The following is a 49,945-nucleotide window of genomic DNA, read 5'->3' on the forward strand; positions in this document are numbered from 1 at the left end:
CTGAAAACAATATTAATTTTATTATTTACTTTTCATTATAATGAAAACTTTATATTATAGTTATGATAAATTAATAATTATAAAAAGAAGTGTGATTTTAATGATTATTCAAAGAAAAGATTATATTGATAAAATCAATCCCTTTATAAATAAACATATCATTAAAGTTTTAATAGGAACAAGACGTTCTGGAAAGTCAACCATATTAAAACAAATTATTGATTCATTAATAAAACAAGGAATACCTGAAGATAATATTGTTTGGATCAACTTTGAATTAAGTGATTATTTTGAAATAGATAATATTAAAAAGCTTGAAAAGTTCATATCTCATAAAACTGAAAATATTGACGGCAAAATTTATCTATTTTTTGATGAGATACAGGTTGTTCCCCAATGGGAAAAATTAATCAACTCTTACTTTGCAAAAGAAAATTATGACATATACCTTACTGGATCAAACTCAAAATTATTGTCTGGAGAATTTGCCACATATTTATCCGGCCGTTATGTCGAATTAAACATATATTCATTTTCTTTTAGGGAATATCTTGATTACTATGAAATTACTTCTGATTTTAAATCTCATTTTTACAGATATTTGGAAGATGGGGGTATGCCTTCAACATTTGACTATAGTGGCGATGATAAAAGATTAATTCTAATGGATTTATACAATTCTATTGTCCTTAAAGATATAATTCAAAGAAATAATGTTAAAAATGTCGACTTGTTGGAAAGGATTATGAGATTTGTAATGTATAACATTAGCCAGCCCTTTTCTGCAAATAAGATTCATAAAAGACTAAAGCAGGATATGGTAAACTTATCTGTAAATACAATTTACAATTATCTGAAATTCTTTGAAAATGCATGCCTGATTTATCAGGTAAAGCGCGAAGATTTACAGGGTAAAAGAATATTAAAATATGATGAAAAATATTATCTGTGTGATTTGGGTTTTAGACAGGCAATAATAGGAAACAATCAACGGGATATCACTCGTGTAATCGAAAATATTGTTTATTTGGAACTTTTAAGAAGAGGATATGAAATCACCATCGGTAAAGTTGATAGCCTGGAAGTGGATTTTGTATGCAAAAAACAAAACAAACTCATTTACATTCAAGTTTCTTATTTATTGGCAAGTGAAGAAACTGTTGAAAGAGAATTTAAACCATTAAAGAGTATTCAAGATAATTATCCAAAATACGTAATATCCATGGATGATGTGGATATGTCTCATGACGGAATAATTCATTTGAATTTAATTGATTTTTTAAGGGATAATGAAGTGATTTAACATCTTGGAAACCATACTCTTTTTAGGAAGTATGTCCTTTTTTAGGGAGTTTATCAACTCTGAGTTGATAAACTCATTTTGGTTTTTAAATAATTATTTTGAAGATAGATAATACTTGTTTTTATTAAAAGTAGTAGATAATTCACCTACTTTTCGAGCATTATTTGTTCGCATTCTATCAAACAAAAATCGAAAAAGTAGTAGATAATTTGAAGTGTATTATGCCAACACCAACATGAAGTTGGTCAGAAAGAATCAGAAACTGCACAATCCTGATTCACCACTTTTAATTGGTGATGTTGGAGAAAATGATGATGCAGGAAATCCCTGAAGCAGCAGCGGTTGCAAAAAAAGCCCCCTTTGCAGACATTCCTCCCTTGTGAAAGCATTGCAGGGTTTACACCTAAAATATAAGCCATCGCTAAAAATGTATTTAAACCTGCTAGAAACTCAGTTTTTAAGTTTGTATTGTTTTCTTCCAATTTGAAAAATTTGTTTAACATAAACACCAAATTCGTAATATTATTTGAATTTCAATCATTGGAAGTAATTAAAATAGGACATTATTTGTTATTGATAATCAATGATTCCAACTCGTCCAAACGTTCATTCAACTCTTTTTCACGTTTCTTATTATGCTTCAATAGAATCGCAGCGGTTAATGTTGCAGTACCTACGCCGGATATGGTGTATCCGCTCCAAACTAAAAGCAGACTTGTCAGTTTACCAACGCCGGTGTTGCCCAGTATCGCATAACCGTTACTTGTAAACGCATTTGAAACCATGACGATGGAATTCAATGGTTCGACGCCCTCGGCAAATAATGTGACAATAAAGCTTAGAAATACTACAGAAAATAGTAATATAATTGTTATTCCAAGGCCATTTGTCTCGGTATATTGCCTGAATTTATCAAAATATACCTTAATGAAATATGCATAAAGCAGAATATGAATTATATAAATAGGCCATATTAAGAGAATGTCATTAGTAATAAGCAGCATTACGGATTCATAAGGCACCAGGAGGAAAAACAGCATTTTATTTTTCCAGGAATCATAATCCAATGTTAAAGCAATATATAAGGATATGAGGATTTGTAAAAGAGCAATAGGAAGTATTTCATTTGTCTGAACTATTGTGATGTATAATATGAAAAAGAAGAAAATTAACATCATTATCAGATAAAAAACCTGTTTCAATGTTTCAAGTTCCTCTTCGGGAAAATATTCCGCCGGATTTAAAATTCTACTTTCACTATTAACTAACTTTTTATAAATAATGTTTCCGATAACAAATAAAGCTCCAAATACTAAAATCGGAATAAGTAATTCGCACATAATCCTAAAAATTTCCATAATACTACTTTTATCAACATGTATTTTATATTTTTTGAATTCAAATGCAGGATTGAGTAAGTTTGCTTGTCTATGGAAATATAGATATATTTGTTAATGACGAGAAAAAAATAAGAAAAAGAAATTATGAAGAGAAGCTCTCCATAATAATATCGCTTTACAAAAATTTCTTTATGCCAATAATACTCAACACTATAGCTATTATATAACCAATTAAGGATATGACCGGCATATCAAAGACCATTGGTCCAAATGAAACAACTGAAGAGCCGATAATAAGTGCGGATACTAATGCAATTATTGAAACCTTATCAGTAATGTCGACTTCAAACCTGAATTGCAATTCTTCATTATCGATTTTGTGTATGGTTCTTGTAAGAAGTTTTGGCAAAGACTGAAGCATATGTTCATATAAAATCAGATTGCTTTTCTTACCTTTCAGATACTGTTTAGGGTTGATTCTTTGTTTTGCAATCTGCTTTGCAATCGGTGTGATTGAGGCGAAGATATCAATTTCCGGATCGAGATTGTGAGCAATAGCTTCAATCATTGATAAACCTCTTGCCATTGTAACGAATTCATTTGGAAGGATGACCCCATATTCCTGCATGAGATTAAGAAGGTCTTCCAGGACTCCATTAAAACGATTAAGTTCAACGCCGAAATATCTTCCGAACAGGTCGTTCAGATCTCTTTTTAAAGGTCGGGTATTGATTGAATAGTCCAGGATGTCCATATACATCAATTGGTTTATCAATCCGTCGACGTCCTGGTCGACAAATATTATCATCAATTCGGAAAGATTCTTCTTGAATTCCTCATCAAAGAATCCCATCATACCCAAATCCAGATAGCATAAAACGTTGTTTTCAAGTATCATGATGTTTCCAGGGTGAGGGTCCCCATGGAAGAAGCCGTCAATGAATAGTTGCTGGAGATAGGAATCAAGAACGTTTCTAGCTAAAAGCTTTTTGTCGAATTCGTCCCCGCTGCTTTGATAGACATCATTTAATTTTGTCCCGTCAATAAATTCCATGGTTAAAACTTTTGATGTGCAATACTTGGAATATGTGGCGGGGATATGGATTTCAGGATTGTCTTCAAAGTTCAGTTCAATGCGTTGCATATTCATAAATTCATTATTATAGTCTATTTCCTTGTGAATTGAACGGTCGAATTCTTCCATGATTCCAGGCAGGTTTATCTTCTGAAGGTTGGAGTTCAATTTATCGGCACGGTTGGCAATGTATTTCATTATCCTTAAATCAAGGTCAATTTTATCTGTAATGCCTTCTTTTTGTATTTTCACGGCCACTCTTTCACCGGTTTTTAGCCTGGCTTCGTGAACCTGACCTATGGAGGCAGTAGCCAAATGCTCATGTGAAAAGTCTTCGAACAGTTCGTCAATGTTTCCATTAAGTTCTCTTTCGACTATCTTTTTAACTTGTTCATAGCTTATGGCCGGGTTATCGTCTTGCAGGTTAGCCAGCTCATCTGCAATTCTTTCCCCAACAATATCCGGCCTTGTACTCAGTAGTTGGCCTAACTTTATGAATGTGGTTCCTAAATCCTGAAGCATTAATCTTAATTTTAAGGGAAGTTCTTCATCCAATAATATTTCAGAGGTTTCTTCATCATTTTTGCGTATTTTGCTTTTTGCTGTTTGGCCCAATATTTCATCGAAGCCATATTTTTTAAGGGCCGCTCGGATTTCACCCAAGCGTTCTTTTGTTTGTTTTTCCATTTTTATCACTCATTTCAAATATGTTTGCGAGATATTTCATTTATGAAAGTGAAATTTTGTAAAATTATTTTATATGATGTAAAATTATATCTAACTAATATTTTCTATTAATTTGGTATTATAAAATGTTTTTCATATTAGGGTGGAAATTGAAAAATATTCAAAACCATAATATGATTGATGGCAAAAAAGAGGGTTCAAGATATAAAGTAAAATAAAAAAAGAGTAAGCAGAATTATTCTGCTGTAATTTCAATATCGAAGGTCATGTGGTCGATAGCTGCGGTTTCACCAGATTTGATAGTGTAAATTGGAGAACCGAGTAAGATTAAATTATTGTTGACTTCTCTGATTTTGTTATCAGCCACTTCTTGCATGTGGGTTCCTTCATATAAGAAACCGTTGTCTGCATCGCCTTCTAATTTGTATGAAATAACTTCACCGTTTATTTTGTTAGTTGCTTTTACATCTAAAATCATTTTTTAAATCTCCATGAATTTGATATTAATAATTATGTTTGTTTATGTTTTTAAATAATGCGGTTTAATCAATTTCTTGAACATTATTTCTATGTTAAATTAACCGAACAGCAGTTTGTCAATGACATCCATATCAAGGTGTTCTTCAACGATTTCGGCAAGCCTATTTAGGGAGTAGTCTTTTTGAGTTTCGTATGGATCTTCGCCGTATTTTGCTTCAAGGCCTTTTTTAACTCTGATATAATTTAAGAATTCTCTTCTGAAGTTATAATTGTGGAATATTCCATGGAAATATGTTGCAAACACATTCTCGCATGAAGCTCCGTCAACTTCTCCTGCGTCGTTATTTCCCTGACCTTTTTCGACGTTTAATAATCTTGAGGAGCCTAAAAGTTCGGTTGTTCCTTCATGGATTTCATAGCCGGTAACTTCTTCCCCGATGATATTTTTGAATATTTCCCCTGCAATGCCTTCCAGATTCTCAGGTATTGTTGCAACGGATTGGGTAACGATTTTGCCTGATCTTGAAAAGCTGGATTCGATGTCCAGCAGGCCCAAACCGTCAATTGTGCCATGTTTTGATTCACGTCTTTCCTCATCATGGATAACATTGCCCAGGATTTGCAGGCCTCCGCATATTCCCACTACTGGTATTTCGGATGATTTTTCGATTATCTTTTCTGCCAGGCCGCTTTCGCGCAGTGCGAACATGTCCTCTGTTGAGTTACGGGTTCCTGGGATTATTATTGCATCGACATCTCCAATTTCCTCGTTGATTCCAATCATTTTAAGGGCAACATCCTCCTCATATTCGAAGGGGTCAATATCTGTGAAGTTTGCAATTTTCGGCAAACGGATAACTGCGATACTTATGTCTTTATCTTCAGCAAAAACGTGAGTGGTTAGGGATGCGGAATCCTCTTCAGGTAACTTCAGGGTTTCATCGTATGGCAAAACACCCAGTACGGGCTCTCCAGTTATCTCTTCAATTCTGTCCAGTCCGGGTTTCAGAATGTCAAGGTTTCCCCGGAATTTGTTTATCACAGTGGCTTTGAGGCGTGACCTGTCATAATCATCTAAAAGGACGTAGGTTCCTGCAATTGCTGCAAACACTCCTCCCATTTCGATATCTGCAATCAGAATCACATTGGCATCCGCCATGTGTGCAATTTCCATATTTGCAATGTCCTGCTTTCTCATGTTGATTTCTGCAGGGGAACCTGCTCCCTCAATGATGATGACGTCGTATTGGTCGGATAATATTTCAAAGCTTTCATGAATCGCTTTTAGTGCGGTATCATGGTATTTGTGCTGATAATCATAAAAGTTCATATCTCCAATGGATTTCCCTTGGATGATGACATTCGAGGTAAAATCACCTTTCGGTTTAAGTAAAATTGGATTCATGTGTATGCTTGGTTCAACCATTGCCGCTTCAGCCTGTAGCATTTGGGCTATTCCAATTTCGCCGTTTTCTTTTGTGGTGTATGAGTTTAGGGACATGTTTTGTGATTTAAAGGGAGCTACTTTATATCCCCTATTCTTATAAATTCTGCATAATGCTGCCACGAGCATACTTTTTCCGGCGTTGGAGGATGTTCCTTGAACCATGATACATTTTGTCATGATAAGATATATTGAAGTAATGTTATTTATAATTTAAAAAGGAGATTTAGTTAATCTAATTTGAGGTATGATTCTACATCTGGGGATTTAAGACTGATATCAATCATACCAACAAACTCGATTAACAAAAATAAATTATTGAATATTTATTTTGTATTATATTATATTGGCTTCATAATATATATTATTATCTATAAATATGATTTTTATTTGATTTTTAAAAATAGTTTGTATTTATGTTGATTATTTTAAAATTTACTGTTTTTTTAGATTTTTTCTAATCATTGATATGAATCAAGTTATCATTGATTAAATTTTTCTGATAGCTAAATTTATTTTAGTAACTTTTATTTAGTAAAATAGAAAACTTTTTATATATTGTAAATTTAATAATATTTATATAGTATATGTAACTTAATTCTTTAATGATGAATTTTAACGAAGTGAGGTTTGTTTATGAAATTTGAAGAAAAAGAATCAATTGAAGATTCTGCTGATGTAGTCGTTGAACCAGAAATTGCTGATTCCGGCGATGGTGAAGAAACCAAACCTATGTTAGATTATAACAATATTAAAAGTTCAGAAGATATTGAAGTCCCACCTTTGTTAATTGATCAAGTTATAGGACATGAAGAATCCATCGAAACAATCAAAAAAGCGGCAAAACAGAGAAGAAACGTTTTGCTGATTGGTGATCCGGGCGTTGGAAAATCAATGCTTGCAAAAGGTATGGCGCAGATATTACCACATGAAACACTACAAGATATTTTAGTATATCCTAATATGGAAGACAACAACCACCCATTAGTAAGATCAGTCCCTGCGGGGGAAGGTAAAAAAATAGTAAGAGCAACAAAAGGCTCAGCAAAAGGCCAGGAAGAAAGAAAAACTATCATTACAATGTTTGCAATTGGAGGAATACTGGTAATAGGATTCATGTATGGCAGATTACTGGAATCAATCATTGCAGCAGCATTAATCTTACTTATATCAATACAAATTAAACCTAAATCCAATAATATGTCTCCAAAATTATTGGTGAATAATGAAGAGTCCCGTTTTGCACCGTTCATGGATGCAACAGGAGCTCATGCCGGAGCATTATTGGGAGATGTACGTCACGACCCGTACCAATCCGGAGGATTAGGTACTCCTGCGCATGAACGTGTAGAGGCAGGAATGATTCATAAAGCCAACAGGGGTGTTTTATACATTGACGAAATCGGTACAATGAGTATGAAAACCCAACAGGAATTATTATCTGCAATGCAGGAGAAAAAATATTCAATCACAGGTCAAAGCGAAAACTCAAGTGGTGCAATGGTAAGATCTCAGGCCGTACCGTGTGATTTTGTTCTTGTGGCTTCAGGAAACCTTCAGGTTCTTGAAGGAATGCACATTGCAATGAGATCAAGAATCAGAGGATACGGTTATGAAGTATTCATGAAGGATTACATGGACGATACAACTGAAAACAGGGAAAAACTGGTTCAGTTCGTAGCCCAGGAAGTCAAAAATGATGGAAGAATCCCTCATTTCGCTCCCGATGCATTGGATGAAATCATCATGGAAGCGAAAAGAAGATCAGGTAAGCAAAATGCATTAACCTTAAGATTAAGAGACTTGGGCGGACTTGTACGTTCTGCAGGTGATGTGGCTATTGAAAAAGGAGCAGACATCGTAACTGCAGCCCATGTTGTCGAAGCTAAGAAATTCGCAAGAACCCTTGAACAGCAAATAGCAGACAGGTCAATCATCCAAAGAAAAGACTACAGTATGGTATCTTCTGAAGGAGGGAAGGTAGGTCTTGTCAATGGTCTTGCAGTAATTGGTGATAGAAGCGGTATTGTATCACCTATCGCAGCAGAAGCGGCACCGACTCAGTCCAAAAACGGCGGGCAAATCATTGCTACAGGTAAATTGGGTGAGATAGCTCAGGAATCTGTTCAAAACGTTAGTGCGTTAATTAAGAAATACACCAACAAGGACATTTCCAATTATGACATTCACGTCCAGTTCATCCAGACTTATGACGGGGTTGAAGGTGACTCAGCCAGTGTTAGCATTGCAACAGCAGTAATATCAGCGATTGAAGAAATTCCAATCGATCAGACTGTTGCATTGACAGGTTCACTAAATGTACGTGGAGATGTAATGCCTATAGGTGGAGCAACCGCCAAAATCGAAGCGGCAGCCGAAGCCGGAATGAAAAAAGTATTGATTCCGAAATCTAACTTAAAAGATGTTATGATTGAGAAGAAATACGAAGACATGATTGAAATCATTCCGACTGAAACTTTAAGTGATGTTTTGGAAAATATTCTAATTAGCGGATCCAGCAAAGACAAGCTAATTGAAAAGATGAAAAACATCGGTTCTAAAGTTGTAGATAAGGTTCCGCAAACTACTTTAAATAATCCAACTACCAATTAAGTTGGATTACTCTATTATTTTTTCTTTTACTATTTTTTTCTATTGTGTTGTAGAATTCACAATCTGTTTTTTCAAATTCCTCAAAAGATGCGTCAACGCGCAGTTGCAGACATCTGTTTGCCCAGTTTTATCATAAATGATGCAAGAATACCCCGACCTCTTTTAGGTCGGGGATGAATTGCAAGTTGGGGAGTGGGTGTTTTTATTATGTGTTAGTAATTGGTATGCGTTTGTAATAGATGATTTTAAATACTTTTTTTGTTTATATTATTATCATTAGTAGTGATTTGGATTAGGAATCAACATTCGGTATACAAGTTAACTTTTCATTTTGGTTTTGGTTGTTAAATACCATAATAGTGATTGATTAGGAATATTTTTTTGATTCTTTGATGATTTATATTTTTTCAGATATTTGGTGGTAAAGTAATGGTGTTTAGAGTTGAGGGGTATAAATAAGTGGAAGCTGATCAATTATTCATTATACTATTTTGGATGCTATGCATAGTACCAATCCTTGTTAGGTTTATTTAATGCATATAAAAACTTCTAAGCAGTAAAGGATTATCTAAAAGAGATTGTCCTGGTTATTAAAATGTTTTTTTTTGGAAGAGTGCTTTTTGGAAAACAGGTTATTTTATCACTACGTCTAGTGGAGCAAAATATAGAAACTATGAAAATTATATTTGAAAGGCAAAGAGAAAAAAATAACTAAAATAATTATTATTTTTTTTATTGATGCGATTTGTTTTCAAATGCTCTTGGTAAAATTATATTTTTTATATAGCTATATAATACTTATTATAAAATGGTGTTACTTCATTTGTGGAAAAAATATGTTTTAAAGGGTTTTTATGGTTATGAATGTTGTTAAAGAGAATATTGAGGTTAGGATTTATCCTGCAAAAGCACAAAGGAATGACAAAGGTGAAAAGATAGTTAATATTAGTGCTGTTGAGTCTAATATTGGAATATCACGTTTCATCTACAATAAAGAATTAGAGTTTATTAACGACTTTAAACGTTTATTGGTATATTATGGCTATGATGTTGATAAGATAATTGTCAATGACAAATCCTGTAATGTTATTTTAAATATGTTAAAACAGGAATATTCATTTATCGAAAACGCAGAATCCAGCAGCATACAGCAGTCACAAAGGGATTTTATACGTGCTATGATAAATTTTTATAATGTAAATCTAAAAGCACAATTTCCCGTATATAAAAGCAAGAAAACAAATAAAGAAACATTCCGCATAATAAACAACAATAACAATGTAAGAATACAAAAAGACAAATACGGATACGATAAAATAAAACTTGCCAAATTGGGATTGGTGAAATTCAAAACCAGTAAAAAATACCTAAAATTACTTCACCAAGCAAGCGACAAATATGATTCCACAGTAAAAATCAAACATGTAACTGTCAAAAAAGTCAATGATAAATATTATGCTGTTTTCAATATTAAACGCATACACACACCCGAAAAAATAATCGGACCTTTACAACAAGTAGGAATAGATATTGGATGCGGTAAACTAGCTGTTCTTTCAAACACCCAAGAGATAGCCAATCTGGACCTGAGATATGAAGCAGAAAAAATCATCCAATACCAAAAAGAAATGAGCCACAGAAAACCAGGATCCACAAGATACCTAAAAGCAAAAAAACAACTAAACAAATGGTACACAAAATTAATAAACAAAAGGAACGATTATTACGACAAGATAACTAATTATATTGTTAAAAATTCTTCTTTCATTGCGGTTCAAAATGAAAATATAATTGCATGGAAACAAAACAGTCACTTCAGCAAAAAAGTACAATTAAATGCTCCACGTATTTTCCTAGATAAATTAGAATACAAATGCCAACGTGAGGGTGTTGAATTCATAAAAGTTCCTAAACATTTTCCATCCACACAAATCTGCTGCGAATGCGGCAATAAAAATAAAAGCGTGGCAGGAATAGGAAAGATAGGAATACGAGAATGGGACTGTCCACATTGCAACGCTCATCATGATCGTGATGTTAATGCTTCAAAAAATATCCTTAAAAAAGGATTAAAAATGACCGTAGGGACTACGGTGCAGTAAAATACCCTAAAACATTTGTATGTGTTTAGGTTTGCGAATCCCCGACCTCTAAAAGGTCGGGGAGGTTCAAATTTGAGGGAGTCTTTTTTGATTAATATGCCGAACAATTTCTCTTCCTCATCGGCATAGGTGTTAAATTCCTCTTGCGTTAATTTGATGTTATAATCTTCTGTAGAAAACAAGTCACATTCATTGATTATCGGCATGAAAGTCATCATGCCCATCGCCAGGAACATGTTTTCGCTTTTGTGGATTTTCAAAAGCCTCTCTTCATAGGAGTCGTCATCTTCAATTCCATATCCTTCGATTTCCAGAATGTTGTTGGTTCCCATGTAGTTGTCATCGTCAATTAAAAAAGCAAGCAGATTAGGGTCTACATAATTCTCGCATGTAGCCCTAATATTTTTGATAGTTTCACTAAGATTCATCACAAAACGCCTCGTATTTTTCACATAATGAAAGCACTTCATCAATCCTATTGATTTGTTCTATCCAATCTATAGGAATTGAATCAAAACCATAATAAATTCCGGCCAGCCCTCCACATATTGCTGCGGTTGTGTCGGTATCATGACCCATATTAACAGCTTTTAAAACTGCATCTTTGTAATTGTCAGTATTTCTAAGACAATGGAGTACGCTTTCTAAAGTATAAATTGCATGGGCTCTTCCGTAATGCTCTTCAGGACAATAATTGTCAAAGATATTTTTAAAGGATTCTAAAGATTTTGAATCTTTATAGTATTCTTTAATTTTTTCATTTGCATTGGAAATGTGTTCATCAATACTCAGATTCTTATTTGCAAGCATTGATTTGGCTATTTCAATATATAAGATACAGGCAATTTTCACTCGTTTATGCGCATGTGTTAAACCGGAAATGTTTCCGATTGTCTCATAATCAATATCTGGAATAAATGCTAATGGAAGAATTCTCATGAGTGATCCGTTACCGTAATCCCATTCGCCTAATCCTCCACATTCTAGGGCAGGAGTTCCAGAATTAAATTTATTAAGGGCCTTGGATGTGGCATTCCCGATATCAAAACAGCCATCGTCACTGTTTGTGTGTTTGTCATGATGTGACCATTGACAGAATTCATTCATTATATTGTCATAATCAATTCCTTTCTTATTAATAATGCTTGTCATTGTAGCTATTGTCATAGATGAATCATCAGACCATGTTCCTGCAGGCTGTGAATAAGTTCCATAGCTTTTCATTTCAGTTACGGGATTTTTTTCAAGCTCATCTCTTGATTTAAATTCGACAGGAACGCCCAATGCATCACCAACAATCAAACCAATAATTCCATCCTTAACTTTCATACTTAATTTTATGTAATTAATAGTTAATAAATTGTGTTAAAATTTTAAATTATCTCAAAACATATTATTATCAATGATTTTGAAAACACCTAATCTGACATTAAGGCCCTGGAAGGAATCCGATGCAAAATGCTTGTATCACTTCGCTAAAAATCCCAACATTGGCCCGATTGCGGGCTGGCCGCCTCATCAAAGTGTTGAAGACAGTTTGTATATTATCAAAACTGTGTTTTCAAAAAGGGAAACCTATGCTGTTGTTCATGAGGGAATTCCAATAGGCTGTGTGGGATTGTTATTCCATCCGGATACAAATCACTGGTGGGGTGAAGGCTCAGCTGAATTGGGTTATTGGATTGCTGAAGAGTATTGGGGAAATAACTATGCTTTTGAAGCATCAAAGGTCTTGATTGATAGGGCATTCAATGAATTGGATGTAGATCAGATTTATGCAAGCTATAAATGTGAAAATATTCAGTCAAAAAGGGTGTTGGAAAAATTGGGCTTTAAATATTATTCGCAATTAACAAATGAAAATTATCGGGGTGAATTTTTCCAGGAAATAGCTATGAAATTGGAAAAATAATTTATATTAAAAGATATTAACTTTAAATAATGACTAGATTATGTGGAAACTGCGGATTTGTTAATCAGGATGATTATGATTTTTGCGCTAAATGCGGCACTCCTTTAGTTGAAGGCGTTCAGCCAAGAAATTTCATAGTCCTCAAGCCTGAAGATGTCAAAATCAATAATAAAGCGATTATCATATCCTATATTATAACTATTTTTTTATCCTGGAGCGGTTTTGTAATAGGGATGCTGTTAAAAAATACTCAAGCAGGAGCATTTGCATTCTTCGGATTTTTCATGCCGTTTTATCTGGTCCAATCAAGGCACCCGACAATCAGAAAACACGGAATTATCCAATTGGCAATATCCCTTGTCGGCGTTGCGCTCTCATTTTATGTGATGATGCATTGAAAAAAAAGATAATTAGACTAGGATGAATTTGATATTTCCCAGCAATATTTGTATCGGAATCATCGGAACATTAATCCCATTTTGAAGCATTGCAACACTCATGGCGTCCCCTCTTGTCATTGATCCTTGAACGTTGCTGTTTCCGGCATAACCGAAATACCCGTCATTTGCACGGATATTGTCAATAATGTTAAAACCGAATATTGACTGGGCGGCGGCATTATTCACACTAATGATCAGAAATGGACTTTCGTTATAAGTATATTCCATAATGTGTTTTACAGCGCCATAAGGGTCTTCCGGATGGTCGGAGTGGACATTGTGCAATGTTTGGCCGTATTCATTAAAGGAACTTCCAGGATACACCCAACTAAATCCCCTTATGCTGAATTCCGCAGCCATATCAAGACCTCCGTATTCTTCGTCATCTTCCGCAACAACCAATACCGGACTGTTTATAGTTGCAAGCAAAAACATAAAAATTACTGCAATGACAGCTATCATAATTATGTGAATTTTTTCCATGATTATTTTATAGCACCTTTTAAATATTAATACTTAACCTTTTTAATGAATTAAAACATATATTACTTCATAAGTATTTTGGTGATAATGTGATTATAGGCGGTTCATCTTCACAAGATTTAGCAGCTAGTGTTGCAAGAGAACTTTCAGAGAAATTGTGCTATGTTGAAACTCGTAAGTTTCCGGACGGAGAAAGGTATATAAGGATTGATGGGGAAATTGAAGACGAAGTGACAGTTATTCAATCAACCGGATATCCTCAGGATGAAAACCTGATGGAATTATTGTTCCTGATATCCAATCTTAAGGATTTGGGAGCTAAAAAAGTTAAGGTTGTAGTCCCGTATATGGGTTACGCCAGACAGGAAAAACGCTTCAATCCGGGTGAAACAATTTCAGCCAAAATAGTTTGCGATTTAATCCAAGCGGCCGGCGCTGATGAATTTATCACTTTCAATATTCATGAGGAATGCGTATTGAACTTCTTTGACATTCCGGCAAGAAACCTTTCGGCAATGCCTTCAATTGCGGAGTATTTGGATAAGAAATACTTTAAAAAAGGCGATGAAAAACCGATAATTATCGCACCTGATAAAGGAGCATACGGTTTTGCGCAGGAAATGTCTGAAATCATTGGCTGTGACTGCACATATTTAACTAAAGTCCGTTTGGGACCGGATAAGGTTGAAACAAGGATTGTTGATGTGAGATGTGACAGTGAAAGTGAAAACACGGTCAATGTTGACAGTGTCAAGGGAATGCATGCAATAATCATTGATGATATCATAGCCACCGGCGGAACCATTGTAAATGCCATAAACATTTTAAAGCAGTATGGCGCTTCATCAATTGACGTATGTTGCGTACATGCAATCTTAACCAATAATGGTGCTAGCAGGATTTATGAAGCCGGAGCCAATAAGATTATTGGAACCAACAGTTTATCTTCAGACACTTCACGTGTATCTCTTGCAAAAGCTATTGCAGATGCATTGAGGTAGGAATATGGATAAAGATCAAATTAAAAAAGAGTTAGTTGACAAATCAAATGACATTTTGACAAAATACTCCGAGCCTGACGTTGTTGAAGACGTATCTGTAATGAATATGTCTTCAAAAACCGTGTTTTTGGGCTCTCTTAAAGTGTTTAATACTGAAGTTGTTCCGAATGTCATAAAAGATTTGAATAAGCAATTAAAGGGTTATGGAAATTTAATTGTCAGAGACCAAAGGGTCACTCCCTGCTGTTCTCCAAGTTATATACATATTAGTTTCAATATTACAATAACCAACTGATATTATGAAAGAATTCAAACTCAAATCGCCTTACAAACCATTAGGCGACCAACCGAAAGCCATTAATTCTTTAGTTCAGGGCATCAATGACGGCATTAAGGAACAGACCCTTCTTGGGGTAACCGGTTCCGGCAAGACCTTCACAATGGCCAATGTCATTGAAAAGGTCCAGAAACCGACGCTTGTCATTTCACATAATAAAACCCTGGCGGCACAGTTATATGAGGAATTCAAGGAATTCTTCCCGGATAATGCTGTCGAATACTTCGTCAGCTATTATGATTACTATCAGCCTGAGGCATATGTGCCAAGAACAGACACTTTCATCGATAAGGAGGCCTCAATCAATGATGACATCGATATAATGAGGCATTCCGCAACCCAGTCGTTACTGTCAAGGGATGATGTCATTGTAGTGAGCAGTGTAAGCTGCATTTACGGTATCGGTTCTCCGGAAGATTACGGCGAGTTTGCTTTCGGAATTGCTGTCGGAGATGTCTATGACAGGTCTGAAATACTTTCCAGACTGGTTTTCATGCAGTATGAGCGCAATGACATTGAATTTGACAGGGGTCAGTTCAGAGTTCGTGGAGACGTTATAGAAATCAACCCCGTTCATGGAACACCGCCAATAAGAATTGAGCTTTTTGGTGATGAGATTGATGCAATCAGCCTGATTGACAATGTCACCGGCAGGAAAACGGAATCTCTTCAGAGATATATGATTTTCCCAGCAAAGCACTTTGTCGTCGGCCAGGACAAAATGGATATTGCACTTTCAAAAATCAAACAGGAATTGGATGACAGGCTGGCGGAGTTAAATTCAATGGGAAAACTCCTTGAAGCTCAAAGACTGGAGCAAAGAACCCGTTTTGACATTGAAATGCTACAGGAAATGGGATACTGTCCTGGTGTAGAGAACTACTCTATGCATTTGTCCGGACGTGAATGGGGAGAAAAGCCTTATTCTCTTTTGAAATATTTCCCGGATGATTTTTTGACAATAATTGACGAATCCCACGTTACCGTTCCTCAAATCAGGGGGATGTATAATGGGGACCGCGCACGTAAAGAGACCTTGGTGGAACACGGTTTCAGACTACCGTCCGCTAAAGAAAACAGGCCTTTAAGGTTTGATGAGTTTGAATCATCCATTAATCAGGTCATTTATGTATCGGCAACACCAAGCCAATATGAATTGTCAAAGTCAAGAAACGTCGTCGAACAGATTATCCGCCCGACAGGACTGGTCGATCCGGAAGTTCTAATCAGGCCGGTTACAGGTCAGGTTGAGGACTTGCTTAAGGAAGTCAGGTTAACCGCCGAAAAGGACGAAAGGGTATTGGTGACCACTTTAACCAAAAGAATGGCCGAGGATTTGACTGATTATTATGCAAGAATCGGTGTTAAGGTAAGGTATATGCACTCCGAAATCGATACATTGGAACGTATTGACATTGTCGATGATTTGAGAAGGGGCAAATTCGATGTACTGGTCGGAGTAAACCTTTTAAGGGAAGGTCTGGACTTGCCTGAAGTTTCTTTAGTGGCTATCCTGGATGCAGATAAGGAAGGATTCTTAAGAAACGAAACCTCATTGATACAGACCATAGGGCGTGCGGCAAGAAACGTAAACGGCCGTGTAATAATGTATGTGGATGACATGACCGATTCGGTTAGAAAGGCATATGACACTACACTCAAAAGGCGCAAACTGCAAATGAAATACAATGAAGTCCATGGAATTGTTCCAAAGTCCACCCAGAGGACTTTAAAAGAGAAACTAGCTGAGGAAGACGAGAAGTACAAGGGTATCGGCAGGGATGTTGATAAGATACCTAAGGATGAGCTTCGCTTATTGATTAAGGATTTGGAAAAGGACATGAAAGATGCGGCTGCAAGACTGGACTTTGAACGCGCTGCAGATTTAAGAAACAAGCTTTATGCCTTAAAGGGTTTTGAAAAGTAATTTTTCATAATTTTTTTTACTTATCAAATGCTCTCTCTAAAATGTTTTATATACTGGGTTATCTAATATTATTAAGGAGATTACTTATGACTGATGAAGATAAAAAACAAATTGTCATCAAAGGTGCACGTGAGCACAATTTACAGGATATTGATGTCAGTGTCCCTCGTGATGAATTCATTGTAATTACAGGTCTCAGTGGGTCTGGAAAGTCTTCACTGGCTTTTGATACCATTTATGCTGAAGGACAGCGTAGATATGTGGAATCATTATCAGCTTATGCAAGGCAATTTCTAGGGCAGATGAAAAAGCCTGAAATGGAATCCATTGAAGGATTGTCACCTGCTATTTCAATCGACCAGAAAACCACCAGGGAAAACCCAAGGTCCACTGTAGGTACAATTACAGAAATTTATGATTATCTGAGATTATTGTTTGCAAGGATTGGAATTCCCCACTGTCCGAATTGTGGAAAGGAAATCTCACATCAAACAATCGGCCAAATCGGTGATTCAATCATCGAAGAGGGCGAAGGGGTCAAAATTCAAATACTTTCCCCAATAGTCCGCGATAAGAAAGGCCAATTTAAGGATGTCCTTGAAGACCTTAGAAACAAAGGGTTTGTAAGAGTTCGTGTAGATGGTGAAATCCGTGATTTGGATGAGGACATCGAACTTGCAAAAACCTTCAGGCACAATATAGATGTTGTGGTCGACAGATTGAAAATCAGAAAGGACGTTGACTTTAAAAGAAGATTAGTCGATTCACTTGAAACAGCAGCGGAATTTACCGACGGTTTAATCACAGTTTTATTTGACAATGGCAAGGAATACGAGAAGAAATACTCAGAACACTTTGCATGTGTCGATTGTGGAATAAACTTTGAGGAATTGACTCCAAGGATGTTTTCATTCAATGCACCTCAGGGGGCATGTCCTGAATGTAACGGAATAGGTTCAAAAATGGAAATTGACCCAGATTTGGTCGTTCCGGATAAGACTCTGACATTAAATGAAGGCGCAATTGTGCCATGGGCAAGTTCAGCCAAAAGGGAAAATTACTATTTCCAGATGCTTGATGCTGTATCAAGACATTTTAATTTCAGCATGGACACCCCATTCGGAGAACTTAGTAAAGAGCATCAGGACATACTTCTTTTCGGTTGTAATGAGAAGATTCCATTCAATTTCAAAAGGAGAAACAAATCCTACATGGTAAACCGTAAATTTGAAGGTGTTGTTCCAAGAATGCAAAGGCTATACTTTGAAACCAAATCAAGCTATTCAAGAAAATACCTATCAAGATTCATGTCCGACAGGAAATGTTATGTTTGTGATGGAAAACGTTTGAAACCGGAAGTTTTAGCTGTTACTGTCGGAGGCAAATCAATCATTGACATTTGTGATTTGGCCATTAAAGATTCATATCAGTTCTTCCAGGATTTGGAATTGACCGAAAGGGAAAATTTCATCGCAAAGGAAGTTCTAAAAGAAATTAAAGAGCGTTTAAGCTTTTTGGTGGAAGTTGGTCTGGACTACTTATCCATGTCAAGATCATCAGGTACATTATCAGGTGGTGAAGCGCAGAGAATCAGATTGGCCACTCAAATAGGTTCAGGTCTGGTTGGTGTGTTATACATCTTGGATGAACCAAGTATAGGACTCCACCAAAGGGACAATATCAAACTCATAGAAGCCCTTAAGAGACTCAAGGACTTGGGAAACACTCTTGTCGTTGTTGAGCATGATGAGGAAACCATATTGTCAGCAGACCATGTTGTGGATATTGGTCCCGGTGCAGGAGAGCATGGTGGTAAAGTCGTTGCTCAGGGAACACCTTTGGACATTATGAACAATCCAGATTCGGTAACAGGCCAATACATTTCAAGAGTTAAAAAGATTGATATTCCTAAAAAGAGAAGGCCTGGAAATGGACAGTTCATAACAATCAGAGGCGCAGCCCAAAATAACTTAAAGGAAATCGATGTTGAAATTCCACTGGGCAAATTTACCTGTGTAACCGGAGTAAGCGGTTCTGGTAAAAGTAGCCTAATCAATGAAATCCTATACAAAGGTGCAAAAGGCAAATTATCCAGAAAATTCACTTTCGCCGGTAAATATGATGAGATTGAAGGGTTGGAAAACATTGACAAGGTTATTGCAATCGACCAAAAACCTATTGGAAGAACTCCAAGGTCAAATCCTGCAACTTATACTGGAGTATTCACTGACATTCGTGATTTATTTGCTAATACTCCTGAATCAAAGGCAAGAGGATATAAGCCTGGAAGATTCTCATTCAACGTTAAGGGCGGAAGATGTGAAGCATGTTCAGGAGACGGTATCGTTCAGATTGAAATGCACTTTTTGGCTGACGTTTATGTGCCGTGTGAAGTCTGTGGCGGTAAAAGATACAATGAAGAGACATTAGATATAAGATACAAGGGTAAAAACATCTATGAAGTCCTGGAAATGACTGTTGAGGAAGCTTTGGAATTCTTTGAAAACATTCCGAAAATCACCAAAAAACTTCAAACCCTGTATGATGTTGGATTGGGTTATATGAAGATAGGACAGCCTGCAACAACATTGTCCGGTGGTGAAGCTCAAAGAATCAAGCTTGCTAAAGAGTTGTCAAGAACCAGTACAGGCAAAACATTATATATTCTTGATGAACCGACTACAGGTCTTCATTTTGCAGATATTAAAAGACTTTTAGAGGTTTTAGCCAGATTGACTGATGCAGGCAATTCTGTTGTTGTTATTGAACATAACCTTGATGTCATTAAGACAGCCGACCACATTATCGACCTTGGTCCTGAAGGTGGAGACGGTGGTGGAGAGGTAATTGCAACAGGAACTCCGGAAGAAATTGCAGAAGCCGGAACATATACAGGTCAATTTTTAGAGCGTATGCTTGATGAGAATATCACTCCATATGCAAAGGAATTAGTAGAAGATATTGGCAAATGATTTCTTTTATTATTTCACTTTTTTTTTAAATTTTTTTTTAGTTAATATTTAATAGACATTTAATTTTAATTATTTATTCAACCCTTTTTGAATTATCTAAACAAATACTAACAAAAATCTTTCTTTTAAAAATTATTTAAACATATTTAAATAATATGGTGAATAATTTATTATTATCTAAGAGTAGTTTTAGTATGAATTTCATGCTCAGCGCTCTTATTACCTAGGTGATAAAAATGAGAGAGTTATACGAAAAAATGATAGACGAGTCAATGGCAGCTCAAAAGGCCGACGTTGCAGTCATATCAGAAAATAGGTACAATGACTTTAAAATTACTGACGCTAAGCCTTATGCTGATGCGGTGGCAGGCATGAAAGCTATTGACGGCCAAGCGGAATCAGTAATTAACTTACACAAGGAATCTGTTAAAAACCATTATGAGATTTTATCTTCCATTACCGACACCCTGAAATGTGAAGACGATCCATTCATTGAACACTTCCAAACTCCTCCAATATTGGAGATTTTATGTGAGGAAGACGGGGACTTTGCAGACAGTGTAGACAAGTTCATCCAAAAAATAGCAGATTCAGAAGCGTTAATCGCTAAAGAATCAATTAGAAGATATGGTGGATTTTATGGACCAACCTGTGTTGTTGACTTTGCATTAATGCCTGGAAGTACCAGTAATGTTGTAAATCAATTATTGCTCGATATGGATCTCCCGGTACATCACAAACAGGCAATCCTATCTGCAAAATCATGGGGTATGAACACTTCATATGGTATTGGTGATGCATTCGCTAACGCTATTGAAGACGGAATGACTGCAGCACAAGCAACCGAAAAAGAGATTGCAACCTTGCAAATGATTTATAAAACCCCTATTGAAGGACAAGGCACATTAATGGATGATGCAGACCACTCATCATTCGACGTAAGGGACTACATGAACAAGTATAAAAAAGCAATGACTCCTGTTGTCAAAGCAGCAATGGATGATGGAGTGCATTACGGTAACATCGTAACCGTTCCTGCATACTGTGTTGGAGATATCGGACACCACATCGGCCAGTCCACTTACAACATGTGTAAGGATGATGTGACCATGGCAATTATCCAGGCCACTGCCGGAGTAATTGAAAACTCCTTAAGGAACAATTTAGATAAGTATCAAACTCCATTCGATGTATTGAAACTCTCAACAGGTTCATCTGCATGTGCAACTGAATTCCTGTTAGAATTAGATGGTTTTACCGCTCCTATGGTTGTTGACATGTTGAATAAAAGATTCCACAACTATGTGCAGCAATATCCAAAAAGGGGTGCGGCCGCCGAGTTGCACAACTGTGACTTCATGGACATGATTTACAGAGGATTCAATGCAATGAGCAATGCAAGAAAGATGAGATCATCTGCAGGATTTGAAATCATTCCAAGAATCAAAGGAATGGAAGTTGATTTCACATCTATTCTTGAAAATGATGTTTTAATGAACCCACAAAGATACACTTATCCGGCATGTGCCATTACTGTAAGATTCTCTTCACTTATGAGATTGGCAGACTACCCATGTCTTTTAACTTCAGAACCAATTACAGCAACCATGATGACAAACATCATTGCACTTGACAAAGAAGTACCTGGATCTCCTGTAAGAGGTTGTAAACAATGTGCTTCAGCATGTCTTGCAGACAACAAACACGAATACTGTCAATGGAGAGAAGCTGTATAGGTGAGTTAATATGACTTGCAATATAAGAAAAAAATTCTTTGCAGAGCTTCTTGGAACCTTCTTCCTTGTATTTTTCGGTACAGGCTCAGCTGTCGTTACATTATTGATTTCAGACGCTGCAGGAGTTGCCGGAATCGGACCTTTAGGAGGGCTTGGTGACTGGATTGCCATAGCTTTGGCATTTGGTCTAACTGTAATGATATGTATTTATGTGTTCGGTAAGATATCAGGCGCACACTTAAATCCTGCTGTAACCATTGGGCTGCTTGTGACCAAAAACATCGATTTAATCGACAGTGTTTACTATATAGTTGCACAGGTAATCGGTGCATGTTTAGGAAGTCTTTGCCTGTTCTTATGCCTTGGCGCTCCAGCGGTTACCATCGGAGGACTGGGTGCAACAGCACCTGGACTTGGCGTAAGCTATATGCAGGCAATGTTTGCGGAATTCCTCGGAACATTCTTCCTGATGATGGTCATTATGGGTGTGGCAGTCGATAAAAAAGCGGAACCTGGCTTTGCAGGAATATCAATCGGTATGACTGTGGCTGCAGTAATCGTGGTATTGGGAGCATTCACAGGAGCTTCAATCAACCCTGCACGTACATTCGGACCATACTTGATGGATATGATTCTCGGAGGACAAAACCTTTGGGGATTCTTCCCGATATACCTGATCGGACCTATTGTAGGTGCAATCTGTGCGGCATTTGCATATGCATACCTTGCAAAAGACAGTGGAGTTTGCGAACTCCCGCAACCATTTAAAGATGAATAATTCTTTTGAATTATTCCACTTTTTTTCTTTTTTTTCCAATATTTAATTTGATTTAAATATCAAAATGACCAAAAATAATTAACAGTAATACATTAATTTTTTAGAAGAGATATCAATGATTCTTAAGGTAAAAAATATTTCGGAAATTGGAGGGGTTGTAAAGGCACCTCCCTCTAAAAGCTATTCCCACAGAGCAGTTATCCTTGCTTCACTTGCTAAAGGAACATCTAAGCTTTACGACATGCTCTATTCACAGGATACTTTGGCATCAATTAGAGTCTGCAAAGCATTGGGAGCCAAGATAAATGAACATGATGACTATTTGGAAGTCGTCGGCACTGGGGGCAAACTGCATAATTCTTCCAAAGGCCCTATTGATTTGGGCAATTCTGGAACAACCTTAAGATTAATGACTTCGGTTGCCGCATTGAGCGATAATGAAGTCACGTTAACAGGCGATGATTCCCTGAAAACCCGTCCAATGGGTTTGCTGATGGATGCATTATTGCCATTGGGGGTTGAATCAGTCTCATTGAATGAAAACGATAAGGCACCAATTTTGATCAAACCTGGTTATGCCGGTGGGGAAACCAATATTATGGGCAATGTCAGTTCACAGTTTATTTCATCAATCATACTGTCATCCCCATTGTCCGATAATGGTGTTGCACTGTATGTTTTGCCTGAATTCAAGTCAAAGCCTTATGTGAATATGACTCTGGATATCATGAGGAAATTTGGCGTCAAGGTATTGAAAGGTTACTATTTAAAACATGAATCCTGCGATAAGGAGTATCAGGGCTGCAGAATCGATGAGTTCAAGGTCAAAAAGCAGTATTATGTTGCTTGCGATTATACGGTTGAGGGCGATTATTCGTCCGCATCTTATCTTCTTGCATTAATAGCCATTAACGGAGGAAAGGCAAAAATCAGGAATCTGTTTAGGGACTCTAAACAGGGAGACAGATATATTTTGGATATCCTGCAGGAGATGGGTGCCACAATAATTCGCGGTGAGGATTATGTTGAAATCGCATCCAATGGCGATTTAAAGGCCATTGATGTTAACTTGGCAAATGCTCCGGATTTATTGATAACAGTGGCTGTTCTTGCCGCTATGGCTGAAGGCACCACTAACATCAGTGGCGTTGCTCATGCAAGAGTTAAGGAAACTGACAGAATCGATACCACTTGCCGTGAATTGGAAAAGTTGGGATGTAAATTAACTGAACGGGAAGATGGCATGAGCATAACAGGAGGAGTCACATCAGGTAAAGTGGATTCTCATGGAGACCACAGATTGGCAATGGCCTTTAGTTTAATTGGCCTGAAGCATGATATTGAAATTACAAACGGGGAAGTTTTCAATGTGTCATTCCCTAATTTCATCGAGGCAATGGCTGAATTAGGTTTTGAATTGGAGTTAAAAGATGAATAAGGAAGAACGTGTTGTTAGATTGGTTGAAGAGTTGGAAAGTGTTTTTACAATCAGAACATTTTTAGACCATGATCCGTATAAGGTTCTGATTAGAACTATTTTGTCTCAAAGGACTCGTGATGAGAATACTGATCAGGCTACCAATAATTTATTTAGTAAATATCCTGATATTTATGCGGTGGTTGATGCTCCTATTGAGGATGTTAAGGAGTTGATTAAGCCTGCCGGTTTTTATAATGTTAAGGCGGCTCGCATTCAGGAGGTTTCACAGATTTTAATTGACCAGTATGGTGCTGAAGTTCCTGACACTGTTGAGGAAATGATCAAGCTTCCTGGTGTTGGCAGAAAAACTGCTAATTGCGTTATGGTTTTTGCTTTTGAGCTTCCTGCTATCCCGGTGGACACTCATGTTCATAGGATTTCAAACCGTTTGGGTTTGGTTGATACGAAAGATCCTGAAGATACTGAGGTCGAATTGTGTAAGATTGCTCCTGAGGAGTTATGGATTAAACTGAATGATTTGATGGTTCAGTTTGGTCAGAATATTTGCAAACCGATTTCTCCTCAATGTGAGATGTGTCCATGCACTGACATCTGCGAGTATTATGGTGAAAATTTTTAGTTATACCAAAACATTTATAAACTAAAATATCATTATATAACAATAGTTATTATAACAGATGTTATATTGACTTTTTGAATAATTTTTTATTCATATCAAATTATAAATTAATTAAATAGGAGAATAAAATTATGGTAAACGTTCCAGAAATCAAAAGAGGATTGCTTGATAGCATCACAGATGCTATAGGAAATACTCCAATCGTAAGATTAAATAATTTAACAAAAGATTTAGATGCGGAAGTGTATGTGAAAATCGAATCATTTAACCCTACAAGCAGTGTAAAGGACCGTGTTGGTGTTGCAATGATTGAAGACGCTGAAAATAAGGGTCTGTTAAAACCGGGCGCAACAATCATCGAACCGACAAGCGGTAATACAGGCATAGGATTAGGTTTCACTTCAGCTGCAAAAGGTTACAAATTGATTTTAACAATGCCTGACACAATGTCCATCGAAAGAAGGAAATTATTGGCTATTTTCGGTGCTGAAATCGTATTAACACCAGGTTCCGAAGGTATGGGTGGAGCAATTGCAAAGGCAAAAGAATTAAATGAGGAAATTGAAGATTCAATCATATTAGGACAGTTTGACAATCCTGCAAATGTCGATATCCACTACAAAACAACCGCTCAGGAGATTTTAAGAGATACCGAGGGCAATGTTGACATTGTGGTTTCTGCAGTAGGAACAGGCGGAACCGCTACAGGAATTGCAAAAGGTCTAAAAGAAAAGATTCCTGATGTAAAGGTAGTTGCTGTTGAGCCAAAAGAGTCTCAAACTTTAGGAAAAGGTGAAAAAGGACCTCACAAAATCCAAGGTATCGGTGCAGGTTTTGTTCCTTCAATTTATGATGCTGATTTGATTGATGAAATCATGCCGGTTGCCAGTGAAGATGCAGGAAAGACTTTCCTTGAACTTGCTAAAAAGGAAGGTATATTTTCCGGCATATCATCTGGTGCAGCAACTTGGGCAGCATTGGAATTAGCTAAAAGGGAAGAGAATAAAGGTAAAAGAATAATAGCAATCTTACCCGATACTGGAGACAGATATCTCTCTGTTGACTGGTTATTTGAATAAGAATAAGTATTTATATCATATGTTATATAATTAATTCTATATAACATTGGAGTTTCATAATGCTTGACCAGTTAAGGAGAGAAATAAATGCTATAAAGGAAAAAGACCCTGCTTTGCGTTCAACAGTGGAAGTGTTTTTTTGTTATCCTGGATTTTATGCAATATTATTCCATAGATTCAATCATTATTGCTGGACTCATTCGTTAAAGTTCATTGCAAGATTCACCTCCACTATCAGTCGTTTTCTTACTGGTATTGAAATTCACCCTGGAGCTCAATTGGGACAAGGCGTATTCATTGACCATGGTATGGGAATTGTAATAGGAGAAACAACTATTGTTGGTGACGATGTTCTGATTTATCAGGGAGTAATTCTTGGAGGTACCACAACCAATAAAGGTAAAAGACACCCGACAATAGGAAAAGGAGTTATCATAGGTGCCGGTGCTAAAGTGATGGGAAATATTACCATTGGCGATTATGCAAAAATAGGTACCGGTGCGGTGGTGCTTAAAGATGTTCCTTCCGAATCAACCTGTGTTGGAGTTCCTGGAAGAATAGTCAAATGCAAAAATCAAAGTCATGTCGTTGATTTGGAACACAATAAACTCCCGGACCCTGTTGCTGCGGCAATCAGGCGTTTGGAAAGACAAATTCATGAAAACGAGAAACTGATTGAAATCTTGCTGGACAAGAATGGAATATGTTTAACTGATTCGGAAGAAGATGAATTATACAACTTTGAGGAATTATTTGGGAGTGATGGTGATTAGATGAAACCACCTTGTGAAATCGTAGTATGGTATGTAATACCTGCAATTAGATCTGAATTAGCTAAGGAATTATTGAACTTGGGAATGAAGCAAAAAGATGTTTCTGAACTCATGGATATCACTCAGCCTGCCGTATCCCAGTATATAACTGATAAAAGAGGCAGTGGAATAAGGCTTGATGATAATGTAAGGGCAAAGATTCATGAATTTGCACGTCAGTTATCAGAAGGTGAGGCTACAAAAGCGGATTTAATCCCAAGGACTTGTGCAATCTGTAAAAATGTTAGTGTAACTGATGTGTTAGACCAACTTAATATTGATAAATCCGAACTTGGCGAGGATTGTCAATCTTGTTTAGGTTCTGAAGCGGAATAGTAAAATATTGGAATTTATAGTAAAGTATTTAAACTATTAATTACCAATATCTTATTATACTTTATGTTTTAGTGGCAAGTTTACCGAGTGGCTTAGGTGTGTGGCTGCAGACCATAATACGGGGGTTCAAATCCCTCACTTGCCTTTCAATTACTTTTTTTGAGGTTTATTCTTATGGAGATTTATTCAACTTTAACTCGTGATAAAGAGGATTTTAAAACAATTAATAAAAATAGAGTTAACTTATTCGTATGTGGACCTACAGTTTATGATGACGCTCATATTGGCCATGGAAGAACATACATCTCATTCGATACAATAAAAAGATACTTGGAATTCAAGGGATATGCTGTATTTTACATTCAGAATGTTACAGATATTGATGATAAAATCATTAACCGCTCAAAAGAAAGCGGGATTCCTGCCGATGCCCTGGCGCGCAAATTCGAAAGGAGATATCGTGAAGACATGGAAAAGTTAAATGTGAACGGTGTCAATCTCTTCGCAAGGGCAACAGACCATATGCCTGAAATATTGGATCAAATCCAAAGGCTGATAGATAAAGGCTTTGCGTATGAAACCGAAGATGGAGTTTACTTTGAAATTGATAAATTCGAGGAATTCGGGAAACTGTCCAACAGAAATGTGGATGAGCTGGAATCACACAGGGATATTGCTGAAACCACTAAGAAGAACCATCAGGACTTTGCTTTATGGAAGAAACGTGAAGGCGTTGATGAACCGACCTGGCCATCCCCATGGGGTGATGGAAGACCTGGATGGCACATTGAAGACACTGCTATCACTGAATATTACTTTGGAGAGCAATATGATGTCCACGGCGGAGGACTGGATTTGATATTCCCTCACCATGAAGCCGAAATCACACAAATGGAGGCGGTTTCAGGAAAATCTCCAATGGTTAGATACTGGTTACATACAGGTTTCTTAAATGTCAATGGGGAAAAGATGTCCAAGTCTCTGCATAACTTCATCACTATTCGTGAATTGCTTGAAAATTATGAGCCTGACACATTCAGATTCTTTGTATTGTCCACTCACTACAGAAGTCCGATTGACTTTTCAAAAGACTCTCTTCATCAGTCCGAAAGGAGTTTGGATAGAATCAGAAAATACTATGGCCAATTGGATGTTGAAGTTGATGATGGGGAATTTTCCTGTGAAAAATTGAATCCTCACAGGGAAGAGTTCTTCAACAGTATGGATGATGATTTCAACACTCCAAAAGCTATCGCATCCATTTTTGGATTAATCAATGACACTAAAAATGAATTGGATAACCTCTCCGATGATGAAAAGATTGCCATCAAATCATTTTTAGATGATGCATCACATATTTTGGGAGTCAGCTTTGAACTTCAGGATGTTGGTGCAGGTTCAGATGATTTGTTAGATGTTATTTCTGAAGTTAGATCAGAGTTAAGGGCTAACAAGCAGTATGACTTATCAGATAAGATCAGAGAAAATCTGCAGTCATTGGGTTATGAAGTAAACGATTAGGGGTTCATTCTCCTCTTTTTTTAATTTTTTTTTTGAATGTAAATTAATAATTAATAATTAAATAACAATTGTTATTATTTAATTTTTTAGGCATGCGAAACATTTATATATAAAAAAAATAACATATGTTATATAGTAAATATAACACGTGATATAATTTACTGAATTTAATTAAAAAGGTGATAATAAATGACAAATAAAGATTATGGATTAGCAACATTAGGTGTACGCGCAGGACAAATTCCAGACCCCGTAACAGGGGCACAGGCAGTGCCTATCTATCAAACAACTTCATATGTATTTAAAGACTCAGATGAAGCTGCAAGGAGATTCGCCCTTCAAGAGTTTGGACAAATCTACTCCAGACTCACAAACCCTACCAGTGATGTATTTGAAGCAAGAATTGCTGCCATCGAAGGCGGTAACTCAGGAATTTCAACATCAAGTGGTCTTGCAGCAATTACATATGCAATATTGAATGTTACCGAGCCTGGAGACAACATCGTTTCAGCAGACAACCTGTACGGAGGAACCTACCAATTGTTCAACTACACTTTCAAGGACCTTGCCAGAGAAGTCAAGTTTGTCGATTCACAAGACTTGGAAGCCTTTGAAAAAGCAATTGATGAAAAGACAAAGGCGATTTATGTCGAATCAATAGGAAACCCTAAACTTGATGTGCCGGATTTCGAAGCTCTTGCTGAAATTGCACATTCTCACGACATACCATTAATAGTGGACAATACCGTTGGTGTGGGACTTGTCAGACCGTTGAAGCATGGTGCAGATGTGATTGCAGCTTCCGCCACCAAATATGTGGGGGGACATGGTACCGCAATTGGAGGATATATTGTCGATTCAGGTAAATTCAACTGGGGAAACGGCAAATTCCCTAACTTTACAAAAGCGGATCCAAGTTATCACGGATTAGTGTTCTGGGATACATTCGGAGACGTGCCTGAACTTGGAAACATTGCATTCACCGTAAGAATAAGGGCAAGACTTTTAAGGGACATCGGTGCAACACAGGCGCCAGTGCACAGTTTCATATTCCTGCAAGGACTGGAAAGTCTTGATGTGCGTGTAAAAAGACACTCAGAAAATGCACTTAAAGTTGCAAAATTCCTGGAATCACACCCGAAAGTTAATTGGGTAAACTATCCTGGTCTCGAATCACATCCGACTTACGAAGTCAATAAAAAATACTTAAAAGACCATTTTGCAGGTATTTTAGGTTTCGGTGTTGAAGGTGGAGAAGAGGCAGGAAGAAAAGTAATTGAAAAATTAGAGCTATTCTCAATACTTGCAAATATCGGAGATGCAAAAAGCCTGGCTATCCACCCTGCAAGTACAACACATCAGCAGTTAACTCCAAAAGAGCAGGAAGCAACTGGAGTAACACCAGACTTCATTAGATTATCCATAGGTCTTGAAGACGTTGATGATTTGATAGCTGATTTAAGTCAAGCTTTAGACAGTATTTAAATTTAAAATGAAAAATTTGGAGATAAGAAATGTATTTGGATAACTCAGCAACTACTCAAGTTAGTGAAGAAGTTTTTAAGGAAATGGAACCTTATTTCATACAGGAGTTTGGAAATCCATCCACCTTATATGGAATAGGTCGCGAATCAAAAAAAGCATTGAATTTAGCCAGACAAAGAGTCGCAGATTCAATTAATGCAAAACCTGAAGAAATTATTTTCACAAGCGGGGGATCAGAATCCGATAACCTCGCTATTAAAGGTGTTGCATTTAAGTTACAGAAAAAGGGTAAACATATCATTACAACCAATATTGAACATCCTGCTGTAAAGAATACTTTAGGATTTTTAGAATCTCTCGATTTTAAAGTAACCTATTTGCCTGTAAACAAAAACGGCATAATTGATATCGAAGATTTAAAAGACGCAATCACTGACGAAACTATCCTAATCACTGTAATGCATGCAAACAATGAAATAGGAACAATCCAGCCTATTGAGGAAATAGGCAAAATCGCACGTGAGAAAAATATCAAATTCCACGTCGATGCAGTGCAAAGTTTTGGAAAGATAGAAGTGGATGTTGAGAAATTGAATATAGACTTACTTTCCTTATCTTCCCATAAAATCAATGGTCCAAAAGGTGTTGGAGCATTATACATCAGAAAAGGAACTCGTGTCGTACCCCTCATTCATGGGGGTGGACAGGAAAGAGGAATTAGAGGAGGAACTGAAAACGTTCCTGCAATTGTCGGATTTGGAAAGGCTTGTGAAATAGCCGCAAACAAACTTGATGAACATTATGAAAAGCTATCAGCAATTCGTGATGAGCTCATTGACAAGGTGTTGAGCACTATTCCAGAATCATACCTGAATGGTGACAGGGAAACCAGATTGCCGAACCTTGTCAATTTCAGATTCAAAGCTATTGAAGGCGAATCCTTAATTCTTTTATTGGATGCTAATGGATATCAGGCATCAACAGGCTCAGCATGTTCATCAAATACCCTTGAGGCATCACCTGTTCTAACAGCTTTGGACTTGGATCCTGTCGATGTTCACGGGTCACTGAGAATTTCACTTGCTCCTGAAAGTGAAGCTTTTGATGTTGATGAATTTGTGGATACAGTTGCAGAAGCTGTTAAAAGATTAAGACAAATGTCCCCGTTATGGAATCAGGAACTTGATTACGATAATATAATGTGTAGAAAACATGAAGACGGATGTAGGAAGTGCTAATTATGGATTATTCAGAAAAAGTAATGGATCATTTCGCAAACCCAAGAAACTGCAGAATGATGGAAGATGCTAATGGAGTTGGAACTGTAGGAAACCCTACCTGTGGAGATTTGATGACAATCTACATCAAAGTTGAGGATAATGTAATTCAAGACATTTCCTTCCAAACCTTTGGTTGCGGTGCGGCAATTGCAACAAGCAGCATGATTACTGAAATTGCCGTTGGTAAAACTTTAGAAGAGGCTTTAAAAATCTCCCGTAATGATGTTGCAGAAGAATTGGATGGTCTTCCACCAATAAAAATGCATTGTTCTAACCTTGCGGCAGACGGTCTTCAGGCAGCCATTGAAAATTATTATGAAAACAATCAATAATAATAAATACTTAAAGTAATAAAATATTTTTAATCCATTATAGGAGATGTTTTATTATGGCAAAAATATTAAAATGTGATGATTGTGGAAGCATAATCCAAGTTTTGGCTGAAGGCGATGAAAAAGTATGTTCTGACCACATGCTTGAATTCCCAGTACAAACTGAAGGAGAAAAAGCTCCTAAACACAAACCAGTTGTTGAAATTGATGGTGATAAGGTAACCGTAAAAGTCGGTGAAGCCGCTCACCCAATGGATGATGACCACTACATTGAATTTGTTATCATCGAAGCTGGTGGCGAACAATACGCAAAATGCTTCAAACCGGGTGATGTTGCAGAAGCAACTTTCACTGTAAACTCAACTGATGACGTTGTAGCATTGGCATTTTGTAACCAACACGGACTCTGGTCCAGTGAATAAGTTTAAAAATTTAATTTTTAAACTTTATTTTTTCTTTTTTTTTATAAAAAATTTTAATAATATCTTATTATAAAATTTATTACGTGAATATTAAGTATATTAAATTAATAATTTTTGTTGTAGTTTTGCTTTTGATTTCCGCAGCAGTTGTTTTCATTGAAAGTTCTCTGGACAATATCAATGAATCGATGCCGGCTATAAGCGACGGTATTGTTCAGGGAGATAAAGATTACAATGAATCCGTTGAATTATTGAACAGCAGGGATTTCGAACAGTCAAGAGAAAAAGCTATTTCTGCAGGTGATAATTACAATAACAGTCTGCAGAAGCTGGAAGGAATCCGGGAAAAATATGATAAGGATTTAAATGAGGTTCACAAGGACTACATCGACACAACAATAAATGAATTGAAACTTAAACTGAAAGCGGTGGATGAACTAAAAGAGGCAATATATTATTTGGAAATCTATTATAATTACACCGGATCAACCCATGGAACCGAAGCTAATGATTTGATGTACAGCTCATTGAAATATCAGAATGAAAGAAATGAAATCGTCCAGGAGAATCCGGATTTATTCACTTAAAACGAGGTTTTATATGAAGACTAAATGTCCAAAATGTAATGGAATTGGTTCAGTTGTAGTGGACTATAAGGAATGCGATGCCTGTGGAGGAACAGGCTTTGAAGATGATGTTTTTGATATAGGTAATCATTTTAAAGGAGTAAACAGTAAAGCAAAAGCAAAATTTGACCTTGGAGGAGAGGAAGACATTCCATGTGAAGTATGCAACGGCAAGGGACAGGTGGAAGTTTATGATGAATGCCAGTATTGTCATGGAACAGGTCAAATAAACGTTTGCAGGGACTGTGGCAAGCTGCTTGATGAAAAATATGACCTGTGCCATGAATGCGGTGAAAAAAGGAAAGCCGAAAAAATAAAGTATGATGAATTCGAAGCCAAACGAAAAGCGGCCCGTGATGTGTACGTTCTGGATCCCATCTGCAATATGAGGGATGTTGACAAGGACAAATTATACAAAGGAAAAATTACAAGAATAGAAAGATATGGGGCTTTCGTATCTTTAAACAGTAATGTTTGGGGTCTGATGAGAGGAGATGTCAGCGAATATAATGTCGGCGAGGAGATAATCGTATTCATAACCTCAATCAAATCAAGGGAAGGCAAAATTGATTTTGCACCCGCTTATGTTGATTCATATAATCTTAAGAAACTCACCAAATCAATTCCGAGAACCCTCATTTCCCAATTGGAGGAGTATAAGGGAAAAATTGTCAGAATTGATGGTGAGGTTCAGCAAATCCAGCAGACTTCAGGGCCAACAATCTTCATCATCAGCGATGAGACAGGAATCACAGAAATTGCCGCATTTGATAAGGCGGGAGAAAGGTCCTATCCAGAAATCGAATTGAACGATGCGGTGCAGGTCATCGGTGAAGTTAATGAGCATGGCGGAAAAACTCAAATCGAGTCATCTTCAATGCTAAAACTCGATGAGGAAAGCACCCGCCAGCTACATAGGCTGATTGATGATGCATTAAACAGAAAAGCCAAACCTCAAGAGGTCGATTTCCTGGTCAAAAGTGATGTTTTAAACAGGCTCAGACCTAAGATGTATGAGGCTGCACAAAAGATTAGAAGAGCAATACTTGACGGAAGAACAATTCTTTTAAGACATCACAATGATGCGGATGGAATTGTCTCCGGAGTTGCAATGGAAAAGGCAATCGTTCCTTTAATACAGGAAATAAATCCAAGTAATGATGCCGAATACTATTACTTTAAAAGGTCACCAAGCAAGGCGCCATTTTACGAGCTTGAAGATGTCGTGAAGGATTTGTCATTCGCCCTTGAAGACCAGGAAAGGCACGGTCAGAAATTACCTCTAATAGTGTTATTGGACAACGGCTCAACAGAAGAGGACATCGTCGCATTAATGCAGGCAAAAATCTATGACATTGAGGTTGTTGTAATAGACCATCACTCTCCGGGGGAATTGCTTACAAAAGATGAGCATGACGGTGAGATATATGGCGCAACAGTGGCAGTCGACGAATATGTGGACACCCATGTTAACCCTTACCTTGTTGGTGGAGATTCCCAATTGACCGCAGGATGCCTTGCAACGGAAGTGGCACACATTATCAACCCTGATGTTGAGGAATTGATTAAGCATCTGCCTGCAATCGCGTCTTTAGGAGACCGTGCAGATTGCGGTGAAACATATCAGTACTTGAAATTGGCCGCTCAAAAAGGATTCAGCAAGGAACATCTGGCGAAAGTGGCTGAATGTGTGGATTTTGAAGCGTATTTCTTAAGATTCATGAATGGCAGAGGAATAATGGATACGATTTTGGCGGTTGACAATCTTGATAAGCACAGAAAGATGATTGATGCATTATACTCAGAATATCAAAAAAGAATCAATACCCAACTCAGAGCGGCACTTCCGAATATCAAGCAGACACAGCTTGAAAACGGAATTTACTTCAATCTGCTTGACGTTGAAAAATTCGCCCATAAATTCACGTTTCCAGCTCCTGGAAAAACCTGCGGATTTGTGCATGACCATATAATTAAGCAATTGGGGGAAGACAAGCCGATTGTAACATTGGGTCATGGGCCTGATTTCGGAGTATTCAGAGCGACTGATGCTGTAAACGAGCAGTACGGATTCAATGTAAATGAGATTGTGGCAAAGATGATTGAAAAAGTCCCTCAGGCGGGCGTGGATGGTGGAGGCCATGAATGCGCCGGATCCATCAAATACATTGAAGGGCTTGGCCAGGAAGTATTATACAAGGTAGTTGAAGAAATCCAATCATTATCTAAAAACTGATAAAAATGATTAAGGGGAATTATTGTCGAAAATGCGGCCAGAGAATACTGCCAAATGAACCGTTCTGCACTAACTGCGGTCTTAAAACAGGTTACGATACTGAAAAATCAACCTGCGTTTTAATTCCTCCAATACATGATATCGGTTTTTTTGATTTTGAGATAGACTTCTCGCCATACATCAATACCAAGAATAATTTTAAATATGATATTTGCTCCTGCGGATACTTGAATGAGATTGATAATGATTATTGCTACATGTGCGGTGTTAAAAGAACTCCAAGCAAACTATCAAGAATCTTTAAAAATGAAAGTAAACCGAAATTTTCTGTTGATAATGTTTTATGCGAATGCGGGGCTGTCAACTCAAAGGAAAATGTCTACTGTGAAATGTGCGGCAAACAGCTGAAGAAGGATGAATTCCATTTCAATGGCAATTACAGCAATTTCAATCTTGAGTTCAACGATTCCGTATTCTGCTTCTGCGGTGAAGAAAACGAAAGATTCTCTTATTTCTGTAAAAACTGTGGATTGCCATTGATTAATTATGGGAATTTGGGTGAAATGGCAATATTATGTACATGTTCCACATTAAACGACGTAACTTCCGATTTTTGCACTGAATGCGGCACTAATTTGAGAAGGGAGGACACAAAAATCGTTTGTGTATGCGGACATATTAATTCAAAACATTTTAAATTTTGTGAAAATTGTGAAAGGCCATTAAATCCTCAAAGGATGATTAAGACAAGAATCATATGCTCTTGTGGAGAAATTTTATCATGGGACAGTGAGTTTTGCCATAATTGCGGTAAGAACATTAAAAGAAGTATACTTCATAAAAATTCAATAAACGCTGCTGTAAGAACTCTAAAGGACAAGCTGAGGTAGAATCAAATGAGGGATTGCGATATTTGCGGAACTCCAAACTTTAAGGAAAATAGTTATTGCACTCATTGCGGCAATAAATTAATATTGGAACATGTCTGCCCGGTTTGCGGTGAAACCAACTCTAATTTGTCCACTCATTGTGTTAATTGCGGAAGTCAATTGAATCCAATTGCCATTGAAGATTTTGAGACATTGTTTTCCCAGTTTAATTTGGACCTGCTTGAAAATGCCAGCATAACCAATGAGCAGTACAACCAGTTGTTATCAAGAATTTTTATAAGGGCTAATTATATAGATATTAGAGGCGCAACAACAAGAGATAAGATTTTAAACTTTGCAAGTATTTTCACCATATGCAAGCCTAAAGCAAGGGGTTATGAAAGGGGATATATCTTTTTGGGCAAGAATATCTATTATGATGACAGGCTGGACGATTCAGTTCAGATTGCAACAATCATCCATGAATTGGGCCACTATTTATTATTCGAGATTATTGAAAGTTTATTATGTTCCATATTTAAGGTTGAAACGTCAACAACCCTTCAGAGTTTTGTCTGGTACTTCCTGATTCTTCCCGAGTTTAAAGTGATGAATGAATACTGCGCCCACACTGTAGAGGGGAGATTCATACCATACGGTTATCAGAACTATGGATCTTTCAATGTTTTGGTTGAAGAGATGGGAATTGATGAGGAGTCTATAGACAGCATGATCATGTTGGGGAATTCCTTTGCCAATGAGATAATCGTTTATCTGGAAAAATATATCGATGAGGATTTGAGGGATGAGATAAAATTACAGTATAGGAAGGATTTGACCCCTCCGAAATACGATTCGATTTATAGGGAAACTGATGACAGCTTTTTATTGGATTTCAAAAATAGTATTTTATTAAGAATGTTGTTCGATGTTTTTAAAGAAGTTTCGGGCAATGATGAAGAGATAAAGGAATTGGAAAATATTAAAGAGGGCATTGAATTTACGTAGTCTATTCCTTTTTTTCCTCTTTTTCTTTAATAGTCTCCAATACATCTTTACCTGTATCGGTCAATCTATATAATCTTCCTTTACGAGCTTCTTCATTGATACATTCAACAATGTCTTTGCTTTTTAGTTCACTTAGAACTTTTGAAATATGGTTAGTTCTAATTCCACTATCACTAGCAATTTTTGTTGGTATTTTAACCTCATCACCAATGGATTTTAAAGTTTTTTCTCGGTATTTGGAAATTTGAACATATGAAGTTAATTTCAAAAGTTCATCGTTTTCTTTTACCATAATAAAATATTGGTGGTTATTATATAAAATATTTTATAACATTGTATAATTAGTTTAAACACCAATTAGATAACTTTACATATTAAGTTAAATAAATATGGTATACATAGTATAAATTAAATACTAATTTAGTCAAGATGGGTTAAAAATGAAATGTAGTAAATGCGGTTTTGAAAACAAAGATGAAGCAAAATTTTGCACTAAATGTGGAAATCCGTTCAATGAACAGAATTCCGGCGATTCAGCAAAATCCGACAATTCAAAATATATAATAATTGCATTGGTTATTGTTATACTTCTTCTTGTCGGAACTATCGGTTATTTCATGTTGAATAGCAATTCCAGCGAACCTGTTCAAAGCAGCGATAATTCACACAACAGTATTGATTCGGATTCTGTTCAAAGTAATGCTCAAGAAGCAGAATCATCAGACGATTCCGATTCTCAAAAAACTACCACTGCAGTATCTTCGTCTAAAAGCGCAAGTAAGGAGTGGGTTTCAATAGGAAGTTATTCAGGTTCAGGTTCAGGTTCACAGTCCATTCGGGTTCCTGAAGGCACAATCAAGGTTGAACTTTCCGCTTATCCAATCAAAAACTATGCAACAAATCATTTGTATGTATCCGGTTCCAATGATGTTTCCGGCGGTGTGGATTGGGGTTCAAAAAGTGATGTTGAGACCAGATATGACTCATTTACATATACCTCCTCTTCAGAAGAGGTATTTACTATAGACTATTATGAAACTGTAAGCTGGAATGTTGAATTTTATAGGTATCAGTAAGTGATTTATAATCACTTATCTTATTTTTTTTGAAAAATTATTAATATATAAACCAATAAAGTAATTACTATGTTTTTTGATTTGAATATTAAGGGAGGTAGTCTTGAAAATAATATTAAGCTGGCTACACAGGCTTCCGAGTATGGATGGGAGCATATTAATTTTTCATATAATCAAAAGGATTTTCAGGATGCCCTGCAATTCAAGGATGATTTGAAGGATAATCTGGCAGGTATTGATTTTGATTATACATTGGAAATCAGATCAACAAACATTGACGAAATCAGGAAAAACGTCAATAAGTTCAGGGATAAGGCATTATGCATCTCTGTTGTCGGCGGCGATTTGAAAGTAAATCGTGCCGTTTTGGAAAACGTCAAAATAGACGCATTGTCAAGACCTTATTTTAAAAGATATGACTCAGGAATTAACCATATCCTTGCAAAAGAGGCCGTATATAATAATGTTGCTATTGAATTATGTTTTAAGGACGTTTTAAGAACTTATCTTGCTCCAAGAGCTAAAGTCATCTCTAATTTCAGAGACATCTACACATTATTCCGGAAATTCGATTTCCCGTTAATATTGTCTTCAGGTGCGGAATCCGTTTTTGATATAAAAACCACACATGATTTCATTTCCGTTTTTAAACAGACCGGCCTTACGGATGCGGAAATTGACAAGTCTTTCAAAACTGCTGGAGATATCTTGGAATATAATAAAAACAGGAGTAATCTGATTTTTAGAGGTGTCAGGAGGGTTGATGATGAAGCTTAAGGTTTTGCCGCCAACTCTTAGAAAGAATAATCATTATCTGACTTTGGATATCAAAAGCGTTTCTCCAATCAGTAAAGACGAGTTGGTCAGTATTGTATGGGACAACTGTGTTCGCTTTCAGGGGGAATGCAACACATCTAATTTTAACTTATGGGTTATGAGGTTCTATGAAATGGAAAAAACTGATGAGTATTTCCATTATAAGTCCATTTTGAGATGTCAAAGGGATTTTGCTGAAGATGTCAGGTCATCGCTTGCGCTGGTCAACAAGTACAATTCCAAAAATATTTCAATTACCACAATCGGATTGTCAGGCACTATAAAGTCATCCGAAAAATATATTTAATTACTTTTTGTTAGAATAAAATAGAAAACTTTATAAATAAATATAATTATATATATCAATTGAATTTATGGAAAAAAGAATAAAAAATATTCTAATTCACTACTCATATTGATTAGAATTGGAATTAGAATTTGCCTTTTCATGGAAGATTTGGTTTTATTTTTTTTAAGTTGTCGAAATATAAAAATAATATTTATAAAAACTATGAGGTATAAATATGCAACCTTTACAAAGTGCTGGATATGATAGGGCTATTACTGTTTTTAGCCCAGATGGAAGACTATTCCAAGTAGAATATGCAAGAGAAGCTGTTAAAAGAGGAACTACATCTATCGGTGTAAAAAGTTCAGAAGGTATTGTTTTAGCTGTCGATAAGAGAACCACTTCAAAATTAGTTGAAGCATCATCTATCGAAAAGATCTTTAAAATAGATGAACATATCGGAGCAGCCACTTCAGGTCTTGTAGCAGATGCAAGAGCATTAGTCGAAAGGGCAAGAGTTGAAGCGCAAATTAATAAAATCACCTATAGCGAACCTATTCGTGTAACCAGCTTGTCTAAAAAATTATGTGACATGTTACAGTTATACACCCAAAATGGTGGAGTAAGACCATTCGGTTCTGCTTTAATCATTGGAGGAATATATAACGGCAAATGCAAGCTTTTCGAAACTGACCCAAGTGGAGCTTTAATCGAATACAAAGCAACCGCCATAGGTTCAGGAAGATCTGCTGCAATGGAAATATTTGAAGAGAAATATGAAGATGATTTAACATTGGATGGGGCTATCGAATTGGCATTGACTGCCATCAATGAAGCCACTGACCATGAAACAACTTCAAACAATGTTGAAATTGCAGTCATCAAAATCGAAGACGAAAAATACGAAAAACTCCCTCAAGATGAAGTGCAAAAATACATTGACGAAGTGCTTCCTAAAGAAGAGGAAGAAAAAACTGAAGAAGTTGAAGAATCTGAAGAAGAAGATTCTCAAGAAGAATAATTATTTTCTAATTACTAGTTAGGGGATGCTTTGATGGTAAATGTCGATGAAGCTATTATTGCTAAATATGAATATTCAGGCGAACATTTTGAAATATTGGTTGACCCTGATTTAGCAGCTGACTACAGAAATCCTGATGGCCCAGATGTTGCCATCGAAGATCTTTTAGCTGTTGAAGAAATATTCAAAGACTCCAGAAAAGGAGATAAGGCTTCTGATGAAGCTATGAATAAAATATTTGAAACTACTGATCCGATTGAAGTTTCCAAAATCATTCTTGAAAAGGGAACCGTTCAGTTAACTGCAGACCAAAAAAGAAAAATGCAGGAGGATAAAAGAAAACTGGTTATAAATAAGATTTCCAGAGAAGCAATAAATCCTCAAAATGGTTTACCTCATCCGGTTCAAAGAATCGAAAATGCATGTGATGAGGCTAAAGTTAAATTTGATCCATTCACATCAGTAGATCAGCAAGTTCAATCAGCTCTAAAAGCTATTAAACCGCTGATTCCAATCCGCCTTGAAAAGGTAAAAGTAGCTGTAAGGCTTCCAGGTTCAACAGCGGGAAGTGCTTATAATGTTATTCATGGATTTGGAGAAATAGTAAATGAAGAATGGCAACAGGATGGTTCATGGATTGCCATTATCGAAATGCCGGGCGGTCTTCAAAATTCATTTGCCGCCAAAATGGCTGAAATTTCAGGTGGGGAAGCCGAAACTAGAACAATTAAATAATTCATTTTTATGTGATTATTATGATACACGTAGAGAATAAAGATTTAGTTATTCCGGGTCAAATATTGGCCGATGATGAATACTATTCAGGAAGAGGTACCTTCAAAGAGAACGGTAAAGTTTGTTCTTCTTTATTGGGACGCGTTTCTTTAAGGAATAAAAAAATCAGAGTTATTCCTTTGAAAAGCAAATATGTCCCTAAAAAAGGAGATGTTGTAATTGGTAAAATTAAAGATGTTAGATTCTCAATGTGGGATGTAGATATTAATTCACCATATTCCGGAATTTTACCTGCTTTTGAAGTGTTTGGTCGTGAGAAAAAAGAACTCAACAGAGTATTTGATGTTGGGGATGTGCTATTTTTAAGAGTTGTCGAAGTTGATGAAATCAAAAAGGCAAAACTTGGTTTAAAAGGCAGAGGAATGGGTAAGTTTAAAGGAGGAATCATTGTAGATATTGCTCCAACCAAAGTTCCTAGATTAATCGGTAAAAAAGGTTCAATGATCAATATGATTAAGGACAAAACCAAATGTAAAATCGTCGTTGGTCAAAATGGTCTTGTTTGGGTTAAAGGAAACGAAGATATGGAACAACTCACTCGTGAAATTATCCATTTAATTGAAGCTGAAGCTCATACTTCCGGTTTAACCAATAAAATTAAAAACAAATTATACTTGGCTATTGACGGCGAATTGCCGCCTGAAGAAGTTGAGGAAGTCGAAGAGGAAGAATTTGTTTTAGAAAAACCTAAACTTCAAAACTTTAAAGAAGAATTAGAGGAAGAAGAAAGAGAAGAAGAGGAAAGACAGAAAGAAGAGAAAAAAGATAAGCCAGACATTGGTGAGGTTATAGAAGAATTCAAAAGAAAAAATAAAAGCAAAGATGGTTCATTATCATATGGCGATAACTCCAACAATTCTTTTATATTAAATAATAAATGATTCTTTTCTTGATTATGAGGTTGATAAGATGTCAGATTTGATTAGAGATGATGGTAGGAAATTTGATGAATTACGTCCTATTAAAATTGAAGCAGGAGTTCTTGAACGTGCAGATGGCTCAGCTTACTTGGAAGTGGGCGGAAATAAAATATTGGTAGCTGTTTATGGTCCTAGAGAATCATATATTAGAAGATTGCTCGAACCAAATACCGGTGTAATCAGATGCAGATATAACATGGCACCGTTTTCAGTAGACGACAGGAAAAGACCTGGCCCAGACAGAAGGTCATCTGAGATTTCTAAAATTACCGCTGATGCTTTAAGACCAGCATTGATGTTAGAAAATTATCCTCGTTCAATGATTGACGTTTACATAGAAGTAATAGAAGCTGAAGGTGGAACCCGCTGTGCAGGAATTACAGCAGCTTCAGTTGCACTTGTTGATGCAGGAATACCTATGAAAGATATTGTTGTAGGTTGCGCTGCAGGTAAAGTTTATGATGAAATAGTCCTTGACTTATCTGAAAAAGAAGATAAGGAAGGTCAAGCTGATGTTCCAATAGCTATGATGCCAAGAACCGGCGAAATCACATTACTGCAAAGTGACGGTAATTTAACTGAAGAAGAATTTGCAAAAGCAATCGATTTAGCTATGGAAGGATGTCGTAAAGTAAACGAGATTCAAAAAGAAGCTTTAATGAAAAAATATTCTATAGAATAGTGGGTGGAAAATATGGAGATAGTACCAGAAATTACAAGAAAAAGTATTGTAAACCTTGTTACTAACGATAAAAGAGAAGATGGCAGGGCACTCGATGAATATAGGGATGTTTCTATTGAAACTAATGTTATTTCTAAAGCTGAAGGTTCCGCTCGTGTAAAACTTGGTGGAACTCAAGTTATTGTAGGTATTAAACCACAACTTGGAAGCCCATTCCCTGACACTCCTGATTTAGGGGTTTTAATGACTAACTGTGAAATGTTGCCTATGGCTGATCCTACTTTTGAGCCAGGACCACCTAGTGACGATTCAATAGAGCTCGCACGTGTAGTCGACAGGGGTATTCGTGAAAGCGAATTGGTGGAATTGGATAAGTTATGTGTCGAAGAAGGAAAACACGTATGGATGCTCTTTATTGATTTGCACATTATCGACAACTGCGGAAACCTTTTCGATGCATGTGAGTTAGCTGTCATGGCGGCTTTGAAATCCACTAAATTGCCTGTTGCAACTATCGTTGACGAAGAAGTTGTCATCAGCGAAGATGAAACCTTCGATTTACCAATCAACAACGAATTGGCTTTATGCACTTTTGTTAAAATTGGTGATAAGATGGTTATCGACCCAACTTTATCCGAAGAAAGCGTAGCTAGCGCCCGTTTAAATGTTGGTGTTACAAAAGATGGTCATATTTGTTCAATGCAAAAAGGCGGAAAAGAACCATTAACTAAAGATGATATTCTTTTTGCTGTAAATATGGCAGTGACAAAAACAAAAGAGTTAATAGAACATCTTTAAATGTCCTCTGGACGGTTAAGATTTCTAAATTCTTTTTTTTCTATTTTTTTATTATCAATCAGAACGAATTTCGTATCTATTTTTTCTATCAGTCCCTTGATATGCAGGACATCCCCGTCAATCAGCCCTTCAATTTCGGGAATGATGTTTCTGTTGTAAACAGAATGCAGCGGTTCGGATGTTTTTATTTTGTTGTCCGGGTCATGGAAGGGAACGATGGCCTGATAGTTTTCATCGATTTCTTTAAAAATAGCGGTTATATATTCTGCTGAAACGTATGGGCTGTCGCATGGCAGGACTAATGCATATTCGCTTGTGATTTTACCAAGTCCGGTCATGATTCCAGGTAGCGGACCCTTATCTTTGATTTCATCTTCTATAAAAAACAGTTTGAATGAGTAATCTTTTGAATCGATAAACTCGCTATATTTGGCAATTCTTGTTTGGTCATTTAAAACAATTACTGCTTCATTAATATGATGGTTTAAAGTAGAAAGAATGTGTTTGATCATAGGTTTGTCTTGAATAATCATAGATCCTTTATCCTGACCCATTCTACTACTCTTTCCTCCACATAGGATTATGCAAGATTTAATATTTTCGCCGTTTTCAATTTTGCTAGTCATATTAAATCCGCTCCAAAATTATTTCACATAGACATCCGCATCTTCATCAAACGGATTTGTACGGACAACCAATGCAATCATGTACGGGTAATTCTTGTATAAGTATTTCAGATAGTAAACCCATTCATGGACCAGTTTGTTGTAAACCCTTTGCATGTCTCCATTCAAATGACCAAAATCGGCATCAGTAACCAAATTCAAATCTTTCCTGTGCTCCAGTTCTTCATCAAGGTGAAGAATGGCATTGATTAATTCGGTAAACTCTTCCTTTTCAAGCAAATTCGGATTGTTGATTAGATTGATAATAAATTCTCTTTTGCTTGAAAGCAATATCCTTAAGTTTTCCAAAAACTCCTCACGTTCTTCCGGAGCAATGTCTGCCTGGAAGTCAAGTGAAGCGTCTTTTAGCTCGGCCAATTTGTTGTCGAAGTCTTTCTCATCCCAATCTTTAATGGATTTCAGATTTTCGGTGCTTGCTTTATATTTATTTGCAGTACTCAGTTGGCTGATAAGTTCGTTTCCGACTTCTGAAAAGAAGGTGCTCATAAGCATATCCAATTTTTCAAGCATGGCTTCCTTTTCTTTTTTTTCAATGATCTCATCTAGTATGAATGCTACAAGTAGAATATCAACAGGAATGAAACCTAAATGCGTCCATATGTATGAAATGATATGTTCCGCATCACCCAATACAAGGTAATTTGATCCGTATATGATTATTATCAGAATAATCATCAATATTGAAAATTTCACTTTCCAACTTAAACGTTCGCTCATTTTATAATCTCCAAATTATCGTTTTTGTGCTGTTATTATGGCTATTGGGTTTTCACTAATCATTAAAACGCCACGGTCGAGAACCCTTCCGTTTGAAACATTAACTTCCATAATCTTAGGGTTATATCCCAAATCCTTAAGTTTGTTTACGGCTTCAACCTTGGTGTCGACCAGAATAGCCGTAATTATGATTCTGCCTTTTGAATTTAATTTTTCATGAATAATGTCCAGGATATTTTCTAATTGTCTGCCGCTGCCTCCTACAATGGCAATGTCAATTTCTTCAATATCCTTTAAAGCATTTGCGCCATCATCATTGATTAATGTGACATTGTCTCCAAGTCCAAACTTCTTAAGGTTCTGGGATGTTATCTCAATCGCTTCCGGATTGGTATCAATGGAAATTACTTCACCTGCCCTTTGGCTGAATTCACATGTGATTCCTCCGGTTCCGCATCCGCAGTCAACAACCTTGTCTGTTGATGTAACACCGGATTTATAAAGAATTATGGCTCTTATGGCCTCTTTTGTTGGTCCTGGAACATCACAGGATTTAATGAAATCCTTATCTTCTAACATTTACTCCCACCTTTTAAATAACTTGTTTTCGATTTTTAAGGAGTCTAGAATTTTGCCGACTATGAAGTTGACCTGGTCATCAACAGTATCGTGTGTTGAGTAAAATCCCGGCATTGCAGGCAATATTATGGCTCCTTCTTGTGATAATGTTAGCATATTCTGTAAGTGAACACTTCTAAGAGGTGTCTCACGCGGTACAATAACGGTAGGCCTTCTCTCCTTCAGGCTCACATCAGCGACCCTTGTTATGGTATTTGCACCATAGCCGTTTGCTATTGATGATAATGTCTTCATGGAACAAGGCACAATGGCCAGTGCGTCGGCCTTAAATGACCCGCTGTTTATAGATGAGGTCAAGTCATTAAAATCATAATGTGTGTCCGCGAGATTTATGACGTCTTCAACGGCGTAATCAGTTTCCGTTTCAATCACGATTTTTGCAGCATCACTAATCACTAGGCTGCTTTCAATTTTCAATTCTTTCAATGCTTCAAGGAGTCTTATTCCATATATGACTCCGCTTGCTCCGGTTATTCCGACTACTATCATATTATTCTCCTAAAATAGCTTAATCTGGTCATAGTGTATTCCGTGGAATTTTTCACGGTCAATTTCAGGCAAATCAACATAATTTTCCAATTTGAATTTCATGAATTTTGCCTTTTCCTCTTCTGGAACATAAACGCTGATGTCTGGTATGTTGAATCTTGCTTTGCTCAATGCTCCTATGATGTTTGATATTTCTGTTAACGGATATAGTTTTCCATCTACGCTGACTTGGGTTTTCATTTCATCAAAACGAGGATATTCAGCAATATTTATAAATACATAATCTTTGTCAAGCCCGTAATCTTCTGCTATCTCCTCTTCAGCTTTTCTGAGTTCTTCCGGTTTGACCTTGTACATCTTTTCCGGGAATTTGAAGTTGTCCAGACGTATTGTCTTAACCCTTTTCGGGACAATCCTGTTGTCAAGCCTGTGCATTATATCCCTGACAAATTCGTTTTCGCAGTGCCTGAATTTTGAGGTGATGTCGGAATCGTCGTATTTATACATCTCGCGTTCGTCGATTATTCCTTCATCAAAGGTTTTTTTCAATGCCCTTCTAAACATTGTGTTCACGATTCTTGTTGTATGGTGCTGATAAACGCTTGGATACATGAAGTATCTTGACACCAATGCTCCTTCTGCGGCCTGAACACCTTTAATGTCAAGTATTAATCCGTCATCTAAAGTCAAGTTTGAGATTAATCTTTCGTAATCGATTATTCCGTATGAGACTCCGGTATTGTGTGAGTCCCTTAAAAGATAGTCCATCCTGTCGACGTCAAGTTCCCCTGAAACTATAGGGCCCAGTCGACCTTTTCCATTGATTATGCTGACAATCTCTTTGACATCGAATTTTTCTTCCAGCAGATCTTTCATTGAGGTTTGTGTGATTACGAATTTTGAAAGCTTTTCATGTGGAACGGACAATACTCCTTCGGACACATGTGAAAATGGCCCGTGCCCTATGTCATGCAGGAGTGCTGATGTTCTAATCAGTTCGATTTCATCGTCATCCAGCCCAAGTTCCTCGGAGAGCTTTGATCCGAGGTGCATGGTTCCGATGCAGTGCTCAAATCTGGTATGTGTGGCTCCAGGATAGATCAGGCTTATTAGTCCGAGCTGTTTTATACGTCTTAAACGCTGAAACTGGGGCATGTCCATTATTCTTACTTCAAAATCGTTTAAGTTAATGTCTCCGTAGACGCTGTCTCTGATAAATTTCTTTTTTTCACCCATCTTATCAGCCATCCTCATAGGTAATTATATTGTCGATGCTTTCCGTCCAGTTGTTTATGGTATCATCAATGTCATTGGTTATGTTTGTTAAAGTGCTGTTGGTAGTGTTGGTGTCGTTTTTTGGAATAACTGTAGGGACGTAATCGATTTCTTCCGGTTCAAATGAATCGTTTTCAATGTGAATTAGTTTGTATGAGTCATTATCCTCGTGTATTGTCAGGCTTGCAAATGCTGAACTTATGCAGAATGCGATTACGGCAATTATTAAAAACACTATCAAGTTTGCTTTAACTGAACCTTTCATAATAACACTTTTTTTAATTTATGCTGTTATTATTTTTTTTAAAGATATTATTTAATATTTTGTAAATATTAAGCGGTTTGATAGTTTTTCGGTCATTTTTTGGAAAATGTTTATATATGATTAGTGATAAATCATTAATCGGAAGTATACTTCCGACACTATACTTCCGATTAAGAAATAAATAGGGTTTAGATAAAATGGTTATGTTTAACGCTGGTGATACTGCATGGATACTCATCTCCACATTGCTTGTGCTTCTGATGAGCATTCCAGCAGTAGCATTTTTTTATGGAGGATTAAGTAAAAAGAAGAATGTATTAAACACAATGTTTTTAACTTTCATCGCATTTGCAATAATCAGTGTAATCTGGGTGATTTTCGGTTATCAGTTTGCATTTGGAAGCGATGTTAACGGATTGATTGGTTCACCAACCAATTTCTTCCTGCAGGGAATAGGCCTTGACAGTCTGACAGGCACAATCCCGACATTACTCTTTGTAATGTTTCAATGCGCATTTGCAGGACTTACCTGCGCAATCATGTCAGGCGCACTGGTAGGCAGGATGAAAACAAAAGCCTGGGTAATCTTCGTTCCCATTTGGGTCTGCCTGGTATATGTCCCTATCGCCCACTGGGTATGGGGAGGAGGATGGCTGATGCAGATGGGTGCGCTTGACTTTGCAGGCGGTGCCGTTGTGCATATTAACTCAGGTATTTCCGCTTTGGCCGTCGCTTTAGTGTTAGGTAAAAGAAAAAACAATGCACTGATTCCCCACAATTTAGGTTATGCAGTGCTGGGGGCTGCTCTTCTGTGGTTCGGATGGATGGGATTCAACGGTGGATCAGGTCTTGCAGCAGACGGGCTTGCGGCAAATGCAATCATAGTCTCAAACGTTGCTGCGGCCACAGGGCTTATTGTTTGGACAATAATAGATGTGATTAATGTAGGAAATCCAACTGTTTTAGGTGCGATTTCCGGTGCAGTGGCAGGTTTGGTTGGGATCACTCCTGCGGCAGGATTTGTCGACGTTTTCGGAGCATTGTTCATTGGTGCTGTAGCTCCTGTAATATCATACTACTCAATCAATTATTTAAAACCTAAACTTGGATATGACGATGCGCTGGATGTGTGGGGCATTCATGGAATGTCAGGCGTATGGGGAGCTATTGCAACAGGAATATTTGCGGTTCCTGCAATTGGTGGTGTAGCAGGTCTGATTGCCGGAAATGCAAACCAGGTATTGATACAAATCATAAGCATAGTCGCTACAATCATATACTCATTTGCAGTAAGTTACATAATAGCCAAAGTACTAGATAAATTATTAAACGGCATTAGAGTTGAAGACCACCAAGAGATTGGAGGACTCGATTCCCATCTCCACAAGGAATCTGCTTATAACTTTAATTCATAGGAGGGATAATTAATGAAACAGATTATTGCGGTTGTCAGACAGGAAAAATTCTTAGAGGTTAAGGATGAGTTAATAAAAGTGGGTTGCGAAGGAATGACGGTTTCAGAGGTAAAAGGAAAAGGAAGTCAGGGTGGTGTAAGAGAATCTTACAGAGGATCTAACTATTGCATTGACCTGATTCCGAAAACACGTATTGAAATTGTTGCAAAAGATGAAGAAATCGGCCTGTTTATTGAAGCAATCAAAAAGGGAGCATACACAGGAAACATCGGAGACGGAAAAATATTCATCCAACCTGTGGAAAACGTGATTAGAATCAGAACAGGTGAAGAGGGGGATGGCGCAGTGTAATCACATTTGCTATAATCCGATGCATTGTTTTAATATTTTGGCTTTGTAGAAATCCTATTTGATTTTTGCAATAAATTTTTTAAAATCTATTTTATTCTTATTTTTGATTTAAATCCGAAAAAATAATCTTATTATTGAGTATTGAGATTTACACTTGAAATTTCACATCAATTAGAAAAAATAAGCAATATATAATTATATATAGTAAAATGGAGAATAAATATTAATATGAAACGCGAAAATACTCATTCTCCATTTAATAATTTCTTTTCAAAGCAATTAAATCTTTCGGATTTTGGTTTTGAAAAACCAGCACTTAAAAAAATTAAAGAAATAAACAAGGATATTAGAGCAAATAACCTATTAAAATTCATCAAATATCTATTTAAATACTCAAAAATCGTGCTAAATAAATATTCAAGCAATTTTTCAAAACATGACATCACACAACCTGCATTATTCACACTTTTAGCAGTTAAAATCTACACCTGGAGCACATACAGACAAATAATTGATTTATTGGAGTTATCTGATAAAATACAATAATATTTACACTTATAAAGGTTCCACACTACACAACACTTCAGAAATTCTTCCAAAGAATACCAACAGCAATATTGCAAGAATTAAACAAACAAATATTAAAAAATCACCAAATAAATGGTGAAATAATTGCTTTAGATGGAAGTGGATTCACCAATGACTATGCTGACAAATATTACGCAATAATAAGACGAAAAGAAAGAAAAAGCTACGTAAAAAACCATATTTCAATCGACGTAGACACAAGATTAATTCTTCATTTTGCAGCCCAAAGAGGCCCAAGATTCGACACACGATTCGCAATCGCAGCAATAAGAAACATAAAAAAATATAATCCAAAATACATATTAGCAGACAGAGCATACAACACAGAACCCATCAGGAAATGCATAAACGAAGAAGCAAAAGCACAAGATCAAATACCACTAAAAACACGAGCAAAAACAGGACATTATCGGCTTGAAAGTAAAAA

General features: G+C 36.7%; 51 protein-coding genes and 1 tRNA gene. 38 read left to right on the top strand and 14 right to left on the bottom strand.

Features of this window, described 5'->3' with window-relative positions:
• The first annotated feature begins 103 nt into the window (after positions 1 to 103).
• The gene (locus IJF99_RS01455) at positions 104 to 1,303 is read left to right on the top strand and encodes an ATP-binding protein (RefSeq protein ID WP_366931235.1); all 1,200 of its coding nucleotides are present in this window, start codon (positions 104 to 106) and stop codon (positions 1,301 to 1,303) included.
• 563 nt (positions 1,304 to 1,866) lie between these two features.
• Here the strand turns inward: IJF99_RS01455 and IJF99_RS01460 are convergent.
• From IJF99_RS01460 to cobQ, 4 genes are all read right to left on the bottom strand, one after another.
• Complete coding sequence (locus tag IJF99_RS01460; protein WP_292791093.1) at positions 1,867 to 2,661, bottom strand: hypothetical protein; 795 nt, start codon at positions 2,659 to 2,661, stop codon at positions 1,867 to 1,869.
• Between the two features lie 157 nt (positions 2,662 to 2,818).
• Complete coding sequence (locus IJF99_RS01465) at positions 2,819 to 4,405, bottom strand: AarF/ABC1/UbiB kinase family protein (protein ID WP_292791098.1); 1,587 nt, start codon at positions 4,403 to 4,405, stop codon at positions 2,819 to 2,821.
• 235 nt (positions 4,406 to 4,640) lie between these two features.
• Complete coding sequence (locus tag IJF99_RS01470) at positions 4,641 to 4,883, bottom strand: hypothetical protein (protein WP_292791100.1); 243 nt, start codon at positions 4,881 to 4,883, stop codon at positions 4,641 to 4,643.
• 99 nt (positions 4,884 to 4,982) lie between these two features.
• Positions 4,983 to 6,509 (bottom strand): cobyric acid synthase CobQ, encoded by a 1,527-nt coding sequence (gene cobQ, locus IJF99_RS01475; RefSeq protein WP_292791103.1) that lies wholly within the window; start codon positions 6,507 to 6,509, stop codon positions 4,983 to 4,985.
• Positions 6,510 to 7,061: 552 nt separating this feature from the next.
• Here cobQ and lonB point away from each other — a divergent pair.
• Entirely contained in the window at positions 7,062 to 8,942 is a 1,881-nt protein-coding gene (gene lonB, locus IJF99_RS01480; protein ID WP_292791228.1) for an ATP-dependent protease LonB, read from the top strand.
• Between the two features lie 854 nt (positions 8,943 to 9,796).
• A complete protein-coding gene (locus IJF99_RS01485) occupies positions 9,797 to 11,044 on the top strand; it encodes an RNA-guided endonuclease TnpB family protein (RefSeq protein ID WP_292791105.1) in 1,248 nt (415 codons plus the stop codon).
• Here the strand turns inward: IJF99_RS01485 and IJF99_RS01490 are convergent.
• Positions 10,966 to 11,472: a hypothetical protein gene (locus IJF99_RS01490; RefSeq protein ID WP_292791107.1), complete on the bottom strand. Its 507-nt coding sequence runs from the start codon at positions 11,470 to 11,472 to the stop codon at positions 10,966 to 10,968. The genes IJF99_RS01485 and IJF99_RS01490 overlap by 79 nt on opposite strands.
• Positions 11,462 to 12,373 (bottom strand): ADP-ribosylglycohydrolase family protein, encoded by a 912-nt coding sequence (locus tag IJF99_RS01495; RefSeq protein WP_292791109.1) that lies wholly within the window; start codon positions 12,371 to 12,373, stop codon positions 11,462 to 11,464. The genes IJF99_RS01490 and IJF99_RS01495 overlap by 11 nt, the downstream gene beginning before the upstream one ends.
• Before the next feature lie 73 nt (positions 12,374 to 12,446).
• Here IJF99_RS01495 and IJF99_RS01500 point away from each other — a divergent pair, with 73 nt between their 5' ends.
• Positions 12,447 to 12,956, top strand: coding sequence for a GNAT family N-acetyltransferase (locus IJF99_RS01500; RefSeq protein WP_292791111.1), 510 nt, complete (start codon positions 12,447 to 12,449; stop codon positions 12,954 to 12,956).
• Positions 12,957 to 12,985: 29 nt separating this feature from the next.
• Positions 12,986 to 13,354 carry a zinc ribbon domain-containing protein gene (locus IJF99_RS01505; protein ID WP_292791112.1) on the top strand — a complete coding sequence of 123 codons (369 nt, stop codon included), beginning with the start codon at positions 12,986 to 12,988 and terminating at the stop codon, positions 13,352 to 13,354.
• 12 nt (positions 13,355 to 13,366) lie between these two features.
• Here the strand turns inward: IJF99_RS01505 and IJF99_RS01510 are convergent, their stop codons facing one another.
• Positions 13,367 to 13,879: a hypothetical protein gene (locus IJF99_RS01510; protein WP_292791113.1), complete on the bottom strand. Its 513-nt coding sequence runs from the start codon at positions 13,877 to 13,879 to the stop codon at positions 13,367 to 13,369.
• 89 nt (positions 13,880 to 13,968) lie between these two features.
• Between IJF99_RS01510 and IJF99_RS01515 the strand changes: the two genes are divergently transcribed.
• From IJF99_RS01515 to IJF99_RS01615, 21 genes are all read left to right on the top strand, one after another.
• Positions 13,969 to 14,880: a ribose-phosphate diphosphokinase gene (locus tag IJF99_RS01515; protein ID WP_292791118.1), complete on the top strand. Its 912-nt coding sequence runs from the start codon at positions 13,969 to 13,971 to the stop codon at positions 14,878 to 14,880.
• A 4-nt stretch (positions 14,881 to 14,884) separates the two neighbouring features.
• Positions 14,885 to 15,175, top strand: a complete 291-nt coding sequence (locus IJF99_RS01520) for a hypothetical protein (RefSeq protein ID WP_292791120.1) — start codon at positions 14,885 to 14,887, stop codon at positions 15,173 to 15,175.
• Between the two features lie 4 nt (positions 15,176 to 15,179).
• Positions 15,180 to 17,144: an excinuclease ABC subunit UvrB gene (gene uvrB, locus IJF99_RS01525; protein WP_292791122.1), complete on the top strand. Its 1,965-nt coding sequence runs from the start codon at positions 15,180 to 15,182 to the stop codon at positions 17,142 to 17,144.
• 86 nt (positions 17,145 to 17,230) lie between these two features.
• Positions 17,231 to 20,116: an excinuclease ABC subunit UvrA gene (uvrA, locus tag IJF99_RS01530; protein ID WP_292791124.1), complete on the top strand. Its 2,886-nt coding sequence runs from the start codon at positions 17,231 to 17,233 to the stop codon at positions 20,114 to 20,116.
• Between the two features lie 236 nt (positions 20,117 to 20,352).
• Positions 20,353 to 21,852 (top strand): DUF2193 domain-containing protein, encoded by a 1,500-nt coding sequence (locus IJF99_RS01535; protein ID WP_292791126.1) that lies wholly within the window; start codon positions 20,353 to 20,355, stop codon positions 21,850 to 21,852.
• A 10-nt stretch (positions 21,853 to 21,862) separates the two neighbouring features.
• A complete protein-coding gene (locus tag IJF99_RS01540; RefSeq protein WP_292791128.1) occupies positions 21,863 to 22,630 on the top strand; it encodes an MIP/aquaporin family protein in 768 nt (255 codons plus the stop codon).
• Between the two features lie 115 nt (positions 22,631 to 22,745).
• On the top strand, positions 22,746 to 24,068 hold the full coding sequence (gene aroA / locus IJF99_RS01545; protein WP_292791130.1) for a 3-phosphoshikimate 1-carboxyvinyltransferase: 1,323 nt from the start codon (positions 22,746 to 22,748) through the stop codon (positions 24,066 to 24,068).
• Entirely contained in the window at positions 24,061 to 24,690 is a 630-nt protein-coding gene (gene nth, locus IJF99_RS01550; protein ID WP_292791132.1) for an endonuclease III, read from the top strand. Before aroA ends, nth begins: the two co-directional genes overlap by 8 nt.
• A gap of 131 nt (positions 24,691 to 24,821) precedes the next feature.
• Entirely contained in the window at positions 24,822 to 25,769 is a 948-nt protein-coding gene (gene cysK / locus IJF99_RS01555; RefSeq protein WP_292791134.1) for a cysteine synthase A, read from the top strand.
• Between the two features lie 59 nt (positions 25,770 to 25,828).
• On the top strand, positions 25,829 to 26,542 hold the full coding sequence (gene cysE, locus IJF99_RS01560; protein WP_292791136.1) for a serine O-acetyltransferase: 714 nt from the start codon (positions 25,829 to 25,831) through the stop codon (positions 26,540 to 26,542).
• Entirely contained in the window at positions 26,543 to 26,917 is a 375-nt protein-coding gene (locus tag IJF99_RS01565; RefSeq protein WP_292791138.1) for a transcriptional regulator, read from the top strand.
• A gap of 73 nt (positions 26,918 to 26,990) precedes the next feature.
• Positions 26,991 to 27,062, top strand: a tRNA-Cys gene (locus IJF99_RS01570).
• A 29-nt stretch (positions 27,063 to 27,091) separates the two neighbouring features.
• Positions 27,092 to 28,438, top strand: a complete 1,347-nt coding sequence (gene cysS / locus IJF99_RS01575; protein WP_292791140.1) for a cysteine--tRNA ligase — start codon at positions 27,092 to 27,094, stop codon at positions 28,436 to 28,438.
• A 189-nt stretch (positions 28,439 to 28,627) separates the two neighbouring features.
• The gene (locus tag IJF99_RS01580) at positions 28,628 to 29,923 is read left to right on the top strand and encodes an O-acetylhomoserine aminocarboxypropyltransferase/cysteine synthase family protein (RefSeq protein WP_292791142.1); all 1,296 of its coding nucleotides are present in this window, start codon (positions 28,628 to 28,630) and stop codon (positions 29,921 to 29,923) included.
• A 29-nt stretch (positions 29,924 to 29,952) separates the two neighbouring features.
• Complete coding sequence (nifS, locus tag IJF99_RS01585) at positions 29,953 to 31,161, top strand: cysteine desulfurase NifS (RefSeq protein WP_292791144.1); 1,209 nt, start codon at positions 29,953 to 29,955, stop codon at positions 31,159 to 31,161.
• A gap of 2 nt (positions 31,162 to 31,163) precedes the next feature.
• Positions 31,164 to 31,535, top strand: coding sequence for a Fe-S cluster assembly scaffold protein NifU (gene nifU / locus IJF99_RS01590; protein ID WP_292791146.1), 372 nt, complete (start codon positions 31,164 to 31,166; stop codon positions 31,533 to 31,535).
• Positions 31,536 to 31,591: 56 nt separating this feature from the next.
• A complete protein-coding gene (locus IJF99_RS01595) occupies positions 31,592 to 31,957 on the top strand; it encodes a desulfoferrodoxin family protein (RefSeq protein WP_292791148.1) in 366 nt (121 codons plus the stop codon).
• Positions 31,958 to 32,040: 83 nt separating this feature from the next.
• Positions 32,041 to 32,544, top strand: a complete 504-nt coding sequence (locus tag IJF99_RS01600; RefSeq protein WP_292791173.1) for a hypothetical protein — start codon at positions 32,041 to 32,043, stop codon at positions 32,542 to 32,544.
• Positions 32,545 to 32,557: 13 nt separating this feature from the next.
• A complete protein-coding gene (locus IJF99_RS01605; RefSeq protein WP_292791174.1) occupies positions 32,558 to 34,819 on the top strand; it encodes a DHH family phosphoesterase in 2,262 nt (753 codons plus the stop codon).
• Positions 34,820 to 34,824: 5 nt separating this feature from the next.
• The gene (locus IJF99_RS01610) at positions 34,825 to 35,709 is read left to right on the top strand and encodes a zinc ribbon domain-containing protein (RefSeq protein WP_292791177.1); all 885 of its coding nucleotides are present in this window, start codon (positions 34,825 to 34,827) and stop codon (positions 35,707 to 35,709) included.
• Positions 35,710 to 35,715: 6 nt separating this feature from the next.
• Entirely contained in the window at positions 35,716 to 36,696 is a 981-nt protein-coding gene (locus IJF99_RS01615; RefSeq protein WP_292791179.1) for a zinc ribbon domain-containing protein, read from the top strand.
• A 1-nt stretch (position 36,697) separates the two neighbouring features.
• Here IJF99_RS01615 and IJF99_RS01620 read toward each other — a convergent pair whose 3' ends face one another.
• A complete protein-coding gene (locus IJF99_RS01620) occupies positions 36,698 to 36,988 on the bottom strand; it encodes a winged helix-turn-helix domain-containing protein (protein WP_292791181.1) in 291 nt (96 codons plus the stop codon).
• Between the two features lie 148 nt (positions 36,989 to 37,136).
• Here IJF99_RS01620 and IJF99_RS01625 point away from each other — a divergent pair, with 148 nt between their 5' ends.
• The 8 genes from IJF99_RS01625 to rrp42 all read left to right on the top strand — a co-directional run bounded on the left by IJF99_RS01625 (position 37,137) and on the right by rrp42 (position 43,093).
• Positions 37,137 to 37,772, top strand: a complete 636-nt coding sequence (locus IJF99_RS01625; RefSeq protein WP_292791184.1) for a zinc ribbon domain-containing protein — start codon at positions 37,137 to 37,139, stop codon at positions 37,770 to 37,772.
• A gap of 69 nt (positions 37,773 to 37,841) precedes the next feature.
• On the top strand, positions 37,842 to 38,549 hold the full coding sequence (gene rnp3, locus IJF99_RS01630) for a ribonuclease P protein component 3 (RefSeq protein WP_292791187.1): 708 nt from the start codon (positions 37,842 to 37,844) through the stop codon (positions 38,547 to 38,549).
• Positions 38,539 to 38,895, top strand: coding sequence for an Rpp14/Pop5 family protein (locus IJF99_RS01635; RefSeq protein WP_292791230.1), 357 nt, complete (start codon positions 38,539 to 38,541; stop codon positions 38,893 to 38,895). The genes rnp3 and IJF99_RS01635 overlap by 11 nt, the downstream gene beginning before the upstream one ends.
• A gap of 217 nt (positions 38,896 to 39,112) precedes the next feature.
• On the top strand, positions 39,113 to 39,898 hold the full coding sequence (gene psmA, locus IJF99_RS01640; protein WP_292791189.1) for an archaeal proteasome endopeptidase complex subunit alpha: 786 nt from the start codon (positions 39,113 to 39,115) through the stop codon (positions 39,896 to 39,898).
• A gap of 33 nt (positions 39,899 to 39,931) precedes the next feature.
• On the top strand, positions 39,932 to 40,633 hold the full coding sequence (locus IJF99_RS01645; RefSeq protein ID WP_292791192.1) for a ribosome assembly factor SBDS: 702 nt from the start codon (positions 39,932 to 39,934) through the stop codon (positions 40,631 to 40,633).
• A gap of 20 nt (positions 40,634 to 40,653) precedes the next feature.
• Positions 40,654 to 41,574 (top strand): exosome complex RNA-binding protein Rrp4, encoded by a 921-nt coding sequence (gene rrp4 / locus IJF99_RS01650; RefSeq protein ID WP_292791195.1) that lies wholly within the window; start codon positions 40,654 to 40,656, stop codon positions 41,572 to 41,574.
• 28 nt (positions 41,575 to 41,602) lie between these two features.
• Positions 41,603 to 42,295, top strand: a complete 693-nt coding sequence (gene rrp41, locus IJF99_RS01655) for an exosome complex exonuclease Rrp41 (protein ID WP_292791198.1) — start codon at positions 41,603 to 41,605, stop codon at positions 42,293 to 42,295.
• A gap of 12 nt (positions 42,296 to 42,307) precedes the next feature.
• The gene (rrp42, locus tag IJF99_RS01660) at positions 42,308 to 43,093 is read left to right on the top strand and encodes an exosome complex protein Rrp42 (RefSeq protein ID WP_292791201.1); all 786 of its coding nucleotides are present in this window, start codon (positions 42,308 to 42,310) and stop codon (positions 43,091 to 43,093) included.
• Here rrp42 and IJF99_RS01665 read toward each other — a convergent pair.
• The 6 genes from IJF99_RS01665 to IJF99_RS01690 are packed head-to-tail and all read right to left on the bottom strand — an operon-like array spanning position 43,090 to position 47,164.
• The gene (locus tag IJF99_RS01665; RefSeq protein WP_292791205.1) at positions 43,090 to 43,719 is read right to left on the bottom strand and encodes a molybdenum cofactor guanylyltransferase; all 630 of its coding nucleotides are present in this window, start codon (positions 43,717 to 43,719) and stop codon (positions 43,090 to 43,092) included. The two genes, rrp42 and IJF99_RS01665, sit on opposite strands and share 4 nt — an antisense overlap.
• Before the next feature lie 18 nt (positions 43,720 to 43,737).
• Positions 43,738 to 44,496 (bottom strand): hypothetical protein, encoded by a 759-nt coding sequence (locus IJF99_RS01670; protein ID WP_292791208.1) that lies wholly within the window; start codon positions 44,494 to 44,496, stop codon positions 43,738 to 43,740.
• Positions 44,497 to 44,511: 15 nt separating this feature from the next.
• The gene (cbiT, locus tag IJF99_RS01675; RefSeq protein ID WP_292791211.1) at positions 44,512 to 45,075 is read right to left on the bottom strand and encodes a precorrin-6Y C5,15-methyltransferase (decarboxylating) subunit CbiT; all 564 of its coding nucleotides are present in this window, start codon (positions 45,073 to 45,075) and stop codon (positions 44,512 to 44,514) included.
• Positions 45,076 to 45,624 (bottom strand): UbiX family flavin prenyltransferase, encoded by a 549-nt coding sequence (locus IJF99_RS01680; RefSeq protein WP_292791214.1) that lies wholly within the window; start codon positions 45,622 to 45,624, stop codon positions 45,076 to 45,078.
• 9 nt (positions 45,625 to 45,633) lie between these two features.
• Positions 45,634 to 46,860 carry an HD domain-containing protein gene (locus IJF99_RS01685; protein WP_292791233.1) on the bottom strand — a complete coding sequence of 409 codons (1,227 nt, stop codon included), beginning with the start codon at positions 46,858 to 46,860 and terminating at the stop codon, positions 45,634 to 45,636.
• A 4-nt stretch (positions 46,861 to 46,864) separates the two neighbouring features.
• Entirely contained in the window at positions 46,865 to 47,164 is a 300-nt protein-coding gene (locus IJF99_RS01690) for a hypothetical protein (protein WP_292791217.1), read from the bottom strand.
• A gap of 197 nt (positions 47,165 to 47,361) precedes the next feature.
• Between IJF99_RS01690 and IJF99_RS01695 the strand changes: the two genes are divergently transcribed.
• The 4 genes from IJF99_RS01695 to IJF99_RS01710 all read left to right on the top strand — a co-directional run.
• Positions 47,362 to 48,579, top strand: coding sequence for an ammonium transporter (locus IJF99_RS01695; protein WP_292791219.1), 1,218 nt, complete (start codon positions 47,362 to 47,364; stop codon positions 48,577 to 48,579).
• A gap of 12 nt (positions 48,580 to 48,591) precedes the next feature.
• Positions 48,592 to 48,930, top strand: coding sequence for a P-II family nitrogen regulator (locus IJF99_RS01700; protein ID WP_292791222.1), 339 nt, complete (start codon positions 48,592 to 48,594; stop codon positions 48,928 to 48,930).
• Between the two features lie 228 nt (positions 48,931 to 49,158).
• Entirely contained in the window at positions 49,159 to 49,476 is a 318-nt protein-coding gene (locus IJF99_RS01705; protein WP_292791224.1) for a hypothetical protein, read from the top strand.
• Between the two features lie 71 nt (positions 49,477 to 49,547).
• The coding region (locus IJF99_RS01710; RefSeq protein WP_292791226.1) for a transposase at positions 49,548 to 49,945 on the top strand (398 nt) is incomplete at its 3' end.

Origin of the sequence: Methanobrevibacter sp. (genome assembly GCF_017406825.1) — an archaeon.
Lineage (GTDB): Archaea > Methanobacteriota > Methanobacteria > Methanobacteriales > Methanobacteriaceae > Methanocatella.

Bases quoted from the DNA above. Each gene is read 5' to 3' on its own strand.
- IJF99_RS01645 (WP_292791192.1), top strand. From the start codon at position 39,932: ATGGTAAATGTCGATGAAGCTATTATTGCTAAATATGAATATTCAGGC.
- IJF99_RS01510 (WP_292791113.1), bottom strand. From the start codon at position 13,879: ATGGAAAAAATTCACATAATTATGATAGCTGTCATTGCAGTAATTTTT.
- cobQ (WP_292791103.1), bottom strand. From the start codon at position 6,509: ATGACAAAATGTATCATGGTTCAAGGAACATCCTCCAACGCCGGAAAA.
- cysS (WP_292791140.1), top strand. From the start codon at position 27,092: ATGGAGATTTATTCAACTTTAACTCGTGATAAAGAGGATTTTAAAACA.
- IJF99_RS01540 (WP_292791128.1), top strand. From the start codon at position 21,863: ATGACTTGCAATATAAGAAAAAAATTCTTTGCAGAGCTTCTTGGAACC.
- IJF99_RS01490 (WP_292791107.1), bottom strand. From the start codon at position 11,472: ATGAATCTTAGTGAAACTATCAAAAATATTAGGGCTACATGCGAGAAT.
- rrp4 (WP_292791195.1), top strand. From the start codon at position 40,654: ATGATACACGTAGAGAATAAAGATTTAGTTATTCCGGGTCAAATATTG.
- nifS (WP_292791144.1), top strand. From the start codon at position 29,953: ATGTATTTGGATAACTCAGCAACTACTCAAGTTAGTGAAGAAGTTTTT.
- IJF99_RS01500 (WP_292791111.1), top strand. From the start codon at position 12,447: ATGATTTTGAAAACACCTAATCTGACATTAAGGCCCTGGAAGGAATCC.
- cysE (WP_292791136.1), top strand. From the start codon at position 25,829: ATGCTTGACCAGTTAAGGAGAGAAATAAATGCTATAAAGGAAAAAGAC.
- cbiT (WP_292791211.1), bottom strand. From the start codon at position 45,075: ATGTTAGAAGATAAGGATTTCATTAAATCCTGTGATGTTCCAGGACCA.
- uvrA (WP_292791124.1), top strand. From the start codon at position 17,231: ATGACTGATGAAGATAAAAAACAAATTGTCATCAAAGGTGCACGTGAG.
- IJF99_RS01505 (WP_292791112.1), top strand. From the start codon at position 12,986: ATGACTAGATTATGTGGAAACTGCGGATTTGTTAATCAGGATGATTAT.
- IJF99_RS01485 (WP_292791105.1), top strand. From the start codon at position 9,797: ATGGTTATGAATGTTGTTAAAGAGAATATTGAGGTTAGGATTTATCCT.
- IJF99_RS01625 (WP_292791184.1), top strand. From the start codon at position 37,137: ATGAAATGTAGTAAATGCGGTTTTGAAAACAAAGATGAAGCAAAATTT.
- IJF99_RS01535 (WP_292791126.1), top strand. From the start codon at position 20,353: ATGAGAGAGTTATACGAAAAAATGATAGACGAGTCAATGGCAGCTCAA.
- IJF99_RS01580 (WP_292791142.1), top strand. From the start codon at position 28,628: ATGACAAATAAAGATTATGGATTAGCAACATTAGGTGTACGCGCAGGA.
- IJF99_RS01605 (WP_292791174.1), top strand. From the start codon at position 32,558: ATGAAGACTAAATGTCCAAAATGTAATGGAATTGGTTCAGTTGTAGTG.
- IJF99_RS01610 (WP_292791177.1), top strand. From the start codon at position 34,825: ATGATTAAGGGGAATTATTGTCGAAAATGCGGCCAGAGAATACTGCCA.
- IJF99_RS01680 (WP_292791214.1), bottom strand. From the start codon at position 45,624: ATGATAGTAGTCGGAATAACCGGAGCAAGCGGAGTCATATATGGAATA.
- cysK (WP_292791134.1), top strand. From the start codon at position 24,822: ATGGTAAACGTTCCAGAAATCAAAAGAGGATTGCTTGATAGCATCACA.
- IJF99_RS01465 (WP_292791098.1), bottom strand. From the start codon at position 4,405: ATGGAAAAACAAACAAAAGAACGCTTGGGTGAAATCCGAGCGGCCCTT.
- IJF99_RS01665 (WP_292791205.1), bottom strand. From the start codon at position 43,719: ATGACTAGCAAAATTGAAAACGGCGAAAATATTAAATCTTGCATAATC.
- IJF99_RS01685 (WP_292791233.1), bottom strand. From the start codon at position 46,860: ATGGGTGAAAAAAAGAAATTTATCAGAGACAGCGTCTACGGAGACATT.
- uvrB (WP_292791122.1), top strand. From the start codon at position 15,180: ATGAAAGAATTCAAACTCAAATCGCCTTACAAACCATTAGGCGACCAA.
- IJF99_RS01635 (WP_292791230.1), top strand. From the start codon at position 38,539: ATGAAGCTTAAGGTTTTGCCGCCAACTCTTAGAAAGAATAATCATTAT.
- lonB (WP_292791228.1), top strand. From the start codon at position 7,062: ATGTTAGATTATAACAATATTAAAAGTTCAGAAGATATTGAAGTCCCA.
- IJF99_RS01670 (WP_292791208.1), bottom strand. From the start codon at position 44,496: ATGAGCGAACGTTTAAGTTGGAAAGTGAAATTTTCAATATTGATGATT.
- aroA (WP_292791130.1), top strand. From the start codon at position 22,746: ATGATTCTTAAGGTAAAAAATATTTCGGAAATTGGAGGGGTTGTAAAG.
- IJF99_RS01700 (WP_292791222.1), top strand. From the start codon at position 48,592: ATGAAACAGATTATTGCGGTTGTCAGACAGGAAAAATTCTTAGAGGTT.
- IJF99_RS01695 (WP_292791219.1), top strand. From the start codon at position 47,362: ATGGTTATGTTTAACGCTGGTGATACTGCATGGATACTCATCTCCACA.
- nth (WP_292791132.1), top strand. From the start codon at position 24,061: ATGAATAAGGAAGAACGTGTTGTTAGATTGGTTGAAGAGTTGGAAAGT.
- IJF99_RS01615 (WP_292791179.1), top strand. From the start codon at position 35,716: ATGAGGGATTGCGATATTTGCGGAACTCCAAACTTTAAGGAAAATAGT.
- rrp42 (WP_292791201.1), top strand. From the start codon at position 42,308: ATGGAGATAGTACCAGAAATTACAAGAAAAAGTATTGTAAACCTTGTT.
- IJF99_RS01495 (WP_292791109.1), bottom strand. From the start codon at position 12,373: ATGAAAGTTAAGGATGGAATTATTGGTTTGATTGTTGGTGATGCATTG.
- rrp41 (WP_292791198.1), top strand. From the start codon at position 41,603: ATGTCAGATTTGATTAGAGATGATGGTAGGAAATTTGATGAATTACGT.
- IJF99_RS01460 (WP_292791093.1), bottom strand. From the start codon at position 2,661: ATGGAAATTTTTAGGATTATGTGCGAATTACTTATTCCGATTTTAGTA.
- IJF99_RS01565 (WP_292791138.1), top strand. From the start codon at position 26,543: ATGAAACCACCTTGTGAAATCGTAGTATGGTATGTAATACCTGCAATT.
- IJF99_RS01705 (WP_292791224.1), top strand. From the start codon at position 49,159: ATGAAACGCGAAAATACTCATTCTCCATTTAATAATTTCTTTTCAAAG.
- IJF99_RS01620 (WP_292791181.1), bottom strand. From the start codon at position 36,988: ATGGTAAAAGAAAACGATGAACTTTTGAAATTAACTTCATATGTTCAA.
- IJF99_RS01470 (WP_292791100.1), bottom strand. From the start codon at position 4,883: ATGATTTTAGATGTAAAAGCAACTAACAAAATAAACGGTGAAGTTATT.
- rnp3 (WP_292791187.1), top strand. From the start codon at position 37,842: ATGTTTTTTGATTTGAATATTAAGGGAGGTAGTCTTGAAAATAATATT.
- IJF99_RS01595 (WP_292791148.1), top strand. From the start codon at position 31,592: ATGGCAAAAATATTAAAATGTGATGATTGTGGAAGCATAATCCAAGTT.
- IJF99_RS01520 (WP_292791120.1), top strand. From the start codon at position 14,885: ATGGATAAAGATCAAATTAAAAAAGAGTTAGTTGACAAATCAAATGAC.
- psmA (WP_292791189.1), top strand. From the start codon at position 39,113: ATGCAACCTTTACAAAGTGCTGGATATGATAGGGCTATTACTGTTTTT.
- nifU (WP_292791146.1), top strand. From the start codon at position 31,164: ATGGATTATTCAGAAAAAGTAATGGATCATTTCGCAAACCCAAGAAAC.
- IJF99_RS01690 (WP_292791217.1), bottom strand. From the start codon at position 47,164: ATGAAAGGTTCAGTTAAAGCAAACTTGATAGTGTTTTTAATAATTGCC.